At 47.4% G+C, this 52,048-nt stretch carries 46 protein-coding genes (1 of these 46 only partly in view); 35 read left to right on the top strand and 11 right to left on the bottom strand.

Annotated elements, in window-relative coordinates:
• Positions 1–215 precede the first annotated feature (215 nt).
• Entirely contained in the window at positions 216–767 is a 552-nt protein-coding gene (locus tag HNQ56_RS20660) for a 50S ribosomal protein L25 (protein WP_429150026.1), read from the bottom strand.
• Between the two features lie 371 nt (positions 768–1,138).
• Here HNQ56_RS20660 and HNQ56_RS20655 point away from each other — a divergent pair, with 371 nt between their 5' ends.
• The 6 genes from HNQ56_RS20655 to HNQ56_RS20630 all read left to right on the top strand — a co-directional run bounded on the left by HNQ56_RS20655 (position 1,139) and on the right by HNQ56_RS20630 (position 6,574).
• On the top strand, positions 1,139–1,630 hold the full coding sequence (locus HNQ56_RS20655) for a chemotaxis protein CheW (protein ID WP_429150025.1): 492 nt from the start codon (positions 1,139–1,141) through the stop codon (positions 1,628–1,630).
• Positions 1,631–1,757: 127 nt separating this feature from the next.
• The gene (locus HNQ56_RS20650; protein ID WP_429150023.1) at positions 1,758–3,668 is read left to right on the top strand and encodes a hypothetical protein; all 1,911 of its coding nucleotides are present in this window, start codon (positions 1,758–1,760) and stop codon (positions 3,666–3,668) included.
• Positions 3,669–3,698: 30 nt separating this feature from the next.
• A complete protein-coding gene (gene hisH, locus HNQ56_RS20645; protein WP_429150021.1) occupies positions 3,699–4,304 on the top strand; it encodes an imidazole glycerol phosphate synthase subunit HisH in 606 nt (201 codons plus the stop codon).
• Between the two features lie 27 nt (positions 4,305–4,331).
• Positions 4,332–5,093 carry an imidazole glycerol phosphate synthase subunit HisF gene (gene hisF / locus HNQ56_RS20640; protein WP_429150019.1) on the top strand — a complete coding sequence of 254 codons (762 nt, stop codon included), beginning with the start codon at positions 4,332–4,334 and terminating at the stop codon, positions 5,091–5,093.
• Between the two features lie 47 nt (positions 5,094–5,140).
• Positions 5,141–5,815: a uracil-DNA glycosylase gene (locus HNQ56_RS20635; protein WP_429150017.1), complete on the top strand. Its 675-nt coding sequence runs from the start codon at positions 5,141–5,143 to the stop codon at positions 5,813–5,815.
• Positions 5,816–5,917: 102 nt separating this feature from the next.
• Positions 5,918–6,574, top strand: a complete 657-nt coding sequence (locus HNQ56_RS20630; protein ID WP_429150015.1) for a class I SAM-dependent DNA methyltransferase — start codon at positions 5,918–5,920, stop codon at positions 6,572–6,574.
• Positions 6,575–6,698: 124 nt separating this feature from the next.
• Here HNQ56_RS20630 and HNQ56_RS20625 read toward each other — a convergent pair whose 3' ends face one another.
• Positions 6,699–10,970: an acyl-CoA dehydratase activase-related protein gene (locus tag HNQ56_RS20625; RefSeq protein WP_429150014.1), complete on the bottom strand. Its 4,272-nt coding sequence runs from the start codon at positions 10,968–10,970 to the stop codon at positions 6,699–6,701.
• A gap of 512 nt (positions 10,971–11,482) precedes the next feature.
• On the opposite strand from HNQ56_RS20625, the gene HNQ56_RS20620 reads away from it, so the two are divergent.
• The 7 genes from HNQ56_RS20620 to rpmB all read left to right on the top strand — a co-directional run bounded on the left by HNQ56_RS20620 (position 11,483) and on the right by rpmB (position 17,308).
• Positions 11,483–12,418, top strand: a complete 936-nt coding sequence (locus HNQ56_RS20620) for a magnesium transporter CorA family protein (protein WP_429150013.1) — start codon at positions 11,483–11,485, stop codon at positions 12,416–12,418.
• Between the two features lie 46 nt (positions 12,419–12,464).
• Complete coding sequence (locus tag HNQ56_RS20615) at positions 12,465–13,310, top strand: hypothetical protein (RefSeq protein WP_429150011.1); 846 nt, start codon at positions 12,465–12,467, stop codon at positions 13,308–13,310.
• 143 nt (positions 13,311–13,453) lie between these two features.
• A complete protein-coding gene (locus HNQ56_RS20610) occupies positions 13,454–14,902 on the top strand; it encodes a hypothetical protein (protein ID WP_429150009.1) in 1,449 nt (482 codons plus the stop codon).
• Between the two features lie 62 nt (positions 14,903–14,964).
• On the top strand, positions 14,965–15,273 hold the full coding sequence (locus HNQ56_RS20605; RefSeq protein ID WP_429150008.1) for a hypothetical protein: 309 nt from the start codon (positions 14,965–14,967) through the stop codon (positions 15,271–15,273).
• Between the two features lie 96 nt (positions 15,274–15,369).
• On the top strand, positions 15,370–16,524 hold the full coding sequence (locus HNQ56_RS20600) for a DUF2953 domain-containing protein (protein ID WP_429150007.1): 1,155 nt from the start codon (positions 15,370–15,372) through the stop codon (positions 16,522–16,524).
• Positions 16,525–16,932, top strand: a complete 408-nt coding sequence (locus HNQ56_RS20595) for a GerW family sporulation protein (protein ID WP_429150006.1) — start codon at positions 16,525–16,527, stop codon at positions 16,930–16,932.
• Positions 16,933–17,122: 190 nt separating this feature from the next.
• On the top strand, positions 17,123–17,308 hold the full coding sequence (gene rpmB, locus HNQ56_RS20590) for a 50S ribosomal protein L28 (protein ID WP_228353313.1): 186 nt from the start codon (positions 17,123–17,125) through the stop codon (positions 17,306–17,308).
• A gap of 40 nt (positions 17,309–17,348) precedes the next feature.
• Here the strand turns inward: rpmB and HNQ56_RS20585 are convergent, their stop codons facing one another.
• Positions 17,349–17,486: a hypothetical protein gene (locus HNQ56_RS20585; protein ID WP_429150004.1), complete on the bottom strand. Its 138-nt coding sequence runs from the start codon at positions 17,484–17,486 to the stop codon at positions 17,349–17,351.
• Positions 17,487–17,861: 375 nt separating this feature from the next.
• Here HNQ56_RS20585 and HNQ56_RS20580 point away from each other — a divergent pair, with 375 nt between their 5' ends.
• The 3 genes from HNQ56_RS20580 (at position 17,862) to HNQ56_RS20570 (ending at position 20,705) form a co-directional block, all read left to right on the top strand.
• Positions 17,862–18,218, top strand: coding sequence for an Asp23/Gls24 family envelope stress response protein (locus HNQ56_RS20580; protein WP_429150003.1), 357 nt, complete (start codon positions 17,862–17,864; stop codon positions 18,216–18,218).
• Positions 18,219–18,269: 51 nt separating this feature from the next.
• Positions 18,270–19,964, top strand: a complete 1,695-nt coding sequence (locus tag HNQ56_RS20575; protein ID WP_429150002.1) for a DAK2 domain-containing protein — start codon at positions 18,270–18,272, stop codon at positions 19,962–19,964.
• A gap of 117 nt (positions 19,965–20,081) precedes the next feature.
• On the top strand, positions 20,082–20,705 hold the full coding sequence (locus HNQ56_RS20570) for a DUF1653 domain-containing protein (protein ID WP_429150001.1): 624 nt from the start codon (positions 20,082–20,084) through the stop codon (positions 20,703–20,705).
• Between the two features lie 73 nt (positions 20,706–20,778).
• Here the strand turns inward: HNQ56_RS20570 and HNQ56_RS20565 are convergent, their stop codons facing one another.
• The 4 genes from HNQ56_RS20565 to HNQ56_RS20550 all read right to left on the bottom strand — a co-directional run bounded on the left by HNQ56_RS20565 (position 20,779) and on the right by HNQ56_RS20550 (position 24,350).
• Positions 20,779–22,365 carry an RNA polymerase sigma factor gene (locus HNQ56_RS20565; protein WP_429149999.1) on the bottom strand — a complete coding sequence of 529 codons (1,587 nt, stop codon included), beginning with the start codon at positions 22,363–22,365 and terminating at the stop codon, positions 20,779–20,781.
• Between the two features lie 91 nt (positions 22,366–22,456).
• A complete protein-coding gene (locus HNQ56_RS20560) occupies positions 22,457–23,242 on the bottom strand; it encodes a hypothetical protein (protein WP_429149998.1) in 786 nt (261 codons plus the stop codon).
• Entirely contained in the window at positions 23,236–23,934 is a 699-nt protein-coding gene (locus HNQ56_RS20555; RefSeq protein ID WP_429149996.1) for an ABC transporter ATP-binding protein, read from the bottom strand. Before HNQ56_RS20555 ends, HNQ56_RS20560 begins: the two co-directional genes overlap by 7 nt.
• Positions 23,935–23,972: 38 nt before the next feature.
• Positions 23,973–24,350 (bottom strand): GntR family transcriptional regulator, encoded by a 378-nt coding sequence (locus HNQ56_RS20550; protein ID WP_429149995.1) that lies wholly within the window; start codon positions 24,348–24,350, stop codon positions 23,973–23,975.
• Between the two features lie 202 nt (positions 24,351–24,552).
• Here HNQ56_RS20550 and recG point away from each other — a divergent pair, with 202 nt between their 5' ends.
• From recG to HNQ56_RS20490, 12 genes are all read left to right on the top strand, one after another.
• Entirely contained in the window at positions 24,553–26,610 is a 2,058-nt protein-coding gene (gene recG, locus HNQ56_RS20545) for an ATP-dependent DNA helicase RecG (protein WP_429149994.1), read from the top strand.
• Positions 26,611–26,726: 116 nt separating this feature from the next.
• Positions 26,727–27,740 (top strand): glycosyltransferase family 2 protein, encoded by a 1,014-nt coding sequence (locus HNQ56_RS20540; protein WP_429149992.1) that lies wholly within the window; start codon positions 26,727–26,729, stop codon positions 27,738–27,740.
• Positions 27,740–29,821 (top strand): hypothetical protein, encoded by a 2,082-nt coding sequence (locus HNQ56_RS20535; RefSeq protein ID WP_429149991.1) that lies wholly within the window; start codon positions 27,740–27,742, stop codon positions 29,819–29,821. Before HNQ56_RS20540 ends, HNQ56_RS20535 begins: the two co-directional genes overlap by 1 nt.
• A 48-nt stretch (positions 29,822–29,869) precedes the next feature.
• Positions 29,870–30,958 (top strand): UDP-galactopyranose mutase, encoded by a 1,089-nt coding sequence (gene glf / locus HNQ56_RS20530; protein WP_429149989.1) that lies wholly within the window; start codon positions 29,870–29,872, stop codon positions 30,956–30,958.
• 47 nt (positions 30,959–31,005) lie between these two features.
• On the top strand, positions 31,006–31,713 hold the full coding sequence (locus tag HNQ56_RS20525; protein WP_429149988.1) for a glycosyltransferase family 2 protein: 708 nt from the start codon (positions 31,006–31,008) through the stop codon (positions 31,711–31,713).
• Positions 31,714–31,734: 21 nt separating this feature from the next.
• On the top strand, positions 31,735–34,086 hold the full coding sequence (locus HNQ56_RS20520; RefSeq protein WP_429149986.1) for a DUF2298 domain-containing protein: 2,352 nt from the start codon (positions 31,735–31,737) through the stop codon (positions 34,084–34,086).
• A 92-nt stretch (positions 34,087–34,178) separates the two neighbouring features.
• On the top strand, positions 34,179–35,516 hold the full coding sequence (locus HNQ56_RS20515) for a L,D-transpeptidase family protein (RefSeq protein WP_429149985.1): 1,338 nt from the start codon (positions 34,179–34,181) through the stop codon (positions 35,514–35,516).
• A 178-nt stretch (positions 35,517–35,694) separates the two neighbouring features.
• Positions 35,695–37,059 (top strand): citrate/2-methylcitrate synthase, encoded by a 1,365-nt coding sequence (locus HNQ56_RS20510; protein ID WP_429149984.1) that lies wholly within the window; start codon positions 35,695–35,697, stop codon positions 37,057–37,059.
• Positions 37,060–37,247: 188 nt separating this feature from the next.
• Positions 37,248–37,445, top strand: coding sequence for an alpha/beta-type small acid-soluble spore protein (locus HNQ56_RS20505; protein ID WP_429149983.1), 198 nt, complete (start codon positions 37,248–37,250; stop codon positions 37,443–37,445).
• A 231-nt stretch (positions 37,446–37,676) separates the two neighbouring features.
• Positions 37,677–38,231 carry a 16S rRNA (guanine(966)-N(2))-methyltransferase RsmD gene (rsmD, locus tag HNQ56_RS20500; protein WP_429149981.1) on the top strand — a complete coding sequence of 185 codons (555 nt, stop codon included), beginning with the start codon at positions 37,677–37,679 and terminating at the stop codon, positions 38,229–38,231.
• 74 nt (positions 38,232–38,305) lie between these two features.
• Complete coding sequence (coaD, locus tag HNQ56_RS20495; RefSeq protein ID WP_429149979.1) at positions 38,306–38,806, top strand: pantetheine-phosphate adenylyltransferase; 501 nt, start codon at positions 38,306–38,308, stop codon at positions 38,804–38,806.
• A gap of 1 nt (position 38,807) precedes the next feature.
• Positions 38,808–39,449 carry an HrpE/YscL family type III secretion apparatus protein gene (locus tag HNQ56_RS20490; protein ID WP_429149977.1) on the top strand — a complete coding sequence of 214 codons (642 nt, stop codon included), beginning with the start codon at positions 38,808–38,810 and terminating at the stop codon, positions 39,447–39,449.
• A 6-nt stretch (positions 39,450–39,455) separates the two neighbouring features.
• On the opposite strand, the gene HNQ56_RS20485 is transcribed toward HNQ56_RS20490, so the two are convergent.
• Positions 39,456–40,478, bottom strand: coding sequence for a transporter (locus HNQ56_RS20485; protein WP_429149975.1), 1,023 nt, complete (start codon positions 40,476–40,478; stop codon positions 39,456–39,458).
• A 94-nt stretch (positions 40,479–40,572) separates the two neighbouring features.
• Here HNQ56_RS20485 and pepF point away from each other — a divergent pair, with 94 nt between their 5' ends.
• Positions 40,573–42,378, top strand: coding sequence for an oligoendopeptidase F (gene pepF, locus HNQ56_RS20480; RefSeq protein WP_429149973.1), 1,806 nt, complete (start codon positions 40,573–40,575; stop codon positions 42,376–42,378).
• Positions 42,379–42,502: 124 nt separating this feature from the next.
• Here the strand turns inward: pepF and HNQ56_RS20475 are convergent, their stop codons facing one another.
• A complete protein-coding gene (locus HNQ56_RS20475) occupies positions 42,503–44,584 on the bottom strand; it encodes a beta-galactosidase (RefSeq protein WP_429149972.1) in 2,082 nt (693 codons plus the stop codon).
• Positions 44,585–44,794: 210 nt separating this feature from the next.
• On the opposite strand from HNQ56_RS20475, the gene HNQ56_RS20470 reads away from it, so the two are divergent.
• Entirely contained in the window at positions 44,795–45,628 is an 834-nt protein-coding gene (locus HNQ56_RS20470; RefSeq protein ID WP_429149971.1) for a helix-turn-helix transcriptional regulator, read from the top strand.
• A 43-nt stretch (positions 45,629–45,671) separates the two neighbouring features.
• On the opposite strand, the gene HNQ56_RS20465 is transcribed toward HNQ56_RS20470, so the two are convergent.
• Positions 45,672–46,961 carry a nucleotidyltransferase gene (locus HNQ56_RS20465; protein ID WP_429149970.1) on the bottom strand — a complete coding sequence of 430 codons (1,290 nt, stop codon included), beginning with the start codon at positions 46,959–46,961 and terminating at the stop codon, positions 45,672–45,674.
• A gap of 466 nt (positions 46,962–47,427) precedes the next feature.
• Here HNQ56_RS20465 and pta point away from each other — a divergent pair, with 466 nt between their 5' ends.
• The 5 genes from pta (at position 47,428) to HNQ56_RS20440 (ending at position 51,700) form a co-directional block, all read left to right on the top strand.
• Positions 47,428–48,423 (top strand): phosphate acetyltransferase, encoded by a 996-nt coding sequence (gene pta, locus HNQ56_RS20460; protein ID WP_429149969.1) that lies wholly within the window; start codon positions 47,428–47,430, stop codon positions 48,421–48,423.
• Between the two features lie 126 nt (positions 48,424–48,549).
• Entirely contained in the window at positions 48,550–49,740 is a 1,191-nt protein-coding gene (locus HNQ56_RS20455; protein ID WP_429149968.1) for an acetate/propionate family kinase, read from the top strand.
• Positions 49,741–49,881: 141 nt separating this feature from the next.
• Positions 49,882–50,409, top strand: coding sequence for a YceD family protein (locus tag HNQ56_RS20450; protein WP_429149967.1), 528 nt, complete (start codon positions 49,882–49,884; stop codon positions 50,407–50,409).
• A gap of 2 nt (positions 50,410–50,411) precedes the next feature.
• Positions 50,412–50,594: a 50S ribosomal protein L32 gene (gene rpmF / locus HNQ56_RS20445; RefSeq protein ID WP_429149966.1), complete on the top strand. Its 183-nt coding sequence runs from the start codon at positions 50,412–50,414 to the stop codon at positions 50,592–50,594.
• A 455-nt stretch (positions 50,595–51,049) separates the two neighbouring features.
• Positions 51,050–51,700 (top strand): GDSL-type esterase/lipase family protein, encoded by a 651-nt coding sequence (locus HNQ56_RS20440; protein WP_429149965.1) that lies wholly within the window; start codon positions 51,050–51,052, stop codon positions 51,698–51,700.
• A gap of 289 nt (positions 51,701–51,989) precedes the next feature.
• Here HNQ56_RS20440 and HNQ56_RS20435 read toward each other — a convergent pair whose 3' ends face one another.
• Positions 51,990–52,048 carry the final stretch of a ribonuclease H-like domain-containing protein gene (locus HNQ56_RS20435; protein ID WP_429149963.1) on the bottom strand. Its footprint extends 1,072 nt past the window's final position, so 59 of the gene's 1,131 nt are visible here — the last part of the coding sequence; its start codon lies off the right edge, out of view — the gene reads right to left on this strand; its stop codon occupies positions 51,990–51,992.

Below are 52,048 nucleotides of genomic sequence, written 5' to 3'. Positions count from 1 at the left end.
GGAAGTGCGGTAACGTATGGAGCTGACTGTTACTAATCGGTCGAGGGCTTGACCTGAAAAGGGTTTGTTCAAAAGGATGTATCATTTTCGTGTGTAGTATTTTGTCAATTCAAAACAGAAAAACCTTGATGGTGTTTCTGTTTTTTTATTATGTAAAGATAAATGATAGGGCCGTTGCAAGGAGGAAGTAATTCGTCTTGCAACGGCCCTAAGTGTTAAGCACCAAGGATGGATCCGATTAGTTGGCTGCCTTCGGCATCCGGTGTAATTCCTTCGGGGAAGGTTAGGTCTGCGACAGTAATATTATCGCCGACATTGGAATTAGATAAGTCGAATTCAAGTGTATGAGGGATGTCCTGCGGTAAGCCCCATACCGATATAACGTCCGTTAAACGGCTCAGAATGAGCTTTTTCGCCTGCAGGAATTCCACTCCTGTGTATCGGATTCCGACATCCGCCTTAATTTTGTCTGTAAATATTACCCTTTGGAAGTCAACATGATGGTATTCATAGTCCTTTGGGGACAGCTGAATTGACTTTACCATTACCTCATGACCTTGCTGATCTTGATTTTCCAGTCTTAAAATACAATTTCTTCCATACTTCTTGATGGTCTTCTTAAAGGCATCTCTTTTCACGGAGATCGGTATCGATTCAATTCCTTTCCCATTGATATTTCCTAACAAATACCCATCCTTTGTAAGCTTGTTATTCTCTGATTTCGCGTTTGAACGAATGTTGAATTCCAATACAGCATCTACTGACATAGATGTACCTCCTTAATAAGTAAAATTCGGTTTATAATAATATTATTCGCTAAATTATATGTATTTCACGAATAGTTTTGGACAAACCTTATATCTATTCTATCTGAATTAAAAAAAATGTCAAGCATTTACTCTATTATTATAATAAATTTATAATATCACCTTATAGTTTTCACTTTATTTTTCTTATATTATAATAAAGATACTTAAAAATATATTTTTTTCCGAATTCTAATTTCCATTCTTGTTATTTTCAGTTTATCCCCTTGTAGATTTGTGCTCTTTACAAAACCATGGATTAACACTATAATAATATTAATATAGAAGGTAAGGCCGAATAATTGCATAAATGCTCGTATGGAGGTAGTAATATGGAAAAGGATAAGTTGAATGAGGCGGTAAGAGAAATCGAGATTATGGAATTCAGAGCTGGTGGTAATTCCTACGGAATTGATGTGAATGACATTCGTGAGATACTGCCTTATGATAAGAACCCTTTGCCAGTGCCCAATGCTCATCCGTTTATTGAGGGAATTATAAAACCGAGGGATTTTTTAATTCCCGTTGTTAATTTGCTGAAGTGTCTGAGGTTGAAGGATTCGGAAGAACTTAAGAATGATATGCTGATTGTAACTGCCATACAGGATTTGAATATTGGTTTTCATGTGGATAGCGTCAGAGGAATATATAGAGTGAAGTCTTCTGATGTGAGGCAGCCGGGCGAAGATCTCACCACTTCTTTTACAGCGGCGGTATCCGGAATTCTTCCTTATGAGGGTTATACCATTGAGGTTCTTAATTTCAGAGTAATGCTGCAGGAAGTGAATCCAAAGCTCTCTATAGGAGCGCAGCCGGAAGCATAAAGCGCAGAAACATAGGGAATTTGCAGGAAATTAGTCTGAATTTGAAAGTGAGTATAATTATTAACAAGGAAATGTTCGATATAGATTATATTGAAGTTTTTTACTATTTTAATGGACGGTGCAATGGATGGCAAAATGTAAAGTATGTAAAAAGAATATCGAGGATGGAACGGAATATTGCAGTGATTGTCAGGATCAGGTTAGTATAAAGGCCAAGGAATCTTATCTTGATAATTTGTTGAATTCTGTTAAAAATGAGCCGTCTGTGGAAAGATTACCTAGGAAGAAGCGCTCCGACGATGGGGCAGGCAGTCCTTCCGAAGCAAAGGGAGAGAATGCTCAAATTCTGGAGTTGGATGAGGATGAATGGTACAGGGCTGATTTTAGTGACGAATTTGATACGCTGGACTATGAAGATGATTTCCAGGAGCTGGCGGCGGAATTCAGCGTAAGTGATGAGGACTTGTTTGGAGAGGATTTATCAAATTTGTTTTCCGGAAATAATCAGGAAAGCGAGCAGCAAGCGGCAGGGATTGAGGCCGTTGCAACGGCAGAAGCGGTTTATATGGATGAAGCACTGACAGAACAGGCGGGAGCAGGCTTGAATCTGCAAGAAGAACCGGCTGCCCTTGAGCCGGATAATGAGCTTGCGGAAGTACCCCCGGCCGGATGGCATGAGGCAGCCGGGGAAGCAAAGGAAGATCAAGAAGAGCCGAATTCCGACAACGGTATAGATTTTGAATTGGATGAATTATTGAATCGCCTGGATGAGCAGAATACAGAGCCTTCAGAGACCGGAGAATATGGGGATCTGCAGGAGATGGCACAACAGCAGGAGGAGTTGCAGAGAATAGAGCAGATAAGTCCGCGGCAGGAACCCGAACAGGACGAAGAGGAGGAAAAGGATGATTTTCTAAGTCTACTGGGTCAGATGTCTGAGGATGACCCGGTAATAGAAGATATCAAGGCAATCCATGATATGCTGGAGAATCCGGATTCTGTTCCGCAGTATGCAAAGAGTATGCCAGGTGATGTAGGTGAGGTATTCTCCGACGCGCTTAAAGGGGTTTCCTCATTGAATGACTATGATATGGGGGAGGAAGAGACTCCTGCAAAGGGGAAGAAGGAAAAGAAGGCTAAGCCCAAGAAGGAAAAGCCAGTCAAGGTCAAGAAAACAAAAGCGATTAAGGAAGCAGAAGAGGCCGGGGAGGTAACGGCTGCGGCAAAGCCGGGAGGCAGTCTGTTCCAGCGGCTCTTTGGAAATGTAAAGGATGAAAAAACAGCTCTCGACCACGAGAAGGAGCAGCGGGAAGAGAGCAAACCGAAGAAGGCTCAGAAGAAGTCTCCGAAGAAGTCAAAGACCGGGAAAAGAGCGGGCGATGACTTGGAAGAGGAGGAGGGCGGCGGCAAGCTCTCCAAAGCAGAAAGACAAAGAGAGAAAGCGGAGAAGAGAAAAGAAAAAGCGGAAAAGAAAGCGGCGGCCAGGAATGCAATTCAGGTTATTGATGAAATTGATGAGGATCCCGGAAGAATTAATCGGGTTGGCGCTGCTCTTGTGTTGTTTTTCTTTGCCATTATTGCTCTGATTGTAGTTCTGGGAACGAATATTATCACCTATACCCTGAGCATTGAATATGCGACAAACTATTTCAATAACCGTAAGTATACCCAGGCCTACAATGAGGTTTATGGCGTGGATATCAAGGATGAGGATATCGAAGTCTACGAGAAGATTATGACGGTAATGTATGTTAATAAGCAATTAAACTCTTATAACAATTACTGTTCCATGGAAAAATATCCGGAGGCTCTGGATTCCCTGCTAAAGGGTCTGGCCCGGTATGATAAGTACATAGAACTGGCTACCCTGCTGGGAATTGAATCAGATATGAATTATGTCAGAAAGCAAATCCTTGCTGAGCTGAAGAATGTATTTCATCTGACAGAGAAGGAAGCACTGCAGATTCTGCAGTATGAAAGAATGGAAGATTACAGCCTGGCGGTATATGATGTTGTTTTGGAGAGAATGAACAATTAGCAGAAATGGACAGAGAAGGAACGGTATGATATGATTGCGATTATTGACTATGATGCGGGTAACTTAAAGAGTGTGGAGAAGGCATTGCTTCATATAGGGGAGCAGGTTGTGATTACCAGGGACAGGGATCGGCTTTTGGCAGCGGACAAGGTGATTCTTCCGGGAGTAGGAGCCTTTGGCGATGCCATGGAGAAGCTGCATCATTTTCAATTGGTAGAGGTGATCAAGGAAATAGCTGCCGGGAATAAGCCCTTGCTGGGCATCTGTTTGGGAATGCAGATTCTTTTTGAGCGCAGCGATGAAGGCGGAGATAGGGAGGGCTTGTCCCTTCTTCCCGGTGAGATACTTCGTATTCCGAAGTCCGAGGGATTAAAGATCCCTCATATGGGCTGGAATTCACTTACGATCAAGGATGGGGCGCGGCTGTACCGTGGAGTAGAACAGCAGGCTTTTGTATATTTCGTTCATTCTTATTATTTAAAGGCGGCCAATCCGGAAGATGTGGCGGCAACTACTCATTACGCCACATCAATTGATGCATCGGTGGAGAGGGGAATGATATTCGGATGCCAGTTCCATCCGGAGAAGAGCGGAGACATAGGGCTGAAGATCCTTAAAAATTTTGCCAGACTATAACCTGATGCAGCGATGGGAGAGACGAAGATGTTTACAAAGAGAATCATTCCATGCCTGGATGTGCATAACGGACGGGTGGTAAAGGGAATTAATTTTGTCAATCTGCGGGATGCGGGAGATCCGGTGGAGGTAGGAGCCGCTTATGACAGGGCAGGAGCTGATGAGCTGGTCTTCCTGGACATCACGGCATCCTCCGATGCAAGGGACATCAAAATGGATATGGTCCGAAGAGTGGCGGAGACGGTATTCATTCCCTTTACCGTTGGCGGAGGCATTCGGACCGTGGATGACTTTAAGATGATACTCAGAGAGGGAGCGGACAAGATTGCGGTGAATACGGCGGCAATTTTAAGACCGGAGTTGATCAGCGAGGCCGCGGATAAATTCGGCAGCCAATGCGTGGTGCTGGCAATCGATGCCAAGCGCAGACCCGACGGCTCCGGCTGGAATGTATATAAGAACGGCGGCCGGGTGGATATGGGAATGGACGCGGTGGAATGGGCTGTGGAGGCATGCAGAATGGGTGCCGGTGAGATCCTTCTTACCAGTATGGACTGTGACGGGACCAAAGAGGGCTACGATCTGGAGCTGACGAGAACCATAGCGGAGAATGTTCCGGTGCCGGTAATTGCATCCGGAGGGGCAGGTACCATGGAACATTTCTATGATGCTCTGACCATAGGCAAAGCGGACGCGGCTCTGGCAGCTTCGCTATTTCATTATAAAGAACTGGAGATCATGGATCTGAAACGTTACATGAGAGACAGAGGAATTAGTGTGCGTTTGTAATAATGTCATAATAATGGATCGGACTCTTTATGGAAAGAGGTGTGGATATGGGAGCAATTAACAATGACTGGCTGAGTGCAATCGGAGGCGAATTCCGCCAGCCTTACTATAAGGAGCTCTATAAATTTGTAAAATCAGAATATGGAAGGTATACCGTTTATCCTAATGCGGACGATATCTTTAACGCATTTCATTTTACACCCCTGAGCCAGGTTAAAGTGGTAATTCTGGGGCAGGATCCCTATCATAATGTGGGTCAGGCTCACGGAATGTGCTTCTCGGTAAAGCCGGGGGTAGAGATACCGCCGTCCCTTGAGAATATCTATAAGGAGCTTCAGGAGGATCTGGGCTGTTATATTCCCAATAACGGATATCTGGAGAAATGGGCAAGGCAGGGAGTCTTATTGCTGAACACGGTGCTGACCGTGAGGGCACATCAGGCCAACTCCCATCAGGGTATGGGATGGGAACGCTTTACCGATGCCGTAATACAGGCTGTTAATGCACAGGACAGGCCCATTGTCTTCCTGCTATGGGGCAGGCCCGCGCAGCTTAAGAAAACCATGCTGAATAATCCCAGGCATCTGATTCTGGAGGCACCGCATCCCAGCCCGCTGTCGGCATACCGGGGCTTCTTCGGCAGTAAGCATTTCAGCCGGACCAATGAATTTCTCACCCGGCAGGGACTGGAACCCATTGACTGGCAGATTGAGAATATATAGAGCCTGAGATACTGCCTCATCTTTCCTACTCAACCGTGATTAAGGTTTATAACGCCCCGCAGCGGTGTTATACTATGATAAAAGGGAGAGCGGAGGTTGAAGATGGGATATTGGTTAGAAGAGATGGGAAGTTTTTTTGATACCCGAAGCGGTACCTATGAGGAGCATATGCTGACAGAGATCGATGGTATGGAAGAGGCCTATCATGAGATAGCCAGGCATATTCCCGATGGGCGGAACAGGAAGCTGGTAGATCTGGGCTGCGGAACCGGGCTGGAGCTGGAGAAGATTTTTCTCAGGAATCCGGATATGATAGTAACGGGCATTGACTTATCTTCGGGAATGCTGGGAATCCTGCAGGATAAATTTAAATCAAAAAAGCTGGACTTGCATCAGATGAGCTATTTTGATTTTGACTATGGGGACCGGGAGTATGATGCGGCCTTGTCCTGCATGACGCTCCACCATTTCAGCCATTGTGATAAGATTCAGCTGTATACCAGGCTCTGCCGGGGATTGGCTGAAAACGGAAGATATGTGGAATGTGATTATATGGTGGAGGAACAGACGCTGGAGGACTATTACTATGCGGAGAATGAAAGGATACGCAGGGAACATGGTATTTCGGAAGGATTCTATCATTACGATACCCCCTGTACAATAGACAATCAGATAAAAATGCTGACCCAGGCCGGTTTCTCCAAAGTAGAGAAGGTATTTCACAAGGGCACTACGGTGATTCTTGTTTGCAGTAAATAGAGACATGGTTAAACCCTGAGCTTATGCTGATGAAGCATTTGCTCAGGGCTTTTTTTGTGAGGCTCTGTGTCAATAGTTGGATGGGATTCACTGAATCCCGCCCATTACTATGTTTGGAGCCGTTTTAATGATTGGTTTTATCCATATTCTTTACAGCTGTTGATAGCATCAGCTTGATCCGGTTGAGCTGATTTACCTCGCTGGCACCGGGATCATAGTCAACCGCAACAATATTGGCTTCGGGATGCTGCTTTCTCAGCTCCTTGATGACTCCCTTTCCCACAATGTGGTTGGGCAGACAGGCGAAGGGCTGGGCGCACACAATATTATTTACACCGGAATGGATCAGTTCCAGCATCTCGCCGGTTAAAAACCAACCCTCACCGGTCTGGTTTCCGATAGATACCACCGGTTCCGCATAGGCGGCCAGCTTACTGATAGGCACCGGCGGAGTGAAGCGCTTGCTTCTTGCCAGCTCACGCTTGGCGGTTCCCCGTATCTGCTCTAATGCCCAGATTACCAGATTGCCGATCCGCGCGCTGGATTTTTTCTTCCCCAGATATCTTGCCTTGAAATTGTTATTATAAGAGCTATAAAGGAAGAAATCCAACAGATCCGGTACTACCGCCTCGGCTCCTTCCGCCTCCAGCAGCTCCACCAGATAATTGTTGGCAGAGGGGAGGAACTTGACCAGGATCTCACCCACAATTCCGACTCTGGGCTTCTTAAGACCTTCCTCCAGGGGAAGCCGGTCAAACTCCCGGATGATGCCCCGGAGATTGCGTTTATACTCGCCCCAGTTTCCTTTGGCCAGGCTCTTAATGCAGATATCCCGCCATTTTTCATGAAGGGCATTGGCGGAGCCGGGAACCTTTTCATAGGGTCTGGTACGGTAGAGCACTCTCATGAATACATCCCCGTATACCAGGGACTGCATTGCTGTCAGGAGAAGCTTCGGTGTTATTTTTAAGCCCGGATTCTTCTCAAGGCCGGAGGCGCTTAAGGAAACCACAGGCACCTGGGACATTCCGGCTCTCTCCAGAGCTCTTCGGATAAATCCGATGTAATTGGTAGCCCGGCATCCGCCTCCTGTCTGGGTGATCATTACGGCTACCTTATTCAGATCATATTTGCCGGATAACAGGGCATCCATGATCTGGCCCACCACCATCAGGGAGGGGAAGCAGGCATCGTTGTTCACGTATTGAAGTCCCACATCGATGGAACGGCGGTTGTCGTTGGGCAATACCACCACCTGGTATCCTCCGCTTCGAAGCGCCGGTTCCAGCAGGTCAAAGTGGATCGGGGACATCTGGGGAGCGAGGATGGTATAGGTATCCTTCATTTCCTCTGTAAATACTACCCTGTGATGAGCGGCTGAATTAATCCGGGGCTTGATATGCTTCGCCTCACGCTCCCGCACTGCCGAAAGCAGGGAACGGATGCGGATTCTGGCGGCGCCCAGATTGTTCACCTCATCGATTTTCAGCACGGTGTAGATTTTGCCTGATTTCGTAAGAATATCATTCACCTGATCCGTTGTCACCGCGTCCAGGCCGCAGCCGAAGGAGTTCAGCTGGATCAGCTCCAGGTTGGACTGGGTTCGTACATAGGAAGCGGCGGCGTATAATCTGGAATGGTACATCCACTGATCGATTGCAATGGTGGGCCGGTCCACCTCCCCCAGATGGGAAATGGAATCCTCGGTCAATACCGCTGCGCCATAGGAATTAATCAGCTCCGGTATGCCATGGTGAATCTCCGGGTCAATATGGTACGGACGCCCGGCAAGGACGATACCCTTGCGGCCCGAGGCCCGCAGATAGGCCATGGTTTCTTCGCCCTTTTTGCGCATATCCTCTCTGGCAGCCAGCAATTCCGACCAGGCCCTGGCACATGCGTTCTTAATCTCGGAGGCGGGAATTCCTTTGCCGGTGAAAATCTCAGTCAGCCGGGCAGATAGAATTTCTTCGCTTTCAAAGGAAAGGAAGGGATTATCGAAGAGGATGGAAGGATCTTTCAGTTCCTCCACGTTATTTTTAATGTTCTCAGGGTAAGAGGTTACAATGGGGCAGTTATAGTGATTGTTCACCCCGTCAATTTCTTTTCGCTCAAAGGGAATACTGGGATAAAATATATATTTTACACCCTGGTCGATGAGCCATTTGATATGCCCATGAGCCAGCTTGGCAGGATAGCACTCGGATTCGCTGGGGATGGATTCAATGCCAAGCTCATAAATTTTCCTGCTGGAGACCGGAGACAGGGCGATATGGTAGCCCAGCTCTGTGAAGAAGGTGTGCCAGAAGGGATAGTTCTCGTACATATTAAGCACCCGGGGGATGCCCACGGTGCCCCGTCCGGCCTCTTCCGGCTTCCGGCCGGGATAGGAGAAATAACGCTCCATCTTGTATTCAAAGAGATTGGGAATATTGTCAACATTCTTTTCCTTGCCGAGACCCCGCTCACAGCGGTTGCCTGTGATGTATTGCCTTCCTCCGGTGAATTTGTTAATAGTGAGGAGGCAGTTGTTTCCGCAGCGCTTGCAGCGTGCCAGGGAGGTATCGAATTTCAGCTCGTTGATCTCGTCAATGGAGAGCATGGAGGACTTCTCCATGGAGGCTTCCTCCCCCGCATAATGCTTACGGGCAATCAGGGCGGCACCGAAGGCCCCCATGATGCCTGCGATATCCGGCCTTACGGCACTGCAGCCGGAGATGGTCTCAAAGCTTCGGAGAACGGCGTCATTGTAGAAGGTACCGCCCTGCACTACCATTTTGGAACCGAGATCCTTTGGATTGGTGATCTTTATTACCTTATATAATGCGTTCTTAATGACAGAGTAGGCGAGACCGGCAGAGATATCCGCTACGGTAGCGCCCTCCTTCTGTGCCTGCTTCACCTTGGAGTTCATGAAGACAGTGCAGCGGGTACCCAGATCAATGGGATTCCTGGCAAACAGGGCAACCTTGGCGAAGTCCTCCACTTCATAGTTCAGGGATTTGGCAAAGGTTTCGATAAAGGAGCCGCAGCCGGAGGAGCAGGCCTCGTTCAGAAGCACATTGTCCACCGTATGGTTGCGAATCTTGATGCATTTCATATCCTGTCCGCCGATATCCAGGATGCAGTCGACTTCCGGTTCGAAGAAGGCCGCCGCATGGTAATGGGCAACGGTCTCCACCTCTCCTTCATCCAGCATGAGAGCAGCCTTAATTAGGGCTTCCCCATAGCCGGTGGAACAGGAACGGACAATTTTTGCATCCTTCGGGAGCAGTTCAAATATTTCCTTGATGGAACGGATTGTAGTCTTGAGAGGGCTGCCGTTATTATTGCTGTAAAAAGAATAAAGAAGGGAGCCATCCTCGCCCACCAGCGCCACCTTGGTGGTGGTGGAACCGGCATCAATGCCCAGATAGCAATTACCTGCGTATTCCTGAAGATTGCCCTTTTTTACAGTATGTACGGAGTGCCTTTTCTTAAATTCTTCGTATTCTTCTTCGTCCGCGAACAACGGTGTCATCCGGTTGACTTCAAAATCCATCTTAATGCCCTGGGACAGCATATCATGCAGGATGGCCAGCTCCTTGCCTCCATCACTGCCGGCCGTTCCGGCTTTGGAGTTCATGGCGGCACCGATTGCCGCAAAGAGATGGGAATGGGCCGGAGCGATGACTTGCTCCGGTGACAGGTTCAGCGTGCGGATAAAGGCGGATTTAAGCTCACTCAAAAAGTGAAGAGGACCGCCCAGGAATGCCACATTACCCCGAATAGGCTTACCGCAGGCAAGACCGCTGATGGTCTGATTTACCACAGCCTGGAAGATGGAAGCGGAGAGGTCCGGTTTGGTGGCGCCCTCATTAATCAGGGGCTGGATATCCGACTTGGCAAATACACCGCACCTGGCGGCAATGGGATAGATGGCCTGATAGTTCTTGGCGTATTCGTTCAGGCCGGAAGCGTCCGTCTTGAGCAGGCTTGCCATCTGGTCGATAAAGGAGCCGGTGCCTCCGGCACAGATACCGTTCATCCGCTGTTCGATTCCATTGGTAAAATAAATTATTTTTGCATCCTCGCCGCCCAGCTCGATTGCAACATCGGTTTGAGGGGCATAATCCTGAAGCGAGGTAGAAACGGCCACCACCTCCTGGACAAAGGGGATATCCAGGTGCTTCGATATGGTCAAACCTCCCGAGCCGGTGATAACCGGGGATACCTTAAGATTGCCGAGAGCGTCCTGAGCCTTATTCATCAGGCCCGCAAGAGTCTCCTGAATATTGGCGTAATGACGCTCGTAATCGGAAAACAATAAGTCTCCGGTCTCATTTATAATTGCAATTTTTACTGTTGTAGAACCGATATCAATACCTAATCTATAATTACTCATATTAAAAACCATGCCTTTCTTGCTGCCTGCATGCTTTAAACCGGATGCCCAATAAACTCCCTATATTATACGATACCTGTCCTTGAAGTTCAACAGCATTATTTCACAGAAAGAAAAACAATTTCTTAATTATTTATAAAACATTTGGCAACTTTATATGTATAAGACGGGAACCTCATTCTTTTCCAACCGTATATTGGAACAGAGATCAGAACCGCATCGGCTGAACTTTTACATTTAATTAAATTTTAAGGATTAATAGATTTTCTTTTGTTTGACAAAGATAGCATTAAACCATATAATTGTTTTTGAACCGGTTGGTTCATTTGGATTAAATGAAAAAGGATGTGGTAAGGATGGAAGCCGGCCCCGGTAGTAGTCATCAGGGTAACTGTTTCGACAACATAATAGGGACTGTAACAGGCAGCAGGTTGTAGTATGGTATACGCTGAGGGCGAACTTTCGCCTTGGGATATAGGATGCTTACGATTCACTGCCTGAAGTGCAGTGGAAAGGAGCATAGGATGATTGATATTTTTAGAACAACGGAGGGTGCGTTACAACGGCTGACGGAGATTACCGAGGGCAGCTGGGTTGCCATGACCGCGCCTTCCGCAACAGAGTTAATGGAAATTGCGGAAGCAACAGGAATTGAGGTGGATCACCTCAGAGCGCCTTTGGATGAGGAGGAGCGGGCCAGAATTGAAGTGGAGGATAATTATACCCTGATTTTGGTTGACATTCCCACCCTGGAGAAGAGGAATGATAAGGATCGTTATGTTACGATCCCGTTGGGTATCATTGTAGCCAGTAATTTTCTTGTTACCGTATGTCTGGAGGAGACTCCGATTTTAAAATGCTTCATTGACGGGCGGGTCAGGGATTTTTATACTTATAAGAAGACCCGCTTTATTCTTCAGATCCTGTACCGGAATGCATCTACTTTCCTGCAGCATCTGAGAACCATAGACCGCAAGAGCGAGGAGATTGAGCGCAAGCTGCATATTTCCACTCAGAACCGGGAGCTCATTGAACTGCTGGAGCTGGAGAAGAGTCTGGTGTACTTCACTACGGCGCTGCGTTCCAATGAGGTGGTATTTGAGAAGATGCTGAAGCTGGAGAGCATCAAGCACTACCCCGAGGATGAAGATCTCCTGGAGGACCTGATTATTGAGAATAAGCAGGCCATTGAGATGGCGAATATTTACAGCGGAATTCTGAGCGGAACCATGGATGCGTTTGCATCAATTATTTCCAATAATCAGAATCTGGTGATGAAGTTTCTGGCGGCAGTAACCATTGTTTTGGAGATTCCTACGATGATTGCCAGCTTCTACGGAATGAACTTTACAGATATTCCTGGCAAGGATAATCCCTACGGGTTTTACTTCATCGGGTTGGCAGCGGTAATCCTGGCGGTGATCATTGCTTTGATCTTCCGAAAGAAGAAGGTATTCTAGGTATGACAGAAAGGCACAGGTGTTGCATATGAAGTTTTTGGACAGGTTGGAACGAAGATTTGGGAGGTATGCGATTCCGAATCTGATGATATATGTTGCAGGTTTATTTGCCGTCGGACTGATTCTTGGGGCGGTTCCCAATCCCATGGTCTGGGGGCTGCTGACTCTGGATTTTCCCTCTGTTATGCGGGGACAGGTATGGCGTCTCATCACCTGGATTATTCCCGTTGCATCAGTGGGCGGCATTCTGTTCCTGGTGATTTCGGTTTATTTTTATTATATCATCGGTAATTCCCTGGAGCGGGCCTGGGGAGCGTTTCGTTTTAACCTGTATTTCTTTTCCGGGATCTTTTTCAACATTATTGCATCCTTATTGACTTATCTGATTACCGGGATTAGTATATCGCCCAGCCTCAGTTTTATCTGCGGTACAATGTTTTTTGCCTTTGCGGCAATATATCCTAACACCCAGTTTTTTATGTATTTCCTGATACCGATTAAGGCAAAGTATCTGGCATGGATCCAGGGAGCATTCTATATCTATCAGGCGTTTACTTATATAATCAACGGTAGATTTATATACATTGTTCCGTTGGTGGTATCCTTTGCTAATTTCCTTATCTTTTTTTTCCTGACGAGAAATTATCACAGGCTGTCTCCCGGTGAATATAAGCGCAGGGCTAATTACCGGAGGCAGATGAATGAGGGAAAAAACAGCGGGAATGTCACGCAATTTCACGGGAAGAATGTGATTACCCGGCATAAGTGTGCCATTTGCGGCAGGACGGAATTGGATGGAGACAATCTGGAGTTCCGCTTCTGCTCCAAATGTGACGGGAATTATGAATATTGTATGGATCATCTATTTACCCATGAACACGTTCACAAATGAACAGCCATAAAATAGCAGGCAATGGGATAATATGATGCAGCAGGCATGTTGGCGGATAAAAGGAGCTGTTGCAAACTGACTTCAGTTAGTTGAGCAACAGCTTGTTTTGGATAAATGATAAAAATATAGGATGGTAATGGGATATGAACAAAAAGATGAAAAATATGGTTCAGGAAATTCGGAGCGGGAGACAGCTTGAAGAGAATCTGCCCCAGCTTTTTAGCCACATGGCGGATCAGTATCGAATCTATGGGGCGGTAAGACTGGCAATGCATTATTATGCTTTTTATGAGGCATATGCGGAGGAGAGGACAGAGAGCGGAACCTACAGTATAAGCTTCGCAAGTCCCATGACAGTCAAAATCAATGAGATCATAAGGAAGGGCGTTCTCTCAGGCTGCACCGGAGAAGAGAGGGAGAAAGCAGTTGCTGAGATAGATTCCCTTCGTAATGACATCTTCAAGCGGATGAATATTCTGACCGTGTATGCAGACATCTTTCAGATATATGAATATGTGCTGAACCGTCTGGAATACCGGTTTAGAGAGGGATGGGAACCGATCGATGAAGAGGAATTTGCCAGGGAGATCCTGCAGTATATCTTTGCAGAGGAAGACAATCTGGTGATTAATGAGAATATCCGGGAGATTGTCGGACAGCTGCCGGTCCGTATCACCAGACAGAAGTATTTTGATCTGCTGGAGGACAGCCTGAAAGCATATCTGGGAGGGGAGGCGTCTTCTTTGCAGACCTTCCTTTACATGCTTCGCACCTCTGCCATGCTGTATCATGAGGAGGGCATGGAAGAGCTCTATCCGGAGCTGGCCGGCCAGAGAGAGCAGATGGCGGCTTTTGATTATAAGAATATCACGAAGGAAGCCTATGACCAGGCATCGGATCTGCTGCAGACAGCGACCCGGAGGATTGGGGAGGAAGCGGATATTTATTTTAGCTTACAGGAGATTGTCAATGAGGTATATGTAATGCTTCTATGCACGGCTTATGCAGGCATGGGGGACAGCGCTCATGAGGGAGCCGCAGCAACGGCGGCGGACATTATCCGCGAGATTAATATATGCTTCGATCAGCCGGAAGTACCAAATCTGCCGGTTGGGCTGCTGGACAGGTTTTTGGAGCTGGAGGGAGTACAGGAGGATTTGTCTTATGAGCTTACCTCCCTGGAAGATATTCTCTATGAGGCGGGACATTCCCGGAAGGCATTGGTACAGGGCATGATGCTGGAACAGCTGCTGCAGGTGTTGCTCCGTTCCCAAAGGCTGCTATCCAACAGCCTTTTTGCTGAGCTGGATGAAGCCTCTGGGGAAGACATTGTGGATGAGGAGCTTTTAGAGAGGGAAACAAAGACCCTGCTTCAGGAAATGAGCGAGCTGCTGGCCGGTCAGGATAGGATGGTCAGCCGGGCGGTGATGGCCAATACCATGAATAAGCTGCCGGTATTCTTCCGGGATCATAAGGAAGTAATGGAATATGTTCGTTACAGTATAGAGCGCTGCTCGGATCAGTATGAAAAAGCCGCCTGTCATGAAATTATTCACGGGCTGTTTGCAGTTTCTGAAATTATGTCGGAATAGGACTGTATTATTGATGGTAATCTGTGGTATACTTAGATGTGCCATTAGGGGGTCATTGGTTTATGATTTTGTGGAATGAGAGTCTTTATGTCGGAAATAAAATAAAGAGAAGAAAAAACAGAGTGATAGCCTCCATGAATAACAGGGAAGCTGTTTTTGGCGTGTACTGTATTGCTTTTGCCTCAAATCCCAATAACCTGTTTGATATCTATGAGGCCAATGAATTGTTATTCCCCTGCTATCAAAGATCTGAGATCCGAATAGCGGGACTGGCAGGCGGAAAGCAGGAAGCGGTTGAACTGGCTCATGATATGCTGATGGAGGTATATCGGAAGACAGGAAAGTTTGATGTCCGGATTTATTTTACATAAGATGTCCTGACCGGGGCTTTGGCTTGCGGGAAGGATCATATTCATGAATGATGGGTGGTTGATTAAATAGGAATGCTTCATATTATATGGATTCTGTTGAAAATAATCGGTATATTATTGCTCTCGATCCTGGGGCTGTTCCTTTTGCTGGTTACGGTGACCTTGCTGGTGCCGGTTCGGTACCGGGCGGAAGTCAGACATGGTGAGGGTTTATTCTTTCTGAAGGGAAGAGTGAACTGGCTTTTTCATATTCTTCATGTCAATATATCCCATATCGAGGGAGTTTGGCATATCCGGGCCAGGATCTTCGGCTATGTGCTCTTCGACAATCTCAGGCCCAGGAAACCCGGACGGCCGGAGGGCAAGGACAAGTCGGGGAAAGCAAAGAGACGAAAAAGGGAAGCAGCGGGGAAGAGAGCGGCAGAGCAGAAGGAAGCAGCCAGAGATACGGATACGCTTCAGGATGTCGGAGAAGAGATAAGCGAAAGCAGGACTGAGCCGATGATCTCAGAGCAAAAGATCCGGGATCAGAAGACGGAGGGCATCGGGCGGCCGGAGGAGACCGGAACGGTGCAGCCGATGAAGAGGGCGGAAGAAACCGGGAAGGCAAAGTATTCGGAGGAGGCGGAAGCTGCGGATAAAACAGAACCTATGGATAACGAGGAACCGATCGGTAAGGAAGACCCCATGGGAGAAGCCGGGGATGATGAAGCTTCGGAAGCGGAAGAGAATCCGGAATATGGCGGCAAAGCGAAGAAACAGCCGCTGTTTCGGAGAATCGCGGACAAGCTTCGCGGCATCTATAGGAAAATTGCCGCGATGCTGCGTCAATGGAAGGAAAAGATACTCGGCCTGTTTGCAACGATATCCTCTGCCAGGGATAAAGGAAGGCTGATCATGGATTTTATCAGAAATGAGAGAAACCGCGAGGGTTTTCAAGTTACCTGGGGCAGTCTGAAAAAAGCACTTAAGCACATTATGCCAAGGAAATTAAGATCAAAGCTGGTGTTTGGTACAGGAGATCCTTGCTCTACAGGACAGGCTTTGGGCGCGATGAGTATTCTATACAGCTTTTACGGAGACAGAATTCAGATTACGCCTGATTTTGAAAACAGCAGGCTGGAAGGCGAGCATTTTGCCAGCGGAAGAATAAGATTGGTCACAATTCTAATAATACTAATTAGATTGTTATTTAATAAAGGCTTTAAGAAACTGAAAGGGAATTTTAATATTTTGAAGGAGGCGTTATAAATGGCGGATAATAATTTTAATTCAACCGTGGAATCTCTGTTCAAAGGCATGGACAGCTTTTTAACTACGAAGACGGTGGTTGGTGATGCGGTAAAATTTGACGACGGAACAATTATATTACCATTAGTTGAAGTAAGCTTCGGTGTTGCGGCGGGTGCGTTTGCAGGGGATAAGAAAAACAATGCAGGCGGCGGTATGGGCGGCAAGATCACCCCCAGCTCCCTCCTGGTGATCCAGAACGGCGCCTCCAAGGTAGTGAACATCAAGGATCAGGACAGCGTATCCAAGATCATCGACATGGTCCCCGACGTGATCAACAAATTCACCAAGGGCAAGAAGAAGGATGAGATGGACGAGCGTGTAGCTGACGTAATGAAGAAACAGACAGAAGCTACCGTGAAAGAATGAGCTAAGTCAGCAGATGTTTAGTAGATACTTAGTCGTTGTGCAGGGAAAATTCCGGGTACCGTCCGGATGGCACACGGAATTCTGTTACACTCGTTTTGAAAATTTTTCTTGCATTATATCTTATATTCTGATAGAATGAATGTGTTTGTAAGGTCAGTTGGACCTATATTAAACAAAGGAGGTGCTTTCGATGGCAAAATGTTCAATATGTGATAAAGGTGCTCACTTTGGAATCGCTGTGAGTCATTCTCATAGAAGATCTAATAAGATGTGGAAATCTAATGTGAAATCTGTTAAGGTTAACGTCAATGGTGCAGCAAGAAAAATGTATGTTTGTACTTCCTGTCTTAGATCCGGAAAAGTAGAACGCGCATAAGGAAAGGATGGGTGTCAGGGGATCTTGACACCCTCTTTTTTTAGTTACAGAATAGGTTATAGCCTAAGAGCAGTAATAAAATAATAATACATATTGCCAGGATTCCATTGGTAATGAAGAGCATGATTGTCATTCCGATGGCGATCCAGAACAGGATGAACCCGAACATTCGCTTCATGATAACCTCCAGCATACCGCCAATTACGGTGTATATATATCTAATATTATGCTGGAACGCTGCGGGTTATCTCAATTATGATAAAAACCGCCGGGCAATTTCAGAAAGTCGGTGCAGGAAGAGCAAAAATCCGGCAAAAGAAATTTGGCGTTAGAAGAATAGATGGAAAATGATATGGATACCGGAATAAATGGTTATACTATGAAAAAATATAGTAAGCTGTACTTTTCAAATGCTGGTTTTGCAGTTATAATATCATTATAAAAAGCAATGGAAACAGCATAATCCCCAAAAGGCTATGCGGCATGCACAAGCCTTGCAGGAGGCATGTGCCGGAACCCGGATGCAGGGTATTCCGGTAGAATGGAGGTTGGTATGAAAGGATATATGACGACACAGAACGGTGAAATATCAATTGATAACGACGTATTGGCAAAATATGCCGGAGCCTCAGCCGTGGAGTGCTTTGGTGTGGTCGGAATGGCCTCCGTCAACATGAAAGACGGAATTGTTAAGCTTCTGAAAAGGGATAATTTGAGCCATGGCGTGAATGTTACTTTAGAGGACAATGTGATAACCATTGATCTGCATATTATCGTTTCCTATGGTGTAAGCATCTTTGCGGTAGCTGATAATCTCATCAGCAATGTGAGATATAATGTTGAAGAATTCTCAGGACTTGAGGTAAAGAAGATAAATATTTACGTTGAAGGAGTCAGAGTAATTGACTGATTTTGATCTGTGATCAATCTTGAGAAGCAACGTTTAAGGAGGAAGAAACCAGTGGTCATTAAGACGATAGATGCGACAACTCTGAAGAAGATGTTTCTTGCCGGAGCCGCAAGCATTGAAGCAAAGAAAGAGATAATTAATGAATTGAATGTATTTCCGGTACCCGATGGAGATACGGGTACGAATATGACATTGACGATCATGTCAGCGGTAAAGGAAGTGAATGCACTTTCGAATCCGACAATTGAAGGGTTGGCAAAGGCGATATCGGGCGGTTCCCTGCGGGGAGCCAGGGGCAATTCTGGTGTTATCTTATCCCAGCTGTTTCGTGGCTTTACAAAGGAGATTAAGGATTGTAAGGAAATCAATGTCACCATCATGACCAATGCGCTTCAGAAAGCGGTGGAGACGGCTTATCGTGCCGTTATGAAGCCGAAGGAAGGGACTATTCTGACTGTGGCAAGAGGCGCGGCAGAGAAGGCTGCTGAATTGGTAGCCGAGACGGATGATCTGGTGGTGTTTGGCCGTGAGATAATAGATCATATGGAAATCGTCCTGAAGAATACCCCTGAGCTGCTTCCGGTATTGAAGGAGGCAGGCGTGGTGGATTCCGGCGGACAGGGCCTGCTTGAGATTGTCAAGGGCGCTTATGACGCGTTCCTGGGCAAGGAAATCTCCCTGGAAATGTCCTTTACAGGCACCGCCTCCGGTGAGACGGCTTCCGGAGTGACAAGGGAGCGAATTTCTACAGACGATATTAAATATGGATATTGTACGGAATTTATTATTATGTTGGATAAGAGCCGGGAAAGCGCTTCCAAGGAATATACCATGGCGGAGGAGGATGAATTCAAGGCTTATCTGGAATCCATCGGAGATTCCCTTGTGCTTGTATCGGATGAAGAGGTGGTTAAGGTACATGTACATACCAATGACCCCGGACTGGCAATTCAGAGGGCGTTGACGTATGGTTCCTTGACCAATATGAAGATTGACAATATGCGGGAAGAGCATAATGAACGGGTAATTGTGAATGCCGAAAAGGCGGCACAGGAGCCTAAGAAGGCAGTGCCGCAGAAGCCCAGGAAGAAGGCGGGATTTATCGCCGTATCCATGGGTGACGGCCTGGACGAGGTCTTTACCGGTTTGGGTGTGGATTATATTATTAAGGGCGGGCAGACCATGAATCCCAGCACGGAAGATATGCTCGACGCCATTGGAGAGGTAAATGCAGATAATATCTTTATTCTTCCCAATAACAGCAATATCATTCTTGCGGCGGAGCAGGCAAAGCATCTGACCGAGGATAAGAATGTTTATGTAATTCCCTCTAAGACAGTGCCCCAGGGCATTACCGCAGTCATTAATTTTGTCTATGACAAGGCTCCGGAGGAGAATGCCGAGAGAATGACGGAAGAGATGAAGAAGGTGAAGTCCGGTCAGGTTACCTATGCCGTCCGGGATACCAGCATCGACGGTAAGGAGATCAAACAGGGCAATATCATGGGTATTGGTGATAAGACAATTATGGCGGTTGGTACCGGCATCAACTCAACCACTCTGGAGCTGATTATGTGTCTGACAGACGAGGATTCGGAGCTCATCAGTCTGTACTACGGAGAAGAGATCAGTGAAGAGGATGCTAATAAGCTGGGAGAAGAAGTAGCGGAGCTTTATCCGAATCTGGATGTCGAGGTTCACTACGGCGGACAACCGATTTATTATTATGTATTATCCGTTGAATAGAACAGAATAGAATAGGCATTACGTAAGAGAAATGCTTCAACTTAGTGGTTCGCAGGAATGCTGAACCACTTTTTGATACAGAATATCGGGGTAATAAGCAGCGGGAGGAATGAGAATATGGATATGGACAGAATACCAAGACCGGGGCAGATTTATAAGCATTTTAAGGACAGGCTCTATCAGATTATAACGGTGGCAAGCCATACGGATACACAGGAGAGAATGGTGGTATATCAGGCTTTATACGGAGATTATAAAGCATACATCCGGCCGCTGGAGAATTTTCTCAGTGAAGTGGATCATGAAAAATATCCTCTGGTAACTCAGAAATACCGTTTTGAGCTCTGCGCGGATCTGGGAGCGGCGATTGGAAATGAGTCCGAAGGAAGTGAGGCAGCTGATTCCTATAGCAAGTCTGGTGAGATGGGTAGAACTAGTGAGAGGAACAGCATAAGTGCTTCCGATAGTAATGCAGGAACATATACGGCTGAACCGGAAGCAGGGATGGAATCAGCCGATCAGATCAATGTGGTTCTGCTGCAATTTTTGGATGCAGACTCTTATTATAAAAAGCTGGAGGTTGTCACTTCAAACCGGAAGCATTTAAATGACAGGCTAATTAATGATATGGCAGTTGCCTTGGACTGTATGATTGAAGAAGGCCCCCTTGACCAGAGAATTCAAGGCTTGCTCCAATGCTTGGAAGCAATGTGCCGTTTTGAAAATAAAAGGCTGAGATAACTATAACGAAAGGAAGAGAAGATATGCTCCCCGTCAGGTGAATAACTGGAAAGGGAGCATATCATTTTTTAGCTTATGGATTGATGCATGGGCCTTCTACATAAAAGACCCCATTTGTCAGCGGTTTTTCACGATCCGGCTTTTCCAGAATACCTCTTGCAATCAGTTCCTCGGTCACATATCCTGTAATGGAATGAACAAAGCAGGAGACCCACTGGTTGATCTGACGTTCAAGACGCTTTGGAACGAAGGATTGGAAATACTCCCTGATGTTCAATATCAGGTTAGTGAGCAGTTTTTCAATCCGTTTATCCTCCAGCCGGAATAATCCGGAGAACTCGGAGAACTGATCCTGAGTGAAACAGGCAAAGTTCAACTGATAGCCTGTTGTGTCTTTACGGATCAGATTCCTCTGCAGGAGACGGACAATATCATCCTCGGACAGGGAACCCTCCGGGATAATGCCGTTCGTGCTTTTCTGCGGGATCCGGTTTGCGGACAGCCACCGTGTGCCGCCATTGTGGTAGATGCTGCTGCAGAAGTATTTGAAGATATGATAATAGTAGATAATACTGCTCTCCTCGTCCGTACTGTTACAGCCGGAATTGTATTCCCCGCCCTGATCGTTCTCATCCTTTGCTTCCTCTATCAGAAACCATCCGTAGCCGCCGTCTTTTCTCGGGGGATAAGGGCCTTGGGCGAGTCCGGGCAGTTCATCCATAATGTTTCGGATTGCTGCGCGCAGAACAAGAGGAAGCGCGATATAACCCAGGCGGGCCATTCCGAAATGGTGGCCATAAAAGTGCATGGCTGTGACCTTGCGGGAGCGTTCTGTAAATTGCTTCTCAAAGTAATCTGCAATATCGCTGATCAGCGGTGCAAATTGCTTCTCCATCTGCTCTTTGTCTTTTAGACGAAGTATGATGAAATTGGCTGCGTACTTACTTCCGATCTGCTCTATTGCATCGCCGTAGAGCAGATGCGGCAGGGCATCCTCGATGTACATGGTGGGAAGTCCGGTTTTTAAGCTGATCTCCTCAATGGTAAGAGGCTTCTCGTAGGCCGTCTCGCATATTGCGCGGGCCACCTGGCCGGAAAGATAGGCTCCGGTATTCAATGCGCCGTTGCAGGTGGTGGTTTGCCAGTTAATGTGTTTGTAGATCTTGTCCATCTTATGGTCTCCTATCCGCTTCTTGATTTTGCGGCGGCTTATATTAAGCCGCCATTTGATTGTTGTCTCCGGCAGAGAATACTTTTTGGAGAGATCCCTGATCGGCAGTTCCCCGATGTAGTAATCTACCAGAAGGTTCTTATACTGGGAGGAGAGGGTGTGAAGATACCGGAAAACGGTCTCGTATTCATCGGTGACAGTCAGGCGGTCAACAAAGTCATAATCATCCGCCAGGTCAAACAACGCATCTTCAGAGTAGAATTCAGCACGGACATGCTTTGCTTCGCAGTAGCGTGCGTATCTGTTGTGAGCAATGCGCCATACCCAGGCATCGAATGACTGAATCTCGTATTTCCCTGCCCCGTCGAGGACGTGAAGTATGATTTCGCTGGCAAGATCCTCTGCATCGTGCCGGTTGCTCACCCGCTTCAGGCAGAAACGGAAAACCGGCTCGATAAATTTCAAGATCTCATTTTCCAATGGCTTCACTCTAACCCTCCTCTCTGCAATCATGATTACACTTATTAAGTGCCGGAAAAGAAAAACGGATAGGTGATTTTAAAAAATAATGTATGCTTCTTTACTCCAGATTAAGTTTTTTCTTCAAAATAAAATGGGTAACCGCGTAGAACAGGGCACCGCTTACCAGGTTGTATATAAAAGTCAGGGGCAGAACAGTCGTCACAACACTGCTGACATCTGCAATGATACTGGGGAACAGAGTTCCAAACATTACAGCGATGACAGAAACTATGGTCTGCAGGACGGTGCTGATACCGACATAAGCGGCGACAGAGCCCAGCAGCTTGTGTCCGTTGGACAGCTGGCCGATGGCAATGGAGGTATAAATCATTAAGAGAGAGTTGATCATCTGCAAAATGACCGATATAATAAGCTCTGTAAAAAATAAGGTTATCTGGCCGGAACTCAAGTATTGACCCAGTGAGAGCAGGATCGAATCCCAGAGGGAACCCAAAAGCCCAATCCGATCCAGAGAAAAGAAAACAATGGATACGGAAGCTATTGTTGCCAGGAAACTGAGAAGAGTCCATATGCTGGCGGCAATTAGCTTGGAGGTAATCAGCTGGCTGGTCTTTACCGGAAGGGTGAACATCAGATACCCTTCATCCAGCATCAGATTCCTGTAAAAACGAAGGACTACAATGACGAAGGATACAGCCACAACCGCAATGATGGATATGACATAGGTAAAGATTAGAAAATTGCTGATAATATTCATTATCTTTTCCCCGCGAAGGCTGAATGTGATTCGGTTCATAAGGGTGAGTACGGCAAGAACCAGATAAAGTGGCAGTATGATCCGTCCGCTTGCCTTGAATTCATGTTTTAATAATTTTCCTAGCATTTGAACACCTCCCGGAATAATGTATCAATGGATTTGCCTTCCTTAAGCCGAATCTCGTCTACGGAAGCCTGAAGCGTGATATTGCCGTTTTGAAGGAATACAACCTCGTCCAGAACCCTTTCGATATCAGCGATCAGATGAGTTGAGATCAACACGGTTGCGTTCTCGTTATAGTTTGAAATAATGGTATTCAGGATGTAATCCCTGGCAGCAGGGTCTACGCCGCCGATGGGTTCGTCCAGGCAGTACAGATCTGCATTGCGGCTCATAACCAGAATCAGCTGAACCTTTTCCTTAGTTCCCTTGGAAAGGGCCTTCATCCTCTGGCGGGGGTCCAGATGCAGGCGGTCCAGCATCTCATAGGCTCTCTTCTCGTCAAAATCCGAATAAAAGTCCTTATAGAAATCGATGGCTTCTGAAACCCGCATCCAGTCGGGAAGAAAAGCCCGCTCAGGCAGGTAGGATACTACCTTCTTCGTCTCCGGGCCCGGCATATTGCCATTGATCAGGAGAGTTCCCGCACTGGGTACCAGCAGGCCGTTGATTAATTTGATTAATGTTGTTTTTCCGCTTCCGTTGGGGCCCAGAAGCCCTACGATGCGCCCCCGTTCCAGGCTGAAATTGACATTGGCGAGAGCGGTGTGGGCGGAATACTTTTTAGTAAGTGATTTACATTCTAATAATGCACTCATGATTTACCTCCATCCTATTATTGGCATATTCTAAATGACTAGCTTCCTTCCTGTTCTGTTTTAATGATCTCCATAATCAGAGCCAGCGTTTCCTGGGGTGTGAAGCCATGCTGTTTCATCCGTTCCAGGAACTCCAGAATCCGCTCCCTGGCGGATTGTCCCCTCAGGCTGTTAATCATTGCTTCATCCGAGGTGATAAACCTTCCGGCGGTCCGGTTGGTATAAATCAATCCGGTGCGTTCCAGCTCTGACAGGGCCTTCTGCATCGTATTGGGATTCACAGCGGCTTCTGCCGCCATATCCCTGACGGAGGGCAATTTATCCCCAGGCTTAAAATTACCGGATATTATTCCTGCCTGTATCTGCTCGATCAGCTGAATATACACAGGTCGTTCTGAATCAAGTTCCCATTGCATCATTACAACTCCTTTCCCTTGCATTTAATGTGTTTATTCTATCGGAATTCCTTTTGTTGTACCACTGTATTAAGTGATTAATACAATAATACAACATGTGAAATAAATTGTCAATCCCCCGTCGTAACAAATTTTTCATATTTTTTTCCTTTTCCATTCCAGGTTTATCGTTTATAATGGAAACAATGAAAGTGGACATGATATGACGGCAGGAGGTGAAGCATTGGAAGCCAATGACAGTGTTAAAGTAATTAAGGGAATCGGAGAGAAGACGGAGCAGCTGTTTCGCAAGCTGGGAATCGAAACAGTACAGCAGCTTCTGGAATATTACCCCAGAGCTTATGAAGAGTTTGAGAAACCGGTGATGATCACCTCCGCTGCGGAGGGGGAGCTGCTGGCGATTGAAGCTTCCCTTGTTAAGACGCCGGTGATCAAGCGGGTCAGAAATCTTCAGATTGTCACCGCGTCGGTCAAGGATTCCTCCGGTACCATGCATCTTACCTGGTTTAACATGCCCTTTCTGCAGAGAACGCTGCGCGGCGGATATTATTATATCTTCCGGGGCAAGGTGATTCGCAAGAACGGTGTTCTGGTTATGGAACAGCCGGGGATCTACCAGAGAGAGGATTATTACAGGCTGCTGAAGGTGCTGCAGCCTGTCTACCCCCTTACCCAGGGAGTGACCAATGCCGCGATTTCTAAGGCGGTGAAGCAGGTATTCTCGGAGCTGGAGCTGGCGAAGGATTATATCCCAAGGCGGCTGGCGAAGGAGTACCAGCTGATGGATCGGACCAAAGCAATAAAGGAGGTACACTTCCCCGGAGACAGGGAACGGATGAGCAAGGCCAGGCAGCGGCTGGTCTTTGATGAATTCTTTCTGTATTCCCTGGCCCTTCGTAAGCTGAAGGAGAGGAAGACCCAGCTTCTTTCCCAATACCGGATGGAGGAGCGGCCGGAATGCGACGCGCTGATAAAAGGTCTTCCCTATGCTCTTACCGAGGCGCAGCTGCGGGTATGGCAGGAGATCCGCAGGGATCTTCAAGGGGAGTATGTGATGAATCGGCTGATCCAGGGGGATGTGGGCTCCGGTAAGACGGTGCTGGCCATTCTCGCTCTGGTTATGGCGGTGAAGAACGGTTGTCAGGCCTGTTTCATGGTGCCTACGGAGGTGCTGGCAAAGCAGCACTACAAGTCCATGGAGCAGTTTGCAAAGGATTTTGGCTTTACTGTCAGCCTGCTGGTGGGCTCTATGACAGCGAAGGAAAAAAGGGTGGCTTATGAAGGGATTAAATCCCATAAAACGGATATAATAATAGGTACCCATGCACTCATTCAGGAGAAGGTGGAATATGACCGGCTGGGGCTGGTGGTTACGGATGAACAGCACCGTTTCGGCGTAAAGCAGAGAGAGGCGCTGATGAATAAGGGAGGGAATCCCCATGTTCTTGTAATGAGCGCGACTCCCATTCCAAGAACTCTGGCTATTATATTGTACGGTGATCTGGATATCTCCATTGTGGATCAGCTTCCGGCCAGGCGTCTGCCTATTAAGAACTGCGTGGTGGATACCAATTACAGGCCCAGCGCCTACCGCTTTATTGCCAAACAGGTGGCGGAAGGAAGACAGGCTTACGTCATCTGTCCCATGGTGGAAGAGAGCGAGGATATTGAAGCGGAGAATGTGATTGATTATACCCAGCGTATGCAGGAGGCGCTTCCCCCGGACATTACGGTGGAATTTCTTCATGGCAGGATGAAGCCGAAGGATAAGGATGAGATCATGGAGCGCTTTGCCGACGGCGGGATTCAGGTTCTGGTATCCACTACGGTGGTGGAGGTAGGAGTGAATGTGCCCAATGCCACGGTAATGATGGTAGAGAACGCGGAACGCTTCGGACTGGCCCAGCTGCATCAGCTGCGGGGCCGGGTAGGGCGGGGAGAGCATCAGTCCTATTGCATCTTTGTCTGCGGCAGCAGCAGTAAGGAGGCCTGGGAGAGGCTTGAGATTTTAAATAAATCCAATGACGGCTTCTTCATTGCCGGCGAGGATCTGAAGCTGCGGGGGCCAGGGGATGTCTTTGGCATCAGACAGAGCGGGGATATGGATTTTAAACTGGGTGATATTTATAATGATTCCGGGACGCTGAAGGCGGCGTCAGATGCGGTGAAAAGTCTGGAGGATAAGGAAGTGGATCAGATCTTTGACCTGAATCCCTATCTGGAGGAGCATATTTTGAACCGGAATTCTAATACATTGTAATACGGGAAGGTGTGGGCTGTCTTGCATATTCCCAGGCGGCAGAACAAGGGAGGGTGTGAAGGGAAGAATTCGCATTGTCCGGCGCCGCCGGGGGACAGCAAACGGGAGGTGAGGATATGGAAAGAACGGAAATAGATATGAGTCAGGAACGGACGACGAGTTCAACGCTTTCTGTAGTAATACCGGTGTATCAGGAGGGCAGCCATATCAGAAGCTCTGTCAGAACCATTGAAGAGGTGCTGATGGCGAATCAGATCAACTATGAGTTTGTGCTGGTGGATGATGGATCCCGGGATAATACCTGGGCGGAATTGAGGGATATGGCAAAACAAAATGAACATATCAGTGTGCTGCGCCTCAGCCGGAATTTTGGCAAGGAAGCCGCACTCTGCGCAGGGCTGGAGTTTGCCGGAGGGGATATGATCCTGGTGATGGACAGCGACCTTCAGCATCCTCCGGGGCTGATCCCAGAGATGGTAAGAAGCTGGCGGGAGGAAGGGTATGATGTGGTGGAAGGGATTAAGAGCTCCAGGGGAAGGGAGAATATCCTCTACCGGCTCTGTGCCAGGTTTTTCTATTATATTATCTACAAGACGGCAAATATTGATTTGGGTCAGGCCTCTGATTTTAAATTGCTGGACCGTAAGGTGGTGGAGGCATGGAAGGAGATGCCGGAGAGAGCTACCTTCTTCCGGGGAATGTCTGCCTGGCTGGGCTTTGAGCGTAAGCAGATCAGCTTTGATGTGGCTGACAGGGTGAACGGGAAGACAAAGTGGTCCCTGTTCCGGCTGCTTAGGCTGGCGGTGAATGCCATTACCTCGTATACTTCTATGCCCCTTCATTGCATTACCCTGCTGGGCGTGCTTTTGTTCTTCGGAGCAATTGTTCTTGGAATACAGACGCTGTACATGTATTTCTCCCATCAGGCGCTGAGCGGCTTTACTACGGTGATTTTGCTGCAGCTCATTATTGGAAGCTCCATTATGATCAGCTTGGGCATGATCGGGATCTATTTAACCAAGATATATAAGGAAGTGAAATCCCGTCCGAGATACCTGGTCTCCAGCTGCATCCGCGGGAAACAAATCACGTCGACCGTGCAGGAAGATAAAACATCGGGGAGGTCATAATGTTAGGTATCATATATATCCTGCTCTCCTTCAGTCTGGGGTGGGCAGTCTGTACTTGTGCGTTTCCCGGTCTGGAACACAGGGTGGAAACCGATTATATGGGAAGAAAGGTGGCGGTCAGTCCGTATCTCCTGTTATTGCCGGCATGGTATATAACCGGAACCCTGGCTCTGACCTGGACAACCTATGGATTGGCCTACCTGTTCCGGGGAAGGGAAGAGCCTTTGCTGTATGCCAACAGTATCGCTCTGCCTTTGGCCCTGCTGGCAACGGCCTATGTGTATCTTCGCAAGAAACGCCTTGCGGGAGGACTGGGCCTGACGGCTCAGGGGACGGGCGGGAAAGCCTTTCGTCTGGAATTGCTTTATGTGGCGGCGGTGGTACTTCTGGCTAATCTTCTGATGTGGGTTACCTTTTTTGTGAAGGGGGAGCAGCTCTATGTGGGCTTATCGGTATTCAGTGATTTCTCTCCTCATATAGGGATGATACGGTCCTTCTCCTATGGAAATAATTTTCCTACTGCCTACCCCCATTATGGCGGAGAGGATATCAAATATCATTTTATGTTCCAGTTTCTGGCCGGAAACCTGGAATATCTGGGGCTTAGAATCGATTATGCTTTTAATCTCCCCAGTATTATCAGTTTTATCAGTGCTTTTTTCCTGCTCTATCTGCTGGCGGTGAAGATCACAGGCAGATTGTGGGGAGGAGTTCTGGCCGGATTATTCTTTGCCTTTCGCAGCTCCAAGACATTGTTTCTCTACCTGGCGGATGTGGCCCAGGGAACGGGAATTCGTGAAGCGCTGTCAGAGAATACGGAGTTTATCAGCAGTACTCCCAATGAGAACTGGGGACTGTGGAATCTGAATGTATATTGTAATCAGCGTCATTTGGCTTTTGGCCTGGCAGCAATATTTTTGATTTTGCTGCTATTTCTGCCGCACCTCTATGAGACGTTCCAGGGGCTTTGGGAGGATGGAAGGGATGGAGCTAAGAAAACAAAGGGCAGAAGAGCGGCGAAGCGTTCCGATTCTCCCCGGAGTATCATAAAGCGGATTTTCTTTACCCGGGAAAGCTGGGAGGTTGGGGAGGTGCGGACTCCGATTGCCTCCGGACTTCTGCTGGGAAGCCTCTCCTTTTTCCATGGGGCGGCGGTAATTGCTCTGTTATCTATCTTATTTATAATGGCGGTTGTTTCCCGGAGACGGCTGGAATATCTGATTACCGCTTTGCTGGCAGTTGCATTGTCCTTCCTTCAGACGAAGCTGTTCATTCACGGATCTGCGGTAGAGACGCAGTTTCTGTTTGGCTTTATTGCCGAGAATAAGACGATTTTCGGTGTGTTGTCCTATCTGGACCGGCTGCTGGGGATTCTGCCCTGGGTGCTGCTGGCGGCCCTGTGTTTGGAGAGAGGAGCCAACCGGTATCTTCTTGCGGCCTTTGCCGCGCCTCTGGTGTTTGCCTTTACGGTCTCCCTGACAGTGGATGTTACGGTGAACCACAAATATATTATGATCAGCTGCATCTTGCTGGGGATTCTTGCTGCTGCGGTGGTGATAAAGCTGATGGAACGGAAGGAATTCTTCTGCGGTGCTGTGGGTGCGGTGTTGATCCTGCTGCTGACAGGGACGGGTATTTATGATCTTACGGTTGTTTTGAAGAAGAATACGCCGGAAACGGCAATTGTACTTGATTTGAATCATGAGCTGACCCGGTGGGTGGAGGCCCACAGTAATTCCCAGGACCTTTTTCTGACCTCCAACTATTCTCTGAACCAGGTGGTTCTGGGCGGTGCGATGCTGTATGAAGGATGGCCGTACTATGCCTGGTCCGCGGGGTATGATACGGATTACCGGGCCGCACAGGTGAAGCTGATGTATGAGGCGGATACGCCTTCTGTACTGAAAGCTTTGGCAGAGGATAATGGGATACGCTTTATCATTGTTGACCGGGATAACCGGAATAGCATGGATTATATTGTAAATGAGGATACGATCCGTGAAACCTATGAATGTGTCTACAGCGAGGGAGAGGGAGAGTGGAGGACTGCAATTTATGATACCAGGAAACCGCTTCGCTAGGACAGTGAATTTGAGAGAAAACAATAAATGAATGGAGGAAAAGGGACTATGAATTATCGATATGTTATCGTGGGGGCCGGTCTGGCCGGCTTGACCATGGCAGAACGGATTGCGGGCGGATTGGGGGAGAAGGTGCTTGTCATTGAGAAGCGCAGCCACATCGGAGGAAATGTATATGATTCTTATAACGAAGACGGAATACTGATTCATAATTATGGACCTCATATCTTCCATACCAATGATAAGGGCGTGTATGACTATCTCTCCCGCTTCACCAGATGGAATGATTTCTGGCACCGGGTACTGGCTTATGTGGACGGAAATCTGGTTCCCATGCCCATTACGGTAGAGACCATTAACAAGCTTTATAATCTTAATCTGGACTGCTCCCAGGTGGAACAGTTCCTGAAGGAGCAGGCGGTAGAACTCCCGGAAATCAGGACAAGCAAGGATGTAGCCCTGAGTAAGGTGGGGCAGGATATTTATGAGAAGATTTTTGAGAGCTATACCAGAAAGCAGTGGGGAGTTGATCCCAGCGAGTTGGACACCTCCGTTATCTCGAGAATACCGATCCGGCTGAACCGGGATACCAGATATTTTGCGGATAAATACCAGGGAATGCCGGCTCATGGCTATACGAAGATGTGTGAGAATATGGCTGCCAATAAGAATATAAAGCTGCTTCTGAATACGGATTACCGTGAAGTGATGGGGGATATTACTTATGAGACACTGATTTATACGGGAGCCACGGATGAATTCTATCAGTACCGGCATGGCAGGCTGTCCTATCGGAGCGTAAACTTCGTGTTTGAGACCTATGATACCGAACGTTATCAGGAAGCCCCGGTTGTCAATTATCCCAATGATTATGACTATACGAGAATTACGGAATATAAGCAGCTGACCTGGCAGCAGCATAAGAAAACCACCATAGGCAAGGAATTCCCCCGTGCGGAGGGAGAGCCCTACTATCCGTTCCCCACAAAGGACTGCAAAGCGCAGTTTGCATTATATGAGGAAGAGATGAAGAAGGAGAAGAATGTTATCTTCCTGGGCAGGCTGGCAGAGTATCGCTATTATAATATGGATGCCGTGGTGAGAAGAGCTTTGGATCTGTATGATACACTGAAATAAGAAGCCTTATGATATGCTGCTGTTCTGCAGCGGAATGGAGGAGCTGGATGGACAAATTATATATTGTAATTCCTGCTTATAATGAGGAAGCGAATATGGAAAGGGTAATCCGGGATTGGTATCCCGTTGTAGATAAGATCGGCAATGGAAGCCGTCTGGTTATCATTGATGACGGCAGCAAGGACAGGACTTACCCTATTCTCAGGAAATTCGGTGAGGAGATGGAGGCGCTGGAGCCCATTACCAAGCCCAACGGCGGACATGGAGCGACGGTGCTCTATGGATACCACTATGCGGTGAATGCCGGTGCGGATTATGTGTTCCAGACAGATTCCGACGGACAGACACTGCCGGAAGAATTCTGGCCCTTTTGGGAACAGAGAAGCTCCTATGACATGCTGATCGGACACCGGAAGGGAAGGCAGGACGGGTTTTCCCGGATCATTGTGACCAAAACCCTGAAATTTGTTCTGTGGCTGTGCTTTCATGTGAGCATTACCGATGCCAATACTCCCTTCCGGCTGATGAAGGCGGGCACCTTAAAGGAGCAGCTGAAGCTGGTGCCGGAGAACTTTAATCTGTCCAATGTTATGATATCCGTGATCTATGCCCGGAAAAGGCTTGCGGTGAAATATATGCCGGTAACCTTCCGCCCCAGACAGGGGGGTGTAAATTCCATCAATATGAAGAAAATTATCCGGATTGGGAGACAGGCGCTCCGGGATTTCCGCAGAATTAATAAGGAACTGAGATAAAGGATGGGCAGGAATATGAATATGATAAAGAAAATAAGCTGTTTGGTGATAGCTGCAGGGTTGTTGGTTATGGGAAAATTGCTGCTGCGGGAGGATTATGCCGCCTTTCTGCAATGGTGGGCGGCGGTTGCAATTCTGGGCGTGATCTTCCTTCCGCTGACAGTCCTCCTGTTCCGGCGGTTTCATGACAGGGCGTATCTGTTTTCCAAAGCCATAGGAATTGCGGTGGCCGGTTATCTGATGTGGCTGTTTTCTTCTCTGCACCTGATGAAGTTTACGCCTCTGTCCTGTATGATCTGTGCCGGAGTGGGACTTCTTCTGAATGGAGGGATTCTCATTTGGAAAAGAAAAGAGGGGAAGGCCGCAGAACTTCTGAGGGATGTATGGAAGAACAGCGTATTGGACGAAGCGCTGATCCAGGAGCTGGTGTTTTTTGCTCTTTTTCTTATATTTACTTATATCCGCTGCTTTAAACCGGAGGCTCATGGAACAGAGAAATTCATGGATTATGGTTTTATGACCAGCATGATGCGGAGCGATTATATGCCTCCCCAGGATTTCTGGTTCTCAGGCACCCGTTTGAATTATTATTATGTGGGACAATACATGGCTGTCTATCTGACGAAGCTCTCGGGAGTGGAGGTATCCGATGCCTATAATCTGATGCTGATGATGGTAGGAGCCTTTGCCGCGGTGCTTCCTTATTCCCTGGTATATAATGTACTGCAGGGCTTTAAGGGAAATAACGGCCGGCAGCTAAAGCACAGGCGCTTCCTGCCGGTGATGGGAGGCATTTTGGCAGGAGCCGGAGTATGCATTGCCGGTAATATGCATTATCCCGTCTACCGGTGGCTGGAACCGGCCGTGAGGAAGTTCTTTGCCATAGAAGCGGGCGAGGGGAAATATTGGTTTCCTGACGCAACCAGATTCATAGGCTATCATCCGGATACTTCGGATAAGACGATACACGAATTTCCTGCCTATTCTTTCGTGCTGGGGGATCTCCATGCCCATGTAATTAATATCCTATTTGTGCTGACAGTATTGGGATTGTTGTATTCCTGGCTGATGCAGAGGGAGGAGCTGGGAGAGTCCAGGCCGGCTGTATGGAAGGAGGTCTTTCACCCCATTATCCTGATGCTGTCTTTCTTCATCGGGCTGTTTCATACAACGAATTTTTGGGATTTTCCCATTTATTATGTAACATCAGGGGCGGTTATTCTATTTTCCAACCTGGTTGTATATCATTTTAAAGGAAAGGCTTTTTGGCTGACCGCCCTTCAGGGGGTGACTGTCTTTGGCCTGTCCTATCTGGTCTGCCTGCCGTTTACTCTTAATTTTGACCAAATTTCCACCAACATCTGCCTTACGGTTGCCCGGACGCCTCTGAATCAGCTGCTCATTCTATGGGGATTGCCGGTGTTCGTGGTAATCAGCTTCATTGGAGCGCTGATTTCCAACCATAGGAGGCGAAGCAGGGAGGAGCTTGCGGAAGGAAAACAGGAGCGTGCCGAAGGAAAGAAAGAGGCCGTCCGGCAGGGAAAGGCTGCGAATGGCAGGAAGAAGAGGGAGCCGGTGATAACGCATTTTCTGGCATCTTTGTCTTCTGCCGACCTCTTTGTACTGCTTCTGGGGTTATGTGCTATGGGACTGGTGCTTCTTCCGGAGATCATCTATGTGCAGGATATTTATTCGGGGGATTATAAGCGCGCCAATACCATGTTTAAGCTTACTTACCAGGCATTTATCATGTTTGGCTTATGCTTTGGGTATATCCTGCCGAAGCTTCTGGTTCATGGAAGGACGCGGCGGCAGAAGAACTATGCGTTAACCGGTCTGGTGCTGTTTCTCCTGTCGGCAACTTACATCCAGAATGCAGTGGGAGCCTGGTACGGCAACATCTTCGACAGGGACAGGTATAAGGGGCTGGATGCGGCGGCCTTTATGGAAAAGGACATGCCGGAGGATGCGGCGGCGACAGCCTGGCTCAATGAGAATGTGACGGGAACTCCCGTGGTGCTGGAGGCCAACGGCGACAGCTATACCGATTATCAGAGAGTATCCGTGATTACCGGACTGCCGACGCTTTTGGGCTGGCGCACCCACGAATGGCTATGGAAGGGCAGCCCGGAGCCCTTGGATGTAAGGGCGGCCGATATTGAGACAATCTATAGCTCCGCGGAGAGAGACGAGGTACTGTCCCTGATACAGGAATATGATATTTCCTATATCTATGTGGGCAAGCTGGAACAGGAAAAATACGAAACGGTAAATCATGAATTGATTAAATCACTTGGGACAATCGTATACGAATCACCTAAGAAAGAAGAATATGAGACGTATATTGTCAAAGTCGCCAGAAACGGTGTCTAACAGGTGTCCGGATTGGGTGTCAGGCACCGTTCAGTAACTGGCAGGGAAAGTAAATCAAGATTGGTGCCTGACACCAGCAAGGAGTTGTTATTATGAAGATTAAGAGGATGATCCGCACTTTTGGCATGCGGAGTGTGGCTTTACTGCTGACCGCAACGCTGGTTCTGGCAGGAGGGCAGAAAGCATCGGCAGCAGAGGTGAATAAATCACCCTATCTCATTAAAGTGAACCGCTACCATAATACCATTACCGTATATGAACAGGATGAGAAAGGGGAATATACGGTTCCCATAAAGGCCATGGCCTGTTCTGTCGGAACGGGCAATAAAACCAGACTCGGAACCTTTCCCCTGAGAGAAAAATACCGCTGGAAGGCTTTGATGGGTGATGTCTGGGGGCAATATGCTTCCCGTATCGTAGGGGGGATCTTATTTCATTCCGTATATTATTATAAGAACGGGAATCCGGCGACCCTGGCAACCGCACAATATAACAAGCTGGGCAAGGCAGCTTCCCACGGCTGTATCCGGCTGACCGTCGCTGATGCAAAATGGATCTATGATAATTGCCCCACCGGAACCAATGTGGTAATCTATGACGATAAGAAAAGCCCGGGTCCCTTGGGAAAACCAAACACAATCCGAATTGCTTCTTCCGTACGGTGGGATCCGACAGACCCGGATGAACGAAATCCCTACAGCAAAGAATTGCCGGAGCTGCTTGCATCAGAAGCTCAGCTGCTTGGGGTAAAGGACCGGACTGCAGCCTGGGGAGAGGAAATTGATCTGTACCAGGGCGTGACCGCCGTCTCTTCCTCGGGGAAGGACATTACAGAAACGATTCAGGTGAAAGGAACGGTGAATCCTTATATTGCGGGAACATATCAGGTTACTTATTCCATCAAGGATGATAAGGGTAAGGAGAAGAAGCAGACAGCAGTAATTACGGTAAAAGAGTGTACGGAAGATCCATACATCATCGACATCAAGGAGCGGGTTGTAGCGGAAAGCAGCCAGATTAATAAGGAATATGCCCTGGACGGAATCCGCCTGTACTACAAAGGGGACCGGCTGGATGAGAATCTGCTGACAGTGAATATTGAGTGTAAGGACACCAGGGAATATATCATAACCTATGAATTGCAGATTGCAGAGGACAGAGTGATAAGCGAAAGTGTGGAAGTGCTGGTTGACAGGGAGGAGCCTTCCTTCACCGGAGTGGAGGATAGAAGCATCGCGCCGGGGACAGAGCTGACAAGGGAAGAGGCCATCAGGGATGTAACGGTGACGGATAATTATTCACAATTGGAAAAAAGTGATATTCAAGTGGAAATGGAGAAAATGGAAGAGGGTTACTATTTAGTGACTTATATGGCGACGGACAGTGCCGGTAATATCGGCAGTATTCAGGCTAAATATTATTATAATTAGGCCCGGACTGTCCTATAATAGATAGCACACCGAAATATCCATAATATTCCGTGCATAAATTATCTCGAATCATTTTATAAAATTACTATAAAAAATACTGTAAGTGGAGTTTTCTGGTTCCCATTCTCTTTTACTTATGCTATAATAGAGCCACGTATAAGAAAGGAGATAAAAAAATATGAACAAGTATAGTGAGATTACTCCTCAATTAATGGAACTTGCTGATCTGTGTAAAAAGAACACAGTGATTGACCCCGAATTGTACGCAAAGTATGACGTGAAGCGCGGCTTACGTGATATCAGCGGTAAGGGCGTGCTGACCGGTCTGACTGAGATTTGTGAAATCCTTTCCTACACAATTGTGGATAATGATTATGTTCCCTGTGAAGGAAAATTGTATTACCGCGGTATAGATGTTGAAGAGATTATCAAAGGCTGCACGGAGGAAAACCGTTTTGGCTTTGAAGAGGTGGCATATCTGCTGCTGTTCGGAGGCCTGCCGTCCAGGGAAAAGCTTCAGGAATTTATCGGACTTCTGGAGAATTACAGGGAATTGCCTCCCAGCTTCGTCCGGGATATTATTATGAAGGCTCCCAGCAAGGATATGATGAATACCCTGGCAAGAAGTGTATTGACCATGTTTTCCTACGATGAGAAGGCGGATGATATCTCCATCGAGAACGTGCTCCGGCAGAGTCTGCAGCTCATTGCCATCTTCCCGCTTTTGTCGGTTTATGGATATCAGGCTTCCAGCCATTATCATTATGGCCAGAGTTTGGTGATCCATCCGCCCAAGCCGGGACTTTCAACGGCAGAGAATATCCTGCACATGCTGCGGCCTGATATGCAGTACAGTGAACTGGAGGCAAAGATACTGGACATAGCCTTGATTCTTCACGCAGAGCATGGCGGCGGTAATAACTCCACCTTTACTACTCATGTGGTTACTTCATCAGGAACGGACACCTATTCTTCCGTTGCCGCGTCCCTTGGCTCTTTAAAGGGCCCGAAGCATGGCGGCGCCAATATTAAGGTGATGCAGATGTTTGATGATATGAAGGAGACCATCAAGGACTGGGCTGATGAGGAAGAGGTTGGAAATTATCTGAGAGATCTTCTGAATAAGAAGGGATTTGACAAATCCGGTCTGATCTACGGTATGGGACATGCTGTTTATTCTATTTCCGATCCGAGAGCCAATGTACTGAAGCAATATGTAAGGAGTCTTTCCGAGGAAAAGGGCATGATGAAGGAGTTCGTTCTGTATGAGATGGTAGAGCGTATGGCACCGGAGATCATTGCCCAGGAGAGGAAGATGTATAAGGGTGTCAGCGCCAATGTGGACTTCTACAGCGGCTTTGTGTATCATATGCTGGGGCTGCCGAAGGAATTATATACTCCCATCTTTGCCATTGCAAGAATTGCAGGCTGGAGCGCCCATCGTCTGGAGGAACTCAATAACGCGGGCAAGATTATCCGTCCTGCTTATAAGAGCATATCCAAGCATCGCAAATATGTGGCGCTGCAGGATAGAAAAAATTAAAAAAACAATTGTTTCCATGGTTGAATTTCCTGCTTTTACATCGAAAAATGTAATATTTTCTTGAGTATTTTGTTTCTGCCTGCACATACTATGAATGTAACATCTTAATGAAATACATCAGCTTCGTATTTTCTTTAAGGCGGAAACAACACAAATTTATTTCAGAATATGAAATGGAGGAGTTTAATATGGCAAGAAGAAGAGCAGAAATTCCCGAAGCCCAGGAAGCACTTGACAGATTCAAATATGAGGTTGCCAATGAAATCGGTGTTCCTTTGAAGAAGGGTTATAACGGTGACTTAACTTCCTACCAGAACGGTTCCGTTGGCGGTAACATGGTTAAGAAGATGGTTCAGGATTATGAGAAGAGAATGGCCGGTAAATAATCGTTGCCGGCTCTGATAATCAAAGCGGTTGCCCGTATGGGCAGCCGCTTTTCATACATACCAGCAGGAATTTCTGTGAATCATTAAAAATCTATTGAAATATGATACAGGATACGATACACTAACTATAAATAAGTTGACAAATACGGATTATATTATAAAATAATAATATTGTTAGTTAAAAAACGGAATTATGGGAATACGCAATGATATTTGAAGTGGGGATGCGGTATGAGAGTAATAGCGGGTAAAGCGAGAAGATTGCAGCTTAGAACACCAGAAGGCTTTGATACGAGACCGACTACGGATAAAACCAAGGAAACCTTGTTCAATATACTGAACCCATACCTGGCTGATGCCGATTTTCTGGACTTGTTTTCCGGAAGCGGGGCAATCGGAATTGAGGCGCTGTCCAGGGGAGCCAGATATGCGGCTTTTGCGGAAAATGACAGATCAGCGTTGGAATGCATTCGGTATAATCTGAAGTTTACAAAGCTGGAGGGAGCCGCGGAAGTATTTCCTCATACTGCCTTGGAAGCCATTCGTATCCTGGAGATTAAGGGCAAAGTGTTTGATGTGGTATTTATGGATCCGCCTTACAATGATATGCATGAGAAAGAGATCCTTATGGCCTTGCAGAATTCCAACATTATTTACTGTGATACCATTATCGTAATAGAGGCTTCTCTTAAGACCGACTTTGACTATCTGGAGGAGACCAAATTCCGTATTTTCAAGAGAAAAGAATATAAGACAAGCCAGCATATATTTATTGAGATAAAATAAGACACATTTAATACCTCCGGCATATTTTTATGTTGTTAATTTCCAGGCCGGCGGTAGAATGGGGGAATTGCGACATGAAGATAGGGATATATCCGGGAAGTTTTGATCCTATCACCCTGGGACACCTGGACATCATAGTCCGTGCTTCCGGATTAGTTGATAAGTTAATCGTGGGAGTATTAAAGAATAATGCGAAAAGGCCGATGTTTTCAACAGAAGAGAGGGTTGAATTCATTGAGCGCGTGATTGGAGAGAATCCGAAGCTGAAATCGGTTGAGGTCAATGCTTTTGACGGACTGTTAATTGATTTTGCCCGGGAGCGGGGGGCTTCCATTATTGTAAGAGGTCTGCGTGCCATCACCGATTTTGAATATGAACTGCAGATTGCCCAGATGAATCATAAGCTGGATCCGGGAATTGATACGGTGTTTTTTACAACCAGTGTGGAATACTCCTATCTAAGTTCCAGCGCAGTGAAGGAAATCGCAAGCTTTGGAGGAAATATCAATCAGTTTGTGCCGGAATGTATTGTGCAATCTGTTTATGATAAATATAAATCGATAAGGAGCGTTTGATATGGGAGCAAGCAGAATAGAGCAGTTAATTGAAGATATTTATGAATTTGTTGAAAGCTGCAGGATGCAGCCTTTATCAAGCACGAAGGTAATTGTTCCGAAGGATGAGCTGTACGATTTGCTGGACGAGCTTCGCCTCCGGACGCCGGACGAGATCAAGCGCTACCAGAAGATTATTTCCAACCGGGATGCCATTATTGCAGATGCGGAGGAGAAGGCGGAGAACATTCTGCGCCAGACCAGAGAAAAGTCCAAGGAACTCCTGAATGAGCATGAGATCATGCAGCAGGCATATTATCAGGCCAATGAGATGATCATGCAGGCTTCCGAGGAGGCGGACCGTATCCGCAGGGAAGCCAGTGAGGAAGCGGAGCAGCTTCGTACCGGAGCCCTGGCATATTCCAATGAAATACTTACAGAGGTGGAGCGGGTGCTGGCCAATGCCTATGATACGGCGATTTCCCGGTACGATGCCTTCATCGGCACGTTAAAGAATAATCTGGAGATTGTAAATAATAACAAGCGGGAGCTGAGTGAGCAGCTTTACCCTCAGGAGAACGGATCGCCGAATCAGGCGGAAAGCGGATATGATGACAATGATTTTAACTTTGATTCGGGTACCTTTCTTCCGGACGAGGAGTAGATTGCTTTAAGGCATCAGCTGGGTTACATACAGATAAGTGAGGAAAAGAGCGATTCCTGCGCTCAGCAGTTTTACCATAAGATAGGATTTCATGGATAGTCCTTGGTTGCCGATAATGCTTTTGGTCTGGGCCATGCCCGAGAAGCCCCCAAAGGTGGTAAGCGCGGTAACAAGGACTATTTTTAGATTCCTATCCAGGCTGCTTTTACAGATCTGGCTGATTCCTGTGGTTATCTCGAGGATGCCCATGAGGAAGGCTTTCAATAAGCCGGTATTGGAGCCGGGGTACGCGGTTAACAGGGTATTAAGGATCTGGGCCAGGATGGAAAAGAGAATGATATAGCCCCCCACCTTAGTAACCGTTTCAAAGCCGTCCATAATGGACTCGTCCAGAAGGGCGAAGCGGAACCGCTGGGGCGAAGCCTTGGCTTGGTACTCCATGCTATGGAGGTCTTTCGGGAGGCGGCGCGGCTGAAAATGCTTTTTGGATATCAGCGGCAAAGAGCGCATCCAAGCGGCCCAGCGCATCAAAACAGCACCCAGAATTGCGCTGCCGTAGATGATTGCGAATAATGGGTATTTGATATGGGGAAGCTTTAATTGGGTTATGGAAATGTAACCGATGATGAACATGGGGCTGGCGTTATTACACATACCCAGGAGAAACTGTGCTTCTGGCTGTCTGATTTTTCCTTCCCGGAGAAGATCGGCTGTGGCTTTGGCACCCATGGGCAGGCCGGAGAGAAAGCCGATGGCAATGGGGTAGCAGCCCTGGGGACTGACCCGGAAGAGTCTTCCGAGAAAGGGATGGAAGACTCTGCTGATCTGCCTTGTGATATCCAGCCGGACCATGAGATTGGACAGGATGATGCAGGGAAGGAGACTCGGAAGCACATTATGGAACCATAACAGCAGGCCGGAACTGGCGCCCTGAAAGGTGGCAGAAGGAAAGGCCAGCATCAGGAGCAGGGAAACAGGGATAAATCCCTTGATGAGACGATTTTTCTGTATTTCTGAGAATCTTAGCATTTTTCTCCTTGAAGACTGGGGTTGTATTTATTATAATCTATTGGTAAGCATTTCAATTTATTCTATATTAACTTATAAAAAGGAGATGGAAGGAATGTCGCAAAACAAGAGTTTACCCAAAAGAAGTGAACTGGATGTGAAATATACCTGGGCAATTGAGGATCTGTATGCCAACAATGAGCTATGGCAGAAGGAATATGACGAGGTGAAGGCACTGCTGCCGGAGATCGGAAGCTTCCGGGGCAGGCTGGGAGAGTCGGCCGGAGTGCTGCTGGATTTCCTCCGGAAAAAGGATGAACTGTACAAGCTGATGGAACGGGTATATGTATATGCCAATCAGAGGTATCATGAGGATACGGCCAACGCGGTATACCAGGATCTGTCCAATAAGGCCGGTGCCCTGTCGGTACAGACAGACTCCGCCTTGTCCTTTGCAACGCCGGAGATTTTATCCATACCGGAAGAGAGGCTGGAACAGTTCAAGCAGGAGGAAGAAGGGCTGAGACTGTATGATTTCTATTTGAAGGATATTCTGCGGATCAAGCCCCATGTGTTATCGGAGGAGATGGAGGAGCTTCTGGCGGACGCGGGTGAGATTGCGGAAGCCCCGGACAATATTTTCTCCATGTTTAACAATGCGGATGTTAAGTTCCCTGAGATTGAGGATGAGAACGGGGAAAAGGTGCGTATTACCCATGGCAGGTACGGACAGCTGCTGGAGAGCGAGAACCGCAGAGTCAGAAAGGATGCCTTTGAGGGTGTGTATGCCACTTATAAGAGCTTTCGTAATACGCTGGCAGCGTCCTTCAGTGCGAATGTAAAGCAGGAGGTGTTCTTTGCCAAGGCCAGAAAATACGGCTCCACTATGGAGAAGGCTTTGAACGCAGGAAATATTCCGGTGGAGGTATATACGAATCTCATTGCGGCAGTGCATGAGAACATGCATCTGATGCATCGTTATGTAGCCCTGCGCAAGCGCCTGCTGGGGCTAGAGGAGCTTCATATGTACGATCTGTATGCTCCTTTGGTGGCGGATGTTAAGATGGAGATTCCCTTTGAGGAAGCAAAACAGATTGTTGCCAAGGGACTGGAGCCTCTGGGTGAGGAGTATCAGAAAATTCTTGCGGAGGGTTATAACAACCGCTGGATTGACACCTATGAGAATGAGAATAAGAGAAGCGGAGCTTATTCCTGGGGAGCTTATGGAACCCATCCCTATGTGCTTCTGAATTACAATGATACCCTGGATAATGTGTTCACTCTGGCTCATGAGATGGGACATGCGATCCACAGCTATCATTCGGACAGGGAGCAGCCCTATGTCTATGCGGGCTATAAGATCTTTGTGGCGGAGGTGGCATCCACCTGCAATGAATCCCTGCTGATCGACCATATGCTGAAAAATACCGAGGATAAGAAGGAGAAGGCATATCTGATCAACCATTTCCTTGAGAAGTTCAAGGGTACCCTGTACCGCCAGACGATGTTTGCTGAGTTTGAGATGATCACCCACAGGATGGTGGAACAGGGAGAAAGCCTGACGGCGGAGGCCCTTTGCAAGGTTTATCACGATCTGAATGTGGCTTACTTTGGAAATGATATTGTCATTGACCCGGAAATTGATATGGAATGGTCCAGAATTCCCCATTTCTACAATGCCTTCTATGTATACCAGTATGCTACGGGCTATTCTGCTGCAATTGCCCTGTCCAGGCGGATTCTCAAGGAAGGCCCGGAGGCCGTATCGGATTATATCCGCTTCTTAAGCGGCGGAAGCTCCAAGCATCCCATTGACCTTCTGAAGGGTGCAGGGGTTGACATGAGCACGAAGGAGCCGGTGAACCAGGCTCTGAAGCTGTTTGAAGAATTGCTGGATCAGATGGATGAGCTGATGAAGTAATGGATGTAATATAGTGATATAAGGGCGGAACAAGCTTGCCGGAATGATTGGAGCCGGAAGAAGATCGGAGGAACAAAGCCTCTGAGTCTTCTTCCGGCTCTAATATTGTTGTATAGGAAAATTTTTATGAGAAAGAACCTTTCAGGACCATCACGCCGTACTTCTCCAGCTCTGTCATACCGCTTATTTCCTTGCCGGTGAGCAGATCGGTCATAGGCTGCTTTACCTTTACCTCAATGCTGTGAGGCATATAGTTCAGGATGAAGACATAGTCCTGGTCATCCTTCCTTCGGATCGCCAGCTCCGCTTCCTTGGGCAGCTCGATGAATTTCCCGTAGGGAGCGGCGAAGCCCAGCTTCTTTAGGAAGGTTCCGGCGGTCTGGGCACTGAAGCCGGCGCCGTAATAATAAGCGGTGCCCTTTCCTATGGGATTGGAGACCAGCGCGGGGGCTCCGTCATAGTAATTGCCCTGGAAGGCAGCCAGCACTGCGGCGCCCTCCCTGGCCTCCAGAATATCGTTAAAGCAGGGGGCATCCACTACTTCTCCGTCCCACAGGGCGTATTCGTCATCATCCCCGGGACCCAGGTGGGTATAATCAACAACAGTAACACCGCAGAGATCCGCGGCATAGCCGGGCATGGGATGCATGGGACATCTTCCGTACTGATCCTTATAGCCGGTGCGGGAGCCCATGATCAGGATACCGCCCTGCTCCACATAAGCCCGCAGCAAAGCAGCGGTCTCCTCTGTCAGAATAGTGGCGTGAGGATAGATGAGGAGGCGGTATTTGGCCAGATCCTCCAGTACCGTCCGGTTGCTGCTGTTATTCTGCAGATATAAGAAATCCAGGGGAGCATGGGCAAGCTGGGCGGCGGTGAACCAGCCATTATCGCTGAAATCATCCAGAGGGCCGTGCCATTTATCCTGTTCTCCGTCCCATTGATTGTCATTATCCTTCACAAGGGCAATTTCTGCCTGATATCTGGAGCCTGCAACCTCGGAAAGGCTTCGGAATTCATCCCGTATGACGCTTAACTCCCTGAGCCGGCGGTTGGGCAGGTTGGAATAGTCGTTCAACCCGTGCCAGTAAATCTCGGTTCCGATCCAGCAGGTTCTCCAGCGGAAGTAGCTGATGAAGTCCGCCCCATGAGCCACGGATTGATAAGTCCACAGCCGCATCTGGCCCGGCTTGGGCATGGGCTGCTTCATTCTGGCATCCCAGCCGCCCGGGCCGGATTGTTGTTCCATGATGCCGAAATTGGGTGAGATGGACCGGGCCTTGGTCAGGGACCAGGCGCTTCTGCGGTCATTGAGATTGCCGGGAGCCTTTGGCTGGGTCCAGGTGTCATAGGCAAAGTTGGGGTAGGAATCATAGGTCATAAAATCAAGGGCGCTATGGGTCATCTCATGGCAGTCCAAATGGTTGAAAATACTGTTGGTGGTAATAAACTGGCCGGCAGGACGGTATTTGTTGATGATATCCGTCTGTAATCTGCAGTAACGGATTGCGCTGTGGGAGATGAAGCGTTTTTCCTCCAGCGCGAGATGGGGATTGGTGCAGCCCTGATACGTGGGGCGGGTCAGATAGACTTCCTCCCAGGAGGTATAGGTCTGATTCCAGAAGGTGGTCCCCATACAGGAGTTGAGTTCATCCAGGGTCTTGAATTTGCTCTTCAGATATTCCCGGAAGGCGGTATGATCGGCCTCGGAATAGAAGACATCCTTCTCACAGTTAAACTCATTGTCGATCTGCCAGCCGATAATGGCGGGATGGGAGCAGTAACGGGAGGCCAGCTTCTCCACAATTCTTGCGGTGAGCTCCTGGTATACAGGGGAATTATAGGTATAATGCCTTCTCGTGCCATGGCGGTAGAGAGTCCCGTCCACGCTGGCGTTCAAGACCTCCGGATACTTATGGGTGAGCCAGGCGGGAGGAGTTGCCGTCGGGGTGCAGAAGATGACCTTCATTCCCTTGCTGTGAGCCAGTTCCAGAAAACGGTCGAAGAATTCAAAGGTGAACGCCCCTTCCTTTGGCTCGAATTTATTCCAGGCAAATTCCGCAATGCGGATCATTTCAATGCCCAGCTCCAGCATCCGGTCCAGATCCTCAGCCCACAGCTCTTCCGGCCAATGCTCCGGATAATAGCATACGCCTAGGGTAAGTTTGTCCATTTTTAATGCTTTTTCCCTCAGATTATTTTTCATGTTTGCAGTATTACCTCCATTTCTGATATATGCCGCGGCAGTATTGAGCTTGATTATTTCAAGCATAAATAGTATTATGTTGTTATTGTAATATACAGAATATACATCGTATATATATCTATTTTGGTATTTATATAATTATATTGACATCGAAGGTTTGGCACTGCCTTTGGGCGGCGGGCGGAACCGGCGGGGAAAGGAAGGGAAGGAATGAAACAGCAGATCTTTTTACCCAGCATTCATGATAACCCTTATATTTGCTTTCCGGAGGCGGTGGGATGGTACCGGGATGAACCGCAGCATTCTGCCGAGAGGGGACGGGGAGAGTTGTCCTATTTTAATCTTCACGTGGTGATCGGCGGTAAGGGTTATCTGAAATCAAAGAATGGGCTTCATGTGCTGCAGCAGGGAGATGCGTTTCTTTATTTTCCCCAGGAGGAGCAGTGCTATTATTCGGACCGGGAGAACCCATGGGAGATTGTGTGGGTACATTTCTACGGAAGCTATTTAAGAGAGTTTTTGATCGAGAGGGGCTTTCATCTTTCCCATGTATGGACACTGAAGCTGTGGGGCAATGTAAAGAATGCGATAATAAAGCTTCTGGAGGAGGCAAAAGAGTACGCGATCCTGCATCAGTCCGTCCTGTCGGCATTAACCTATGGTATTATTGTGGAATTCATATCCCAGGCGGAGCCGCTTACGGTAAACCGGGGAATGGATATTTACAACAGAATTGTCTCCGTCCTGCCGAGGATGCGGGAAAGCTCCGCACAGCCCTTTGATTTGAAATATTGGGCGGAGGAGCTGAAGATAAGCACTTATTATTTTTGTAAGATGTTTAAAAAGGCGACGGGTATGTCCCCCACCAATTTTATCATGCTCTGCCGCCTGCAAAAATCAAAGCAGCTGCTGATGGAGGAGAGGGACTGGACGGTGAAGCGGGTAGCCTTGGAATGCGGCTATCCCAGCATCAGTTATTTCGGAAGAATTTTTCTGGAAAACGAAGGCATGACTCCGGCCCAATACCGGAGAAAATTCATGTAGGGAGCAGGGACAGGCGGATGTTTTCCGTAAGGAAAACTCCTTGTCACAGGAGACAGATGCCGTGCTTATATTCGTTGGGGATTTCAGTACCGTATTTCTCATATACCGCCTGACTATAGAGGTCGGAGGCAAAGATATCCTCGGACAGCATCCGCATGCCGGTTTCATCCAGTACACGCTCCGCTGCGGATACCTTGGTGATCACAGGAATCCGGCCGTTTTGTTCTATACTGCGAAGGAGATGGGAAGCATTCCTTCTGACTCCCAGGACTCTGGCATAGGGAGTGCAGCCCTGGGCCATATAATCCCTGACGGCTGCGGTTTTGATATTCAATAAAACATGAAGCAGGGCACGGTTGATTCTGGTTAAGGTAAGATTTTTTGTTTTTATTTCCTGGCTTAAGGAACGGATGGATTGATTCAAATTCCTGCTGTTCTTTATTCGTTTCGCCAGATCAGGCGTGATATCCAGATAGGAAGCCAGGGAATTGCTGTTCTCCATGCGAAGCCTGTATTTTATAATAGAGGCGAAATCCTCTTCGGTAATGGGGTAGGTTTTGCGGTAATTCTCCCGCAGAAAGTCCGCTACATCCCTGGGCACGCTGAAGAAAACCTCAGCAGCGGCAGAGGAGGCTTGTCCGCTCTGCCGCTGAATGGCATCGCGGATTGCAGTGGCGGAGCTGATCACCGGATTGCCGGAGGAGGTGCGATCCTCTGCATTCGCTTCCGAGAGTTCCCTGTCATGATAATGAGCAGAAATCCTCTGAATCGTTACCGGAGTGATGGACGAGGAAAAATGGAGGAGTGCCTTCATATATTCAATACCCAGGATATTATTGGGAGAGTCTAAGATATAGCCGGGTATCGTATGGGCTGCGGGCAGGATATGCTCCATAGCCCTCTGTCTGGCGGTAGGGTAGGTCAGTCCATCCTTCATATAGGCTTGTATCTGCCCGGTAAGGTTGCCGGGAGAATCAGAAAGAAGGCGGGCGGCTTCAGCCAGAAGGGTGATGTCTCCGCATTCACTTCCAAAGCAAAGAGTATGAACAATGCCTAATTTGTCAAGAATAGAAATAGCACCCCGGGCAAAATATTCCGCACTGCCGGTAGCATAGCATACGGGCAGTTCCAGAACCAGATCGGCGCCATTGCTGAGAGCCATCCGGGCGCGGCTGTATTTATCCATCATGGCCGGTGCGCCGCGCTGTACGAAGTTGCCGCTCATTACGGCAATCACATAATCTGCGCCGGTAATTTGCCGGGCTTGTTCGATATGGTATTTATGCCCGTTGTGAAACGGATTATATTCTGTAATCAGGCCAACAACCTTCATATTATTATGGAAATCTCCTTTTTTATGTGGTATCATAAACTATGTATATGATGATATCATTATTTGATGGAAGCGTCAATTGTACTATGTCGGATAAGGCCTCGCCAATGTGATCAAGTGAAAGCCTGCCCCCAGCACTTCACTGAGTCATTTTTACTTGCCTTACCTTCGTGCGTTCAAAACGCTCCGCTTCACAAGATGCACTCAGCCGGTCAGCGTAAAAGTGACTCAGTGAAGTGCTGGGGGCAGGCTTTCACTTGATCACATCGGTTCGGACGCCGGTCTAAACTTTAGTAAAATATACTTGTATCCACAGGTGATTTGTTTTATAATAGAGGTTATGGGTTTTATATTACAGGAATGGAGTGTTTGTTTCTGTAATCAGAATACAGGAAGCAGCTTTCAGGCTGTTTCACAGATTTTTAAATGATGGCAAATGCAGATTCAGGAAAGGAGAAGAAGCATCATGGGTTTTATTGATGTGATTAAGGAAAGAGCGAAACAGAACAGGAAGACAATCGTATTGCCGGAGACAGAGGACAGGAGAACTCTGGAAGCGGCCAGCAGAATTTTAGAAGAAGGGGTAACTAATATTATATTGGTCGGTAACAGGGAAGCAATCGCTGAGGTTGGGGAAGGTTTAGATTTATCCAAGGCGGAGATTATCGATCCGAATAATACGGAAAAGCTCCAGGAATATATTGACTTATTGGTAGAGGTAAGAAAGAGTAAGGGTATGACTGCGGAACAGGCAAGGAAGCTCTTAACTACAGATTATCTCTATTTTGGTGTTACGATGGTAAAAGCTGGCGATGCAGACGGCATGGTGTCCGGTGCGGTTCATTCAACAGCGGATACCCTTCGTCCTTCCCTGCAGATTCTGAAGACGGCACCTAATACCAAGCTGGTGTCCTCTTTCTTCGTGATTGTGGTTCCCAACTGTGAATTCGGTGCTGACGGAACCTTCCTCTTCTCCGATTCAGGACTGGTGCAGAATCCCAATGCAGAAGAGCTGGCTGCAATTGCAGGCAGCAGCGCTAAGAGCTTTGCCGCGTTGGTGGGTCAGGAGCCGGTGGTGGCCATGCTGTCCCATTCCACGAAGGGCAGTGCTTCCCATCCTGATGTGGACAAGGTGGCAGAAGCGACGAGGATTGCGAAAGAATTATATCCTGATGTAAAGATTGACGGAGAATTCCAGCTGGATGCCGCAATTGTTCCCAGCGTCGGTGCCTCCAAGGCTCCCGGCAGTGACATTGCGGGTAAGGCTAATGTCCTGATCTTCCCTGATCTGGATGCCGGCAACATTGGGTACAAGCTGGCTCAGCGTCTAGCGAAGGCGGAAGCCTACGGTCCCATTACCCAGGGAATTGCAAAGCCTGTCAATGATCTTTCCAGGGGCTGCTCTGCGGATGATATTGTTGGAGTTATTGCTATTACGGCAGTACAGGCCGGCGTAAATTAATAAGGAACTTTTGGCGGCGCAGGGGATGGAGCACTCCCCCGCAGCCGGAGCGGACGGCGCGGTGAAGCGCCTGAGATACGGTTGGAAACAATTTATTTAATATACGAAGAGAGGTATAAGTAAAAAATGAAAGTATTAGTTATTAATTGCGGCAGTTCATCCTTAAAGTACCAGCTAATTGACTCCGTAACGGAGAAGGCCCTGGCAGTCGGCATCTGTGAAAGAATCGGCCAGGAGGGAAGCGTTCTGAAGCATACCCCGGACGGCGCAGAGAAAGTAGTAATTGAAACTCCTATGGAAAACCATGAGGTTGCGATCCGGCTGGTCCTGGATGCCTTAACCGATGCAAAGCATGGAGTGATCAAATCCCTGGATGAGATCAGCGCGGTAGGCCACAGAGTGGTGCATGGCGGGGAGAAATTTGCGGCATCCACGATCATTAACGAGGAAGTGATTCAGGCGATTGAGGAGTGTAATGATCTGGCACCCCTTCATAATCCGGCGAATCTGATCGGTATCCGTGCCTGCCAGAGTCTGATGAAGGGAGTTCCCATGGTAGCGGTATTTGATACGGCATTTCACCAGACCATGCCCCCCAAGGCATATCTGTACGGGCTTCCTCATGAATATTATAACAATTATAAGATCCGTAAATACGGCTTCCACGGAACCAGCCACAGCTATGTATCAAAGAGGGCGGCAGAATTTGCCGGACTGGATATTAATAACTCTAAAATCATTGTATGCCATCTCGGCAACGGCGCAAGCATCTCGGCAGTATTAAACGGCAAGTCCATTGATACCAGCATGGGCTTCACCCCCCTTGCCGGACTGGTTATGGGCACCAGAAGCGGTGACATCGATCCTTCCATTATTGATTTTATTGCAAAGAAGGAGAAGAAGAGCATTGATCAGATTATGAATCTTCTGAATAAGGAATCCGGTGTTCAGGGTATGTCCGAAGTGTCCAGTGATTTCCGTGATATTAACGCAGCCATGAACAGCGGCAACCAGAAGGCGATTACTGCTTTTGAAGTATTCTGCTATCGTGTGGCAAAATACATCGGCGGATATGTGGCAAGCATGAACGGTATTGATCTGATTGCCTTTACCGCAGGTGTCGGCGAGAATGACGGAAAGGTAAGAGAATGGGTATGCCAATACCTGGGCTATCTTGGAATTACCATTGACCCGGAGAAGAATAAGCTGAGAGCCCAAGAGGTTATGCTAACTACCCCTGATTCCAGGACCATGGTCTGTGTCATCCCCACCAACGAAGAACTGACGATTGCCAAGGAGACGGTTGCGCTGCTGTAGTTTAGCCCGTTGAGAATAATAAAATTTTTCGTTGACAAATAATAACACAGTAGGTATAATACAAGAAGTGCTTAGGATAGATGGCAGAAGAAATAACACAAAACCGCCATTTATTCTGCAGTGAATATTCGGAGAATTAATATGCTTATATCTTTGTCAGAAGTAATGACCACAAAGGATAAAGTCCTTAAAATCAATGTCCCTGTCGAGCTGGAGAAGTTTGATTACCAGGGAGAAGCTTATGAGCTTGCGCATAAAGAGCCCGTAAGCCTGACCATCACGAATCTTGGCAGCAGGAGCGTATTGATTGAGGGAAGTACGAATATCTCACTGACCTTGTTTTGCAGCCGATGCTTGAAGAAGATCAGCTATCCCATGGAGCTTCATTTCCTGAAGGAGGTTGATTTTAGCCTCAGTGATGAGGAGCGGGCACAGGCTCTGGACGAAACAAATTATATTATTGGATACAATCTGGATGTAGACATATTGATTTATGATGAGGTTCTCATTGGTTTTCCCATGAAGCTGCTATGCAGTGAGGATTGTAAGGGCCTGTGTAAAAACTGCGGGACCAATCTGAATGAGAAGACATGTGACTGTGACACTTTCAGCTATGATCCCAGAATGTCAGTAATCCGAGATATCTTTAATAATTTTAAGGAGGTGTGACAATGTCTATTTGTCCGAAAGGGAAACATTCAAAAGCAAGAAGAGACAGCCGCAGAGCGAATTGGAAGATGACTGCTCCCAATTTGGTTAAGTGCAGCAAGTGCGGTGAACTCATGGTTCCTCATAGAGTATGTAAGGCTTGCGGTTCTTACAACAAGAAGGAAATCATTCCGGTAGAAGAATAATAAAAGGCTTGAAAATCAAGGGTTTGAGATGTTTTATCAGCCCTTGATTTTTTGTTTTAACCCAATTGAAGATTATATAAATATGGTACTTTATGATATGAATTAGTTGTAATATAAAGACCATCTATGTAACATCCGTTATTGTTAAGTGTACGGGGACAACATATTTGAGAAAATAGCTCTAAGACTTAGCGCCTATCCGACCAAAGACAGGGCGCTATTTCTTATGGTTATCATTTTTGAGAATGGTGATAATTATTTATACAAACTCATTGATAATATCCTGTAAAATAAGTATGATAGTATAAGGAAAGGAATAGTAAAACGGACTATCCATATCAGAAGAAGGCAGATAATGCAAAATCTCTGTTCAGTATTTTACCGGAAGTTGCTGATCAGGGGGAAGCGAGAGCAGATATGGGGAATAAAAACTAGCGGGAATGGGGATAGAGGCAATGAGCGAGATAGTAGAGACAATAAATCCGGCCCAGAAGGAACGGATTGACAAACTGGCAATTTTGAATCGATATGCAAAGAAAGGGCAGATCCTTTTTACCGGATCTTCCCTGATGGAGCAGTTTCCGGTTGACGAGCTGCTGATTAACAGCGGGCTGAATGTGATCATTTATAACCGGGGTGTGGGCGGCTTTACGACCGCGGATATGCTTGCCCATATGGAGGAAATGGTATTTGGGACGGAGCCGTCGAAAATCTTTATCAACATCGGTTCCAATGACATTGGAGCCGCGGACTTCTCAATGGCACATTTACTGGGAAATTATGAGAACATATTGAGGCAGATAAGTGTGAGGCTTCCTCAGGCAGAGATTTATGTTATGGCATATTATCCGGTGAACGAGACAGATAAGGTTCCGGAGGGTGAGTGGGGACAGGTTGCTTTTGTGAACCGGAATAATGAAACCATAGGGGAAGTGAATCTGGAGATAGAGCAGCTGGCAAAGCGGCTGGGTTGTCATTTTATTAATGTCAATGACGGATTGACGGATGAAAGGGGAAAGTTAAAGAAGGAGTATACGGTGGAGGGAATCCATATGTATGCCAATGCATATCAGCAGATACTGCAGAATATGACCCCCTATCTATGATAGATATTACCGGAATTCTTTCGTGAGAGAATTTTAAAAGACAGTACATAATCATATCTCGATTATCGGAACATGCTTCTGCTCCGATAATATAAATTATGAGAGCAACTGCACCTGTATGGTACACCCTGATTACAGGAACACGTATTATGTTCCTGTAATATAAATTATGAGAGCAACTGCACCTGTATGGTACACCCTGATTACAGGAACACGTATTATGTTCCTGTAATATAAACTATGAGAACGACTGTATCTACATGACAAACCTTGATTACAGGAACATGCTCTATGTTCCTGTAATGTATCTCAGGATATGTTTCACATACTCCTCCAGCTTCTCCTCCT

The sequence above is a fragment of the Anaerotaenia torta genome, from assembly GCF_050433395.1.
GTDB classification, from domain to species: domain Bacteria; phylum Bacillota; class Clostridia; order Lachnospirales; family Lachnospiraceae; genus Mobilitalea; species Mobilitalea torta.
Note: the sequence above shows the minus strand (reverse complement) of the source record. Positions and strands in the feature narration are given on the sequence as shown.

Excerpts from the sequence above, each read along its gene's own strand:
- HNQ56_RS20605 (WP_429150008.1), top strand. The coding sequence starts at position 14,965 with ATGATTTTGTGGAATGAGAGTCTTTATGTCGGAAATAAAATAAAGAGA.
- HNQ56_RS20635 (WP_429150017.1), top strand. The coding sequence starts at position 5,141 with ATGGGAGCAATTAACAATGACTGGCTGAGTGCAATCGGAGGCGAATTC.
- HNQ56_RS20570 (WP_429150001.1), top strand. The coding sequence starts at position 20,082 with ATGGATATGGACAGAATACCAAGACCGGGGCAGATTTATAAGCATTTT.
- HNQ56_RS20465 (WP_429149970.1), bottom strand. The coding sequence starts at position 46,961 with ATGAAGGTTGTTGGCCTGATTACAGAATATAATCCGTTTCACAACGGG.
- recG (WP_429149994.1), top strand. The coding sequence starts at position 24,553 with ATGACGGCAGGAGGTGAAGCATTGGAAGCCAATGACAGTGTTAAAGTA.
- HNQ56_RS20515 (WP_429149985.1), top strand. The coding sequence starts at position 34,179 with ATGAAGATTAAGAGGATGATCCGCACTTTTGGCATGCGGAGTGTGGCT.
- rpmB (WP_228353313.1), top strand. The coding sequence starts at position 17,123 with ATGGCAAAATGTTCAATATGTGATAAAGGTGCTCACTTTGGAATCGCT.
- coaD (WP_429149979.1), top strand. The coding sequence starts at position 38,306 with ATGAAGATAGGGATATATCCGGGAAGTTTTGATCCTATCACCCTGGGA.
- HNQ56_RS20440 (WP_429149965.1), top strand. The coding sequence starts at position 51,050 with ATGAGCGAGATAGTAGAGACAATAAATCCGGCCCAGAAGGAACGGATT.
- HNQ56_RS20455 (WP_429149968.1), top strand. The coding sequence starts at position 48,550 with ATGAAAGTATTAGTTATTAATTGCGGCAGTTCATCCTTAAAGTACCAG.
- HNQ56_RS20580 (WP_429150003.1), top strand. The coding sequence starts at position 17,862 with ATGAAAGGATATATGACGACACAGAACGGTGAAATATCAATTGATAAC.
- HNQ56_RS20525 (WP_429149988.1), top strand. The coding sequence starts at position 31,006 with ATGGACAAATTATATATTGTAATTCCTGCTTATAATGAGGAAGCGAAT.
- hisF (WP_429150019.1), top strand. The coding sequence starts at position 4,332 with ATGTTTACAAAGAGAATCATTCCATGCCTGGATGTGCATAACGGACGG.
- HNQ56_RS20655 (WP_429150025.1), top strand. The coding sequence starts at position 1,139 with ATGGAAAAGGATAAGTTGAATGAGGCGGTAAGAGAAATCGAGATTATG.
- HNQ56_RS20650 (WP_429150023.1), top strand. The coding sequence starts at position 1,758 with ATGGCAAAATGTAAAGTATGTAAAAAGAATATCGAGGATGGAACGGAA.
- HNQ56_RS20535 (WP_429149991.1), top strand. The coding sequence starts at position 27,740 with ATGTTAGGTATCATATATATCCTGCTCTCCTTCAGTCTGGGGTGGGCA.
- HNQ56_RS20625 (WP_429150014.1), bottom strand. The coding sequence starts at position 10,970 with ATGGTTTTTAATATGAGTAATTATAGATTAGGTATTGATATCGGTTCT.
- HNQ56_RS20660 (WP_429150026.1), bottom strand. The coding sequence starts at position 767 with ATGTCAGTAGATGCTGTATTGGAATTCAACATTCGTTCAAACGCGAAA.
- HNQ56_RS20505 (WP_429149983.1), top strand. The coding sequence starts at position 37,248 with ATGGCAAGAAGAAGAGCAGAAATTCCCGAAGCCCAGGAAGCACTTGAC.
- HNQ56_RS20560 (WP_429149998.1), bottom strand. The coding sequence starts at position 23,242 with ATGCTAGGAAAATTATTAAAACATGAATTCAAGGCAAGCGGACGGATC.
- HNQ56_RS20490 (WP_429149977.1), top strand. The coding sequence starts at position 38,808 with ATGGGAGCAAGCAGAATAGAGCAGTTAATTGAAGATATTTATGAATTT.
- HNQ56_RS20595 (WP_429150006.1), top strand. The coding sequence starts at position 16,525 with ATGGCGGATAATAATTTTAATTCAACCGTGGAATCTCTGTTCAAAGGC.
- HNQ56_RS20550 (WP_429149995.1), bottom strand. The coding sequence starts at position 24,350 with ATGCAATGGGAACTTGATTCAGAACGACCTGTGTATATTCAGCTGATC.
- HNQ56_RS20585 (WP_429150004.1), bottom strand. The coding sequence starts at position 17,486 with ATGAAGCGAATGTTCGGGTTCATCCTGTTCTGGATCGCCATCGGAATG.
- HNQ56_RS20485 (WP_429149975.1), bottom strand. The coding sequence starts at position 40,478 with ATGCTAAGATTCTCAGAAATACAGAAAAATCGTCTCATCAAGGGATTT.
- HNQ56_RS20630 (WP_429150015.1), top strand. The coding sequence starts at position 5,918 with ATGGGATATTGGTTAGAAGAGATGGGAAGTTTTTTTGATACCCGAAGC.
- HNQ56_RS20610 (WP_429150009.1), top strand. The coding sequence starts at position 13,454 with ATGAACAAAAAGATGAAAAATATGGTTCAGGAAATTCGGAGCGGGAGA.
- HNQ56_RS20510 (WP_429149984.1), top strand. The coding sequence starts at position 35,695 with ATGAACAAGTATAGTGAGATTACTCCTCAATTAATGGAACTTGCTGAT.
- HNQ56_RS20555 (WP_429149996.1), bottom strand. The coding sequence starts at position 23,934 with ATGAGTGCATTATTAGAATGTAAATCACTTACTAAAAAGTATTCCGCC.
- rsmD (WP_429149981.1), top strand. The coding sequence starts at position 37,677 with ATGAGAGTAATAGCGGGTAAAGCGAGAAGATTGCAGCTTAGAACACCA.
- pepF (WP_429149973.1), top strand. The coding sequence starts at position 40,573 with ATGTCGCAAAACAAGAGTTTACCCAAAAGAAGTGAACTGGATGTGAAA.
- HNQ56_RS20520 (WP_429149986.1), top strand. The coding sequence starts at position 31,735 with ATGATAAAGAAAATAAGCTGTTTGGTGATAGCTGCAGGGTTGTTGGTT.
- HNQ56_RS20475 (WP_429149972.1), bottom strand. The coding sequence starts at position 44,584 with ATGAAAAATAATCTGAGGGAAAAAGCATTAAAAATGGACAAACTTACC.
- glf (WP_429149989.1), top strand. The coding sequence starts at position 29,870 with ATGAATTATCGATATGTTATCGTGGGGGCCGGTCTGGCCGGCTTGACC.
- HNQ56_RS20450 (WP_429149967.1), top strand. The coding sequence starts at position 49,882 with ATGCTTATATCTTTGTCAGAAGTAATGACCACAAAGGATAAAGTCCTT.
- HNQ56_RS20620 (WP_429150013.1), top strand. The coding sequence starts at position 11,483 with ATGATTGATATTTTTAGAACAACGGAGGGTGCGTTACAACGGCTGACG.
- HNQ56_RS20540 (WP_429149992.1), top strand. The coding sequence starts at position 26,727 with ATGGAAAGAACGGAAATAGATATGAGTCAGGAACGGACGACGAGTTCA.
- pta (WP_429149969.1), top strand. The coding sequence starts at position 47,428 with ATGGGTTTTATTGATGTGATTAAGGAAAGAGCGAAACAGAACAGGAAG.
- HNQ56_RS20470 (WP_429149971.1), top strand. The coding sequence starts at position 44,795 with ATGAAACAGCAGATCTTTTTACCCAGCATTCATGATAACCCTTATATT.
- hisH (WP_429150021.1), top strand. The coding sequence starts at position 3,699 with ATGATTGCGATTATTGACTATGATGCGGGTAACTTAAAGAGTGTGGAG.
- rpmF (WP_429149966.1), top strand. The coding sequence starts at position 50,412 with ATGTCTATTTGTCCGAAAGGGAAACATTCAAAAGCAAGAAGAGACAGC.